A 57671-nucleotide genomic window follows, 5' to 3' on the forward strand; every position below is an offset into this window, starting at 1 on the left:
CTAGCCACCATCTACGCCCAAGTCCTCGGCCTCGACCGGGTCGGGGTTGACGACTCCTTCTTCGACCTCGGCGGCGATTCACTGTCCGCGATGCGCGTGATCGCGGCCATCAATGCCGATTTGGACGCCGACGTCTCGGTGCGCACGTTGTTCGACGCGCCCACAGTCGCCGAGCTGGCGCCCCGCCTCGTTGGAGGGAGCCGACGGAAAGCGTTGGTACGCGCAGAGCGCCCCGCGAGGATCCCTCTGTCGTTCGCACAGAACCGCCTCTGGTTCGTCAACCAGTTCGAGGGCGGGGTGGCGACCTACAACATGCCGACCGCATTCCGGATCACCGGAGAACTGAACATCGGCGCGCTAGCGGCTGCCCTCGACGACCTGATCGCCCGCCACGAATCGCTGCGCACGGTCTTCCCCGACGTCGACGGCGTTCCGCACCAACACGTTTTACCGGCCCAGCCGGGGATGTGGCGGCGCGGTGACACCACGGCGTTGCCGCTGGCCGATCAGCGCGAGGTTGCCGGCGAGTTGATCGCGCTTGCGAGTCACCGATTCGACTTGGCGACCGAGATCCCGATTCGCGCGCAGATCTATTCTACGGGCCCTGCCGAGCACGTGCTCGCGATTGTGCTGCACCACATCGCCTTTGACGGCTGGTCGCTGGCCCCCATGTTCAGGGACATCGGCGTCGCCTACACGAGCCGAGCTGCGGGCCAGATACCGGGCTGGGCCGAACTGCCGGTGCAATACGTGGACTACGCGCTGTGGCATCAGGAGTTGTTGGGAGACGAGTCCGACCCGGACAGCGTTGCCGCTCACCAATTGTGCTATTGGCAAAGAGAATTGGCTGGACTGCCGGAAATCGTGTCAGTGCCCGCGGATCACGTCCGGCCACCGGAGCCCAGCTATCGGGGCGACGAAGTAGAGCTGCTGATCGAGCCGGGGGTCTGGGCCGGGGTCAAACGGCTCGCCGCGGCGCACAACGCGACGGCCTCGATGGTGTTGCAGGCGGCCATGGCGGTGGTGTTGCACCGGGTCGGGGTGGGCGACGACGTGGTGCTGGGCACACCGATCGCGGGACGATCGGATCGGGCTCTCAGCGATCTGGTCGGATTCTTCGTCAACACTTGGGTGCTGCGTGTGGAAGTTGATCCGGCATGCCGGTTCACCGATGTCCTTGCGCGGGTGCGTAATAAAGCCCTGGACGCGTACAGCAATCAGGATGTGCCGTTCGAGCGGTTGGTCGAGCACCTCAACCCGGCCCGCTCCGCCGCGCACCACCCGTTGTTCCAGGTGCTGATGGTGCTGCAAAACAACGTGCGGCCGGAGGCATTCGCGATCGACGGCGTCGGCGTCGAACAGTGGGCGGTGCCCACCTGCTCGGCCCGCTTCGACCTCGATTTCGAACTGGTGGAGGTGCCCACCGACGACCCGGCCGCGCTACGGGCCGCCGGATCAGTGACATATGCGACGGATCTGTTCGAACGCTCCACCGTCGAGCGCCTGGTCGATCGGTTCGGGCGGGTGCTGGACGCGGCCGTCGCGGATCCGGCGGTGGTGGTGGGCGCGATCTCGTTGATGGATTGCGGCGAGCGCGAACTGGTGCAATCAACCTGGGCCGGTGCCGGTGTGGAGGCACGCGTGGGAGTGGCGCCGCACCTCATGACAGCTGCGGTGACGGCCGATCCGCACGCGGTCGCGGTGGTCGACGGTGCCCGCACCATGTCGTATCGCGAGCTTGACGAGACGTCGACACGCTTGGCGCGCGTACTGATCGAGGCGGGGGCCGTCGCGGAGCGCGCGGTGGCCGTCGCGATGGATCGGTGTTTGGAACTGGTGGTCACCTGGTGGGCCATCGTCAAAGCCGGCGGAACATATGTGCCCGTCGACCCGACGCACCCGGCCGAGCGCATCGCCACCGTCCTGGACACCGTCAACGCGATATGCGTGTTGACCCGCGATGCCGACACCGTTGCCGGGGCCGGCGACCGCCGCGTGCTGCACGTCGACGGTTTGGACCTCCCCGCACGAAGCGCGGACCCAATCACCGACGTCGACCGCCCGCCTCTGACGGTGAACAGCACCGCCCACGTCATCTTCACGTCCGGATCCACCGGCGCACCAAAGGGAGTCGCGGTCAGCCACGGCGGCCTGCTGGAAATCGCAGCACTGGCCGAGCGCTTCGGATTGAACTCGGGCTCGCGACTGCTGATGCTGGCCGCGCCGACCTTCGACGTATCGATCGGTGAATTGTTGCTCGCGGTTGGGTCGAGGGCAGCGCTCGTGGTGGCGCCGCCGGAAGCCGTTGCGGGCGAGGCGTTGACAGCGTTGCTGCACGACCATCGCGTCAACGCTGCGGTCTTGACCCCGTCGGTGCTGTCCTCGCTGGACCCCGCACGGCTCGACGCGGTCGACACCCTCATCACCACGGGGGAAGCCTGCCCAAGCGAGCTAGCGGCGGCGTGGTCTCAGGGCAGGCGAATGTTCAACGCCTACGGCCCCACCGAGGCCACCGTCTGGGCAACCTGCGGCACACCCTTGTCGCCGGGCCAACCGGTGGGAATCGGCAACCCCCTCCCGGGCGTGTACGCACTCGTGCTGGACACCCGGCTCAACCCCGCCCCCATCGGCGTCGTCGGCGAACTGTACCTGAGCGGACGTGCCGTCGCCCACGGCTATGTCGGCCGAGCGGCCTTGACCGCAGAACGGTTCGTCGCCAACCCCTTTGGGGATCCCGGCACACGCCTCTACCGCACGGGTGACCTGGTCCGTTGGACCGCCGCCGGGACACTGGACTACTTGGGACGAGCCGACACTCAGATCAAACTTCGGGGACAACGAATCGAGCTGGGGGAGATCGAGAACAGCCTGCTGGCCTGCCCGCACGTCACCATGGCCGCCGCCGCGGTGCACAACAACGGCACCGGCGCCAACCTCGTCGCCTACGTGGCCCTCGACCACGCCAACACCACCGACAACGATGACGACGAAATCGTCGCGCAATGGCAGCACGTCTACGACGACCTGTACGGCGCTGAGGCCGGCACCTGCGGGCTCGGCACCGACTTCCGGGGATGGAACAGCAGCTACACGGGCGAGCCGATCCCGCTGGCGGAGATGGAGGAGTGGCGGTCGACGACGGTGGACCGGATCATGGCCCTGCGACCACAGCGGGTGCTCGAGATCGGCGTGGGCCTCGGCCTGGTTCTGTCACACATCGCTCCGCAGTGCGAACAATACGTTGCCACCGACATGTCGGCGGCGGCAACCGATTACCTGGCCCGCTCGATGGAACGGCTGGAGCTCCCGTGGCGTGACCGCGTCCGGCTGCTGACTCGGCCCGCCCATGTGACCGAGGGCTTGCCACTGGGCTTCTTCGACACCGTCATCCTCAACTCGGTCGTTCAGTACTTCCCCAACGCGGGATACCTGTCCGACCTCATCGACAGCCTCATGGAGCTGCTGTGCCCGGGCGGATCGCTGTTCATCGGCGATGTCCGCAACCACAGCTTGCAGGGCGCATTCCAGACCGCGGTGGCGCTCGCCCGCAGCGACAAGACCGACACCGCCGAACTTCGTCACCGTATTCAACGCGCCCTGATCAGCGAAGCCGAACTGCTGCTCGCCCCAGAGTTTTTCACCGCTTGGGCGGCCGACCATCCGGCGGTATCGGCGCTCGACATCCAAGTCAAGCGCGGAGCGGCCGACAACGAACTCACCCGATACCGCTACGACGTCGTCGTGCATAAAACGCCCACATCGGTGTATTCCCTGGCCGCCGCCCCAACCTGGGCGTGGACCGATTGCGCCGGCCTGAGCGGGCTGCGCAATCGATTGGACTCCCACCGTCCCGCCGACATCCGGATATCCGGCATCCCGCGCGCCGGGTTGGCCACCGACGTCCGAATCGAAGAGGGCCTGGCCGCAGGGCTATCCCTGGCCGACGCGCTCGCCCGGGCCACCGGCGTCGAGTCGGCCGACACCGTGACACCCGAAGAATTGCACCGCCTCGGCGAGGCCGTCGGTTACCGCGTCGCGGTCACGTGGGGCACTCAACCGGGCACGCTCGACGCCGTCTTCGTGGACACTGCTGAGGAAAGCATTCCCAACGGCAGCGACGTGTACCTCCCGGACCCGGATCGGGCGCAGGACACGGCGAATGACCCCCGCAACAACACGCGGATCAGCGCGGTACGTCGCCGGTTGAGCGCCCGGTTACCGGACTACATGTTGCCGACGCAGATCATCGTGCTCGACGAGTTCCCGATGACCTCTTCCGGCAAAATCGACCGAAAGGCGCTGCCGGCGCCGATCTTCGCCGACACGCCCTTCCGCGCACCGCAGACCCCGACCGAAGAAATCCTGGCCGGGATCTATGCCCAAGTACTCGGCCTGGACCGGGTTGGGGTCGACGAATCGTTCTTCGACCTGGGCGGCGACAGCATCTCGTCGATGCAGGTGGTGGCGCGGGCCCGCGCGGCCGGCCTGCGCTGCCGCCCGCGTGACATCTTCGTCGAACAGACCGTGGCCGGGCTGGCCCGGGTGGTTTCAGTGGCCGACACCGGCCCCGTCGACGAGGGAATCGGCGAGGTCGCGGCGACCCCGATCGTCCGGTGGTTGCGCGGCGTCGACGGCCCTGTCGACCAGTTCAACCAGACCGTGGTGTTGCAGGCGCCCGAGGCGGTGGGCCCGGCCGACGTCACGGTCGTGCTGCAAGCCCTGCTGGACCGCCACGCCATACTGCGACTACGCGTCAACGATGGCTCCGAAGGCTGGAAACTCACTGTGCCCGAACCGCAATCGGTGCACGCCGCGGCACTACTGCACACCGTCGACGCACTCACCGACGAGACGATCATCGCAGCCCGGTCACGGCTCAACCCCGCCGCCGGGGTCATGCTCAGCGCCGTGTGGGCGAGCACCACCGAACAGTTGGCGTTGATCATCCACCACCTGGCCGTGGACGCGGTGTCATGGCGGATCCTGCTCGAAGACCTCAACATCGCTTGGGCTCAACACCACAGCGGCCAGCCAATAGCGCTCCCGCCAGTGGGCACATCATTCCAGCGGTGGGCCGCACTTCTCACCCAACATGCCAGCACCCCGGCGGTGTTGGCGCAAAACGAGAACTGGCAAGAGGTCTTGGCTACGCCGCAGGCACTACCGCGGGCGTCGGACACCTATGCCGCCGCCGGACACCTGACCACCTCGCTGGACGGTGAGACCACCCGCCTGCTGATGAGCGACGCGCCCGCGGCGTTCCACGCGGGAATCCAGGACATCCTGTTGATCGCGTTCGCGTTGGCCTGCGCCGAGTTCCTTGGCACCGGCGACACGCGGATCGCGCTCGATGTCGAAGGCCACGGCCGCGACGAAGAGCTTGCTACCGACGTCGACCTGTCCCGCACCGTGGGCTGGTTCACCACCAAATTCCCCGTGGCGCTGAGCGTCGGCGCGCTGCCCTGGCCGCTGGTGACTGCCGGTGACGCCAGTCTCGGCCCAATCATCAAGTGCGCCAAGGAGCAATTGCGCGCGCTTCCCGATCCGCTGACCTATGGACTGCTGCGCCACCTCAACACCACCCTCACGGGACCCGAACCCACGATCGGATTCAACTACCTCGGTCGCCTTGGTGCCCACCCCGGCGCGTCGAAGGATCTGTGGCTGATCAGTGCGGATGGCTCGGCGTTCACCGCGGCGGCGGCTGCGGTGAGCATGCCGTTGATGCACACCCTGGAGCTGAGTGCCGTCGCCGTTGAAACCGACTCCGGCCCTGCGCTGAACGCCACCTGGACTTGGGCACCCTCCGCACTCGACCACGCCGGTGTCAGCAGACTCAACCGGCTGTGGTTCGAGGCCCTGGCCGGCATCTGTGCCCACGTTGCGCGGGGCGGCGGTGGGCTGACCCCTTCCGACATCTTGCCCGCGCGGCTCACCCAACAGCAGGTCGACACCCTGCAACAGCAGTACTTGATCGCCGACATCCTGCCGCTCACCCCGCTGCAGCAGGGCCTGCTGTTCCATGCCAGCGCCACACAGGGTTTCGACGACCTGGCCGAACTCTATTCCGTTCAGCTGGATTTCAGCGTGACCGGGCCGCTGGACCCCGAACGGATGCGCGCCGCGGTGCAAACGGTGGTCGAGCGCCACCCCAACCTTTGCGCCCGCTTCTGCACCCACGGCGAACCGGTTCAGCTGATACCGGCCGATCCTATCCCGGCATGGCAGTACATCGAACTGGACAACACCGACGACGCCGACGAACGGATCCGGCAATTATGCGCGGCCGAACGAGTCGCCGTCTGCGACCTCGCGAATCCGCCGGCCTTCCGAGTGGCACTCATCCGCACGGCACCGGACCGGCACCGGATCGTGGTCACCAATCACCACATCGTCCTCGACGGCTGGTCGACGTCGATCCTGCTGCAGGAGATGTTCGCCGCGTACTACGGGCAGCGACTCCCGGCGTCCACCTCGTATCGCAGGTTCGTCACCTGGCTGGCCGGTCGCGACCTCGACGCCGCCCACACCGCATGGCGCGAGGTACTCGCCGGATTCGACACCCCCACCCTCGTCGGGTCGGCGAACCGGGCGGGGCCCGGGCGCCGAGGCGAGGCGTCGTATCGGTTCCCTGAGCAAACGACTCACGCGCTGACCGAACTGGCGCGATCGCATCGCACCACCATCAACACCGTCTTGCAGGCCGCCTGGGCACAACTGCTGATGTGGCTGACCGGCCAGCACGACGTCGTGTTCGGCGCCGCGGTCTCGGGACGGCCAACCGAGCTCCCCGGCGCGGAATCGCTTGTGGGGCTGTTGATCAACACGGTGCCGGTCCGCGCCACCATCGGCGCGGCCACTAATACCACCGAATTGCTGAACCAGCTCCACCAGGCTCACAACCGAACATTGGACCACCAACACCTGGCGCTCACGGCGATCCATCACATCACCGGCCACGACCAGTTGTTCGACACGCTCTTCGTTTACGAGAACTATCCCGTCGACACCAGCGCGATGGCGGGAGCCCATGAGTTCGCGGTTACCGACATGACCACTCACGAATCCACCCACTACCCGCTGACATTGGAGGCCCGCACGGGCGAGCAACTCGGCGTGCGCCTCGAATACGACACCGGCATCTTCGACACCGGCACCATCCACACGCTCATCACGCAGTTGGAGCGCGTGCTGGAGAACATGACCGCCGATCCGACCGCCCGATTGTCCGCCCTCGATCTGCTCGACGAGCCCGAACACACCCGCCTTGCTGCCTGGGGCAACCTGGCATCGCTGGATCGGCCCGCGGCACCGGATTCGATTCCGGCGTCCTTCGCCGCCCAGGTCGCGCGGACCCCCGATGCCGTGGCACTCACCTGCGCCGGTCGCTCGATGACCTACCGCGAAATCGACGCGTCCGCGAACCGGCTGGCGCACCTATTGCGCGAACGGGGCGCACGGCCCGGACGGTGCGTAGCGCTGCTGTCCGCCCGCACCGCTGACGCGATCGTCGGCATTCTCGCGGTATTGAAGGCCGGTGCGGCCTATCTGCCGATCGACCCGGCGCTGCCGCGCGAACGGATCGAGTTCATGATCGCCGATGCCGGGCCGATCGCCGCGATAGCGACCGGAGGGCTGGCCGACCGGTTGGACGGACCTTCTTTGCCGGTCATCGCCCTCGACGACGCCCGAGTCACGGCATACCCGGCAACAGCTTTACCGCCGCCGGACCCCGATGACCTGGCCTACATCATCTACACCTCGGGCACCACCGGCGTCCCCAAGGGCGTGTCGATCACCCACCGCAACGTTACTCAACTCGTCGGCTCGCTCGATCCGAATCTGGCTTCGCCACAACAGGTATGGACACAATGGCATTCCTACAGTTTCGACATCTCGGGCTGGGAGATCTTCGGCGCCCTGCTCAATGGTGGGCGGCTGGTCGTGGTGCCCGAGTCGGTGGCCGCGTCCCCGGCCGACTTCCACCACCTGCTGGTCACCGAAGACGTCACGGTGCTGTGCCAAACGCCGACCGCGGTGGGAATGCTCGCGCCCGAAGGATTGGAGTCGGTGGCGCTGCTGGTCGGTGGTGAGCCATGCCCGCTCGACGTCGTGGACCGGTGGGCGCCCGGCCGGCTGATGATCAACGAATACGGCCCGACCGAGACGACGATGTGGGTGACGTTGAGCGCGCCTCTCACAGCGGGATCCGATGTCGTGCCGATCGGGGCGCCGGTGCCCGGCGCCGCGCTCGTCGTGCTCGACGGCTGGCTGCGCCCGGTATCGGCCGGGGTCGTCGGTGAACTCTACGTGGCCGGAGGCGGTGTCGGAGTCGGCTATTGGCGTCGGCCGGGGCTCTCCGCTGCGCGGTTTGTGGCGTGCCCGTTCGGGCCGCCCGGAACGCGGATGTATCGCACCGGAGATCGGGTGCGCTGGCGCGCCGACGGGCAACTCGAGTACCTCGGGCGCACCGATGATCAGGTCAAGATCCGCGGCTACCGGGTCGAACCGGGCGAAATCCAAAGCGCCCTTAACGAACTCGAGGGGGTCGAGCATGCGGCCGTGATCGCCCGCGAGGACCGCCCCGGCGAAAAGCGCCTGGTCGGTTACATCACCGGCACCGCCGACCCCGTCGCCGTGCGCGCGGCACTGGCCGAACGGCTACCCGCCCACATGGTGCCGGCCTCGGTGGTGGCGCTGCAGGCGTTGCCCTTGACCGTCAACGGCAAGCTGAACGCCCGGGCGCTGCCGGTGCCCCGCTACGCGGACGGCGACCGGTACCGCGCACCGGCGAATCCGGTTGAGAAGATTCTGGCCGACATCTACGCGCAGGTGTTGGGCGTGGAGCGCGTTGGGGTCGACGACTCGTTCTTCGATTTAGGCGGGGACAGCATTTCGGCGATGCGGGCGACCGCCGCGATAAACGCGGCCCTGGATACGGGACTGGCGGTGCGCACGTTGTTCTACGCGCCGTCCGTGCGGCGCCTGAGCCGGCAGCTGAACACGCCGGCGACCACCGAGGAGTTGGTGCCCGTCGAGACCCTCAAGGAGGGCAGCGGCGTTCCACTGTGGTGTATCCATGACGGCTTCGGACTCAGCTGGCCATATCGAGCGCTCGGCGAATATCTGGATTGCCCGCTCATCGGCATCAACCGGGTGCCCCAAAACGGCGAGGGCGAACCCGCATCCATTCGGGCCATGGCGGCCAGATACGCCGACACCCTCCAAACGCTCTATCCCGACGGCCCATACAAGCTGCTGGGTTGGTCGTTCGGCGGCGTCGTCGCCCACGAACTCGCCATCGAGTTACAGCGGCGCGGATGCGTCGTCCACAGCCTAGTCGTGCTGGACGCCCCCTACTCCGCGACCAAGGGCATAACCAGGTTGGCAGCCAACAGGATTCGGGCGTCGGCCGAGAGCCAGATCCTGGAGCGCATTCTGCGGGCCAACGGCATAGACGCCGGTTCGGGGCCCCTTACCTATCAGCGCGCCGAGGAGTTGATTCGCCGGAAGCTGGGCGGCTCCATCCTGCCGCCGAAAGAGTTGTTGGAATTCATGGTCAAAAGCGCCAATGCCAGTCAATCGTTCCTGGCCGAGCACGTGCCCGAGGTGTTCGACGGCGACATGGTCATGTTCTCCGCTGCCCGCAATGGACACCGAAACGGCGGCGACCCAACGCTATTGGCGCAGATGCAGAAGATGGGAATCCAACTGGCGGCCCGGTCTCGGCTGAAGAAATGGAAATCCCATACCGCCGGGGCGTTCACGGCGTACTCGGTCGACTGCTCGCACTACGACATGTTGACCACCTCATCGCTCAACATGTACGGCGAGCATCTCAAATTTGCCCTCGAGAACGCGAGGCGGTCACGGTGAAGAAACGGCAGACGGTTGATTCGATCGACTTTGCGAGCATGCCCCGGGGCGGACCGGACGCTTCCTGGCTGGACCGGCGGTTACAAACGGACCGGCTCGAATATCTGGACCGCGACGACGTCGAGGATCTCAAGCGCAGGGTGATCGCCGCGCTCGACCGCGCCGAACGACGGCGGTCCCGCGCGCACGAGGGCTTGGCCCGGGTCGTGCTCGCCGAGCTGCCCGATGCACCCTCCCCGACGATCCTCGAACTCGGGGCCGGGTTTGGCGGTCTGTCACGCAGGCTGCTGGCCAACCACTCCACGGCGCATGTCACGGTCACCGACGTCGATCCGGCGTTCGTCGCCGAGATCGCCGCCGGCGACCTGGGGGCCCACCCGCGCGCCACGGTGCGGCAGATGGACGCGACCGCGATTGACGCCCCGGACGGGCACTACGACCTGGCGCTGTTCGCGCTCTCGCTGCACCACCTGCCCCCTGAGCAGGCCGCCCGGGTGTTCGCCGAAGGGACCCGCGCAGCGAAGAAGTTGCTGATCATCGACCTCCGCCGGCCCCCGGCGCCGCTCCACGTCGTGGTGCTGGCGGCGGTGCTCCCGTTCACTTGCCTGATCCCGTTGGCACACGACGGCGTCATCAGCTCGTTGCGGGCCTACAGCCCGTCGGCCCTGACGGCGCTCGCGCAGCATGCGGATCCGGCGATCAAGGTTGAGTTCCGTACCCGGGCGCTGGGCCCGACGGTGGTGGTCGCCAGTCGCGCCTAGCCCTCCAGCTCCCGCTTGAGGTTTTCCAGAACCTCGCCTTGAATCCTCTTCAATCCCAGTGGTGCAAAGGTCTTTTCGAAGAATCCCTTGACTCCGCCGGCGCCGGTCCAGGTGGTCTTCACGGTGACGCTGGAGCCGGGTCCGGCGGGGGCCACCGTCCAGTTGATGATCATCGACGAGTTCGCGTCCTTCTCGATGACCGAGTGGCCGGCGACGTCGACGTTGACCTGCACGTCGCGGACGCGCGACTTGGTGGCCTGCAACTTCCATTTGGCGACCGTGCCCGCTCCCTGACCGCCCTGTAACACCTGGTAGTCGCTGTATTGCGGGGACAGAATTTTCGGACGCACCGTCTCATAATCCGCGACCGCCGCCAGGGTGGCGGCCGGCTCGACATTGACCAAAATCGTGCTCGCAGCACTCACCTGTCCCAAAACAACTCCTGAAAGCTATGCCCACCCGCGCGCGGGTGCACGGGCTGTGGTCGAAGACTAGGATATATGTGGTGCCTGCCCCTGGATCTGCACTCTCGGCGCACAAGTCGGGCGTTGACCGGCTGATGGCGAGTTATCGATCCATCCCCGCGACGTCCGTGGTCCGGCTCGCCAAACCAACGTCAAATCTGTTCCGCGCCCGGGCCAAACGCGACGCCCCGGGCCTGGACACATCGGGGCTGACCGGCGTGCTGAGTGTCGATCCCGAATCCCGTACCGCCGAGGTGGCCGGCATGTGCACCTACGAGGATGTGGTCGCCGCGACCTTGCCTTTTGGCCTTTCGCCGCTGGTCGTGCCGCAGCTGAAGACCATCACGCTGGGCGGGGCGGTCAGTGGCTTGGGCATCGAGTCAGCGTCGTTTCGCAATGGGCTGCCGCACGAATCGGTGCTGGAGATGGATATTCTCACGGGCGCCGGCGAGTTGCTTACCGCATCCCGCACCCAGCACGCCGACCTGTTCCGTGCCTTTCCCAATTCCTATGGGACGCTTGGCTATTCGACCCGGCTGCGGATCGAGCTGGAGCAGGTCGCACCGTTTGTGGCGTTGCGGCATGTCCGCTTCCGCTCGTTGCCCGCGCTGGTCGCGGCGATGGAACGCATCATCGACACCGGCGGCCAGGGCGGAACACCCGTCGACTACCTGGACGGCGTGGTGTTCAGCGCGGATGAGAGCTACCTGTGCGTGGGCCGGCGAACCACCACCCCCGGACCGGTTAGCGACTACACCGGGAAAAAGATCTACTACCAATCGATTCGGCATGACTCCCCCGGTGTGGAAGCCATCAAGGACGACCGGCTGACGATGCACGACTATTTCTGGCGCTGGGACACCGACTGGTTCTGGTGCTCGCGGGCGTTCGGTGTGCAGAACCCCCGGCTGCGGCCGTGGTGGCCGCGCCGCTACCGGCGCAGCAGCGTGTACTCGAAGCTCGTCGCCATGGACCAGCGTTTCGGTATCGCCGACCGGATCGAGAAGCGCAAAGGCCGTCCCCCACGGGAGCGCGTGGTCCAAGACGTAGAGGTGCCGGTCGAACGGACCTGTGAATTCTTGGAGTGGTTCCTGAGCAACGTGCCCATCACCCCGCTGTGGCTGTGCCCGCTGCGGTTGCGCGACCACGAGGGCTGGCCGCTGTATCCGATGCGGCCCGACCACACGTACGTCAATGTCGGCTTTTGGTCTTCGGTGCCGGCGGGCGCCACGGAAGGTGGCACCAACCGGACGATCGAGGCGAAGGTGAGCGAACTCGGCGGGCACAAGTCGCTATATTCCGATTCGTACTACGCCCGCGAGGAATTCGACGAGTTGTACGGCGGCGAGGCCTACAGCACGGTCAAGAAAACCTACGATCCCGATTCCCGTCTCCTCGACCTCTACGCAAAGGCGGTACAACGGCGATGACTTCCATTAGCGAGACCAAAGAACCCCACCGGACCACCGGGAAGCTCAGCATGGCGGAAATTTTGGAGATCTTCGCCGCCACCGGACGCCATCCCCTGAAGTTCACCGCCTACGACGGCAGCACCGCGGGCAGCGCGGACGCCGAACTGGGCCTGGACCTGCGCACCCCGCGCGGCGCCACCTATCTGGCCACCGCCCCCGGCGAACTCGGTCTCGCCCGCGCGTATGTGGCGGGCGACCTGGACCTGTACGGCGTCCATGCCGGTGATCCTTACCAGCTGCTCAAGACGCTGACCGACCGCGTCCAATTCAAGCGGCCGCCGGCGCGCGTGCTCGCGCACGTGGTGCGTTCGATGGGGCTGGAGCGGCTGGTGCCTGTCGCCCCGCCGCCGCAGGAGACGCCGCCCCGGTGGCGCCGGATCGCCGACGGGCTGATGCACACCAAGACGCGCGACGCGGAGGCCATCCACCACCACTACGACGTCTCCAACACCTTCTACGAGTGGGTGCTCGGCCCGTCGATGACGTACACGTGCGCGGTTTACCCCGACGCCGATGCGACGCTGGAAGAGGCCCAGGACAACAAATACCGGCTGGTCTTTGAAAAGTTGCGGCTGCAGCCGGGCGACCGGCTGCTCGACGTCGGCTGCGGATGGGGCGGCATGGTCCGCTTCGCCGCGCGACGCGGCGTCCGGGTGATCGGCGCAACCCTGTCCAGTGAGCAGGCGAAGTGGGCGCAGCGCGCAATCGAGGAAGAGGGGCTCGCGGACCTCGCCGAAGTCCGCCATTCCGATTACCGTGACATCGCCGAGGGCGGATTCGACGCCGTGTCCTCTATCGGACTCACCGAGCACATCGGCGTCAAGAACTACCCGGCCTACTTCGGCTTCCTCAAGTCGAAGCTGCGTACCGGCGGTCTGCTGCTCAACCACTGCATCACCCGCCACGACAACAAGTCGACGTCCTTCGCCGGCGGCTTCACCGACCGGTACGTCTTCCCGGACGGCGAGCTGACCGGCTCCGGCCGCATCATCATCGAGGTGCAGGACGTCGGCTTCGAGGTGCTGCACGAGGAGAATTTCCGGCACCACTACGCGATGACGCTGCGGGACTGGTGCCGCAACCTGGTCCAGCACTGGGACCAAGCCGTCGACGAGGTCGGCTTGGCCACCGCCAAGGTGTGGGGCCTGTACATGGCGGCTTCCCGGGTGGCCTTCGAGCAGAACAACCTGCAGCTGCACCACGTGCTGGCGGCCAACGTCGACGCGCGCGGCGACGATCAGCTGCCGCTGCGGCCGTGGTGGACGCCCTGAGTCAGGACGCGCACTCGATCACCAGCTTGCCCTTGGGTGTACCTCTTGTCTCCAGTTCGGTGAGCGCCGCGATCGCGTCCGAAAGCCGGACCGTGCGAGCTACTTTCGGCGCCAGCTTGCCCCGCTGAGCCGCCTCGGCGATGCCCGCCATGTGGTCCGGAGTCGGTCGGCCGGCGGCGATCTTGTGCCGCGGCGAGACCACCGACGCGGCGATCTTGCGGGGCGAGAACACGACGTGCACGGCGACACCCCCGGGCCTGAGCATCGAGTCGCACTGGCCCACCGACAGCGCACCGGCGGTGTCCACCACGGCGTCGAAGCGGCCGCGGTAGGAGTCGGGGTGGAAAGCGCGGTAGTCGACGGCCTCGCGGACGCCGAGGGCAAGCGCCTCCCCCCGGGCGCCCGCGCTGCAGTTGCCGGTGACCTCGGCCCCGCGCATCAGGGCGAGCTGGGTGGCAGAACGCCCCACCCCGCCTAGACATCCGGTAACGAAAACCGACTGTCCCGCTTTCACTTTTGCCTTGTCGACGACGGCCGACCAGGCCGTCACGCCGGCCATGGGCAGCGCGGCGGCCTGGTGGAACGAGACCGCCGCCGGCTTGAGGTAGGCGTTCTTCTCCGCGGTGACGAGGTATTCGGCGAACGCACCGCCGGCCCGGATGCCCTGGATGCCGAACACCTCGTCGCCGACCCTATGGCGGGTTGCTCCAGGCCCGAGCGCGTCGATGACGCCGGCGAAGTCATGGCCCATGACCCGGGGAAACCGATGCCCGGAAATCAACCGGAGCCTGCCCGCGCGCACGCCCCAGTCCGCGGGATTGGCCGAGGCGGCGACCACCCGAACCCGAACCTCGCCGCGCTCGGGCACCGGGGTGTCGACCTCCATCAGGCGCATTTCCTCCGGCCCGCCATACCGCTGATATTGGATTCGCCGCACCGGCAATCCCTTTCGATCACTCCCCTGAAATGACAGTGACTGACACTACCACGTTGCGACAGTGCCTGTCATGTCGCTGCTAGATTGGTGCCATGCCGAGGAGCGGACACGAAGCGCGGGCCCGGCTCCAGCAGGCCGCTATCGAGCTCTTCGGAGAGCATGGGTTCGACGCCGTCACCACCGCCGAGATCGCCGAACGGGCCGGTGTCACGGAAAGGACCTACTTCAGGCACTTCCCCGACAAGCGCGAGGTGCTCTTCGACGGCGAGAACCAACTCACCGAACTTCTCACCGCGGCCCTGGCCGAGATTCCCGAGTCCGAGCCGCCGCTGCCGACGCTGCGTCGCGCATTCCGCACGCTCGTTCCGATGCTTGAAGGCAACCGGGCCACCGCCGAGCCGCTGTGGCGGATCGTCGCGGCCACCCCGACGCTGTGGGAGCGGGCCGCCGCCAAGGAAGCCCGCCTCGTCGACAGGCTGGCGGAGGCGCTGCGCGCCCGCGGCATCGACGGGAGCGCAGCGGACCTTGCCGCCCGCACCGGGTGGGGAACCCTCGCCCACGCGATGCGCACCTGGCGGGCGGATCCGGGCGGTGGCCTCGAACGCCACGTTGAACGCGCCTTCCGCGAGCTTCGGGCGCTGGTCGCAAAGCCCGACTAACCGCCGTCGATCCGGCGCGCCCCCAGCTCGTTCTGCAGCAACTCCAGCGCGGCCTCTTCGGGATCGCGCCGCGGCGCGGACGAGTCGCTGCGGCCCGCCTCGGCGAGCATGTGCTCCTCGTCGTCGTCGCGCTCGGGCGGCTCGACCACCGGGGCACGCTCTTGGACCTTGGGGGGCAACGGGTTTGGCGCCGGCGCCGAGTCTCCGACCTCGCAACGCACCCGCCAGCTCACCCCCAGCGCGTCCTTCAGCGCTTCGGCGATGACGTCGGCGTTGCGCTGTTCGCACAGCCGCTTGGCCAGCGGCGCCGAGGAATGGGTCAGCACCAGCGTGTTTTCCTCGATTGCGCGGACGGTCGCGCCCGCCAGCATCACCTCGGTGGTGCGACTACGCTGGCGCACCTTGTCGCGCACCGTCGGCCACATGGTTCGCACCGCCGCGGCGTTGAGCTCGCCCGGCTCGCCCACCGGTTCGGGGACCGGCTCGGGAACCGCGGGCACCGGGACGGGTTCGGGGACGGCCTCCGGCATGGGTACGGGCGGAGCGGACCTGGGCGGGGCGGCCTCTCGGCGCGGGGCGGCCTCCCTGCGGGGCCGCACGGGCGTGGCGACGACCGGCGCTGGCGGGTGTGCGGCGGCCGCCTCGGAGGCGGGAATGGACATGTCCAGCCGCGTCTCGATCCGCTCGACGCGCTGCAGCAGCGCCGACTCGGTGTCGCTGGCCGACGGCAGCAGCAGCCGCGCGCAGACGACCTCGAGCAGCAGGCGCGGGGCGGTCGCGCCTCGCATCTCACCCAGCCCCGCTTGCACGACCTCGGCGTAGCGGGTCAGCGTGGCCGCCCCGAGGCGGGTCGCCTGGTCTCGCATCCGGTCGAGCACGTCCTCGGGGGCGTCCACCACGCCGCGACTGACGGCGTCCGGGACGGCTTGCAACACGAGGAGATCGCGGAACCGCTCCAGCAGGTCGGTGGCGAAGCGCCGCGGGTCGTGGCCCGCATCGATCACCGATTCCACCGCACCGAACAGCGCCGCGGCGTCCGACGCGGCCAGGGCGTCCACCGCGTCGTCGATCAGCGCGACATCGGTGGCCCCCAGCAGTCCGAGCGCCCGTTGGTAGGTCAGGTGGTTGTCCTCGGCCCCCGCGACAAGCTGGTCCAGCACCGACAGCGTGTCGCGCGGCGAGCCGCCGCCGGCGCGGATCACCAGCGGGTACACCGCGTCGTCGACGACGACGGCCTCCTGCTCGCAGATCCGCGCGATCAACGCCCGCATGGTCTTCGGCGGCAGCAGCCGGAAGGGGTAGTGGTGGGTGCGCGACCGGATCGTCGGCAGCACCTTCTCCGGTTCGGTGGTGGCGAAGATGAAGATGAGGTGCTCGGGCGGCTCCTCCACGATCTTGAGGAGGGCATTGAAACCCGCGGTGGTCACCATGTGCGCCTCGTCGATGATGAACACCCGATAGCGCGACTGCGCCGGCGCGTAGAACGCGCGGTCCCGCAGCTCGCGGGTGTCGTCCACGCCGCCGTGGCTGGCGGCGTCCAGTTCCACCACGTCGATGCTGCCGGGAGCGTTGGGGGCGAGCGCCGTACAGGATTCGCAGACCCCGCACGGGGTGGCCGTCGGGCCCTGCGCGCAGTTCAGCGACCGGGCCAGGATGCGCGCCGACGACGTCTTCCCGCAGCCCCGGGGGCCGGAAAACAGGTAGGCGTGGTTGATGCGACCGGCCTCCAGGGCGATCGACAGCGGTTCGGTGACATGCTCCTGCCCCACCACCTCGGCGAAGCTTGCCGGTCGGTACTTGCGGTAGAGGGCCACGGTCAGCAGGCTACCGGCGCCGGCCGACGACAGCCCGCCGGGCATCGAGTGTGCGGCAGCGGCTTCGAGCGTGAACCTACGGCGGACCCGCGCGGCGTGTCGTCGCCCTCAGCTCACGCTCGATGCGGCGGATACGAGCAGTGATTCCGAGGCCGCCAGCAGCGCGCAGGTGGCCAGCCCGTCGACCGCGTCGCGCAGGTCCGGCAGCGACGGGAAGGTGGGCGCTATCCGGATGTTCTTGTCGTCGGGATCTTTGCGGTACGGGAACGACGCGCCCGCCTCGGTCACCGCGATGCCCGCGTCCTTCGCCAGCGCCACGGTGCGGCGCGCCGTCCCGGGTAACACGTCGAGGCTGATGAAGTAGCCGCCCTGGGGTTCGGTCCACGTGGCGATCTTGGAGTCGCCCAGCCTCTTGTCCAGGATGTCCAGCGCCAGCTCGAATTTGGGCGCCAGTATCTGCTGGTGCCGCAGCATGTGCAGGCGCACCCCGTCCGCGTCGCGGAAGAAGCGCAGGTGCCGCAGCTGGTTGACCTTGTCCGGGCCGATCGACTTCTTCCCCGCGTATTGCAGGTACCACGCGATGTTGCCCAGTGATCCGCCCAGGAAGCTCACGCCGGCCCCGGCGAAGGTGATCTTGGAGGTGGAGGCGAAGACGTAGGGGCGGTTCGGGTTGCCGGCCGCGGCGGCCAGACCCAGCACGTCGATCTGGTGAGGGAAGTCGTGCGTCAGCGTGTGCACGGCGTAGGCGTTGTCCCAGAACAGCCGGAAGTCGGGGGCCGCCGTCCGCATCTGGACCAGCCGTCGCACCGTTTCCCACGAGTAGGTGATCCCGGTGGGGTTGCCGAACACCGGCACCGTCCACATGCCTTTGATGGCGGGGTCGGCCGCGACCAGTTCCTCGATCAGGTCGACGTCGGGACCGTCGGCCAGCATCGGGACGGGGATCATCTCGATGCCCATCGTCTCGGTGATGGCGAAGTGCCGGTCATAGCCGGGAACGGGGCACAAGAACTTGACGCTCGCTTCGTCCTTCCACGGGCGCTGCGAATCGACTCCGCCGTACAGCATCGAGAAGGCGACCAGGTCATGCATCAACTCCAGGCTGGAGTTGTTGCCGGCGATGAGGTTTTGCACCGGGATGCCGAGCAATTCCCCGAAGATGGCGCGCAGCTCGGGCAAGCCGTGCAGCCCGCCGTAGTTGCGGGTGTCGGTGCCCTCACTGTCGCGGTAGTCGTCGCCGGGCAGGCTCAGCAGCTGGTTGGACAGGTCGAGCTGCTCGGGCGCCGGTTTGCCGCGGGTCAGGTCGAGGGCCAACTTCTTGGCCTGCAGATCCGCGTAATCCTCCTGGTTGCGCGCGTGTGCGGCGGCAAGCTCTTCCGGGGTGAGGGAATCCAGCGACACGGTTTACCCTTTCGCGGTCGACGGCTGGACAGTGGCGATCGCAAGCGCGGCGTAGCCGGGCGCGGCGGGTCGCCACCCTTCAAACCTAGTGGCGATCGCAAGCGCGCCGTCGCCGGGTGCTGGGCGCACCGCCCGCTTGCGGGGACGGGTCGCCACCCTTCGAATTAGGGGACCCCGCGCACCCGACAGAGCCCATTGACCCTTGCTGCCTTCCGGCCCTGGGGGAGTTCACAGGATAGACGCCGCGCGGGGTCCACGGCGAGTGTAATACCTGGCGCGGAGCGAGTGGCGGCCGCTATGGCGGCCTCGGTTACCATGGCCACGGAGGATTCGCCTAGTGGCCTATGGCGCTCGCCTGGAACGCGGGTTGGGTTAACAGCCCTCGCGGGTTCAAATCCCGCATCCTCCGCAATTGGTCCGCCATGCGGACGGGCACGAATGGGTATGGATTCGGGTTGGCCGCCTTTAGGCTGGGGTGAGCTCAACACACGAGGAGGGGCATGGGGCGCAAGATTGCCGTGCCGTGGCACCTGCTGTTCTCCCTCGTCGCCGGCGCCCTGTACTTCTTTTTCGTGTTGCCCCGTTGGCCGGAGCTGATGGGTGACACCACCCATTCGCTGGGGACGGCGCTGCGTATCACGACGGGTGCGCTGTTCGCCTTGGCCGCACTGCCGGTGGTGTTCAACCTGTTGCGGGTGCGCAGGCCGGAGCTGGGGACGCCGCGGCTGGCCCTGACGCTGCGGGTCGCCTCGATCGTCTGCCATGTGCTGGCGGGTGTGCTCATCATCGGAACGGCGATCAGCGAGATCTGGCTGAGTCTGGACGCCGCCGGCCAATATCTGTTCGCCATTTATGGGGCGGCCGCCGCGATCGCCCTGCTCGGGTTCTTCGCGTTCTACCTGTCGTTTGTCGCCGAGTTGGCGCCGCCACCGCCGAAACCGATCAAGGTGAAGGAACCCAAGAAGCGCCGGCTGCGCCGCAAGGAGGCCGACGAGACCGAAACCGACGAGACCGACGAAGCCGCCGAGGACGAGGCCGAAACCGAAGAGGCCGGCGAGCCGGAGGAGGCCGACACCGCCACGGCGAAGACCCCCGAAGCCGAGACCGAAGAGGCCGGCGAGCCGGAGGAGGCCGAGTCCGTCACGACCGAGACCTCCGAGCCCGCAGCCGCGGCGGAACCCATGGCTGCGACGGAAGAACCCGCCGAAGCGCCCACCGAGGAGACCGAGGAAGGCCAGGCCAGGTTGCGCAACCGTCGTCCGACGGGGAAGGGGCCGCAGCGGATTCGGCGCCGGCGCACCAGGGGCGGGATCGCCCTCGACGAGGAATAGCGAGGAATAGCCGGCCCTGATTCAGTCGCGGCGCCGCAGGCGCTCGACGTAGGCGGCGATGCGTTGCTGGGTCTCGTCCGCGCCCCACATCTGACGGACCTCGTCGTCGATAGCACCTCCCTCGCGGATCCTCGCCATCGTCAGGGCCCGCAGCTGCGTCTTGGTCTGGCGATAGGCGGCGGGGATGCCGCCAAGATCCGAGGCCTCCGCCACGGCCTCCCCGAGGAGATTGTCGGCAACCACGCGATGGGCGAGTCCAAGAGCGACGGCCTCGGACCCCCGATAATTGCGGCCGACCAGCAGCACTTCCTCGGCGTGGTCACCGCACGCGTAGCGCATCACCTCCAGCGCCGCGACCGGGAACGGCACCCCGACTCGCACCTCGGCCGCCCCAATGGGCGCCTCAGGCGCGATCAAGCGCCGGTCACAGGCACACGCCAGCACGCACCCGCCGGCGATGGCGGCGCCGTTGATCGCCGCGACGGTCGGTCCGGGATAGCAGAACATCGCCTCGAACGCCGCGGACAGCGCCGGGACCAGGCGGTCGGTGTAGGCGGCGCCCCCGTCGACCACGCGGTTGAGGTCGACCCCGGCGCTGAACGCGCGGCCGGCTCCGGTGACAACGAGCGCGCCGGCGTCCGAACGCCCCAGATCGCGAACCGCCGAGGTCAGTTCTTCGAGCAGCTCGACGTCCTGGGCGTTGACGGGGCCGGACGACAGGGTCAACACCTGCACGGATTCGACGGTCTTGAGGTCGATCATGGTCACATCCTCGGTCAGCGGCTCACGGCCGCGATGACGACCGGAATGTCGGTGTTCTCGTCGGTGTGATAGCTCGCGCACACGCGGTGATAGCCATCGGCGATCTGTAACGGGGTTCCGGTCGGGAAGTCGCCGCGCACCACCAAGATGGGCGACAGCGGTTGCCCTTTCTCGATTTTGGTCAGGTCCGCGGCGACGTGCGGATTATCGACCGGCAGTAAGCCCAGCCGGGCCGCACGCAGGATGTCCTTGGCCTTCCGGTGCGTGACCGCGCCGGCCTTCAACTTCTTGATCACCTTTTTCACGGTCGCCGGGTCGGCGAGCATGGTGAGGTAATTCGCCGCCGCCGGAAAGTCATGGGCCTCAGGCTCTTCCAGCCACTTCACGCTCAACATCGCGTGCCTCCCTTCATCCGCGCCGACCTCGACGCAGCCTACCGGCTCGACGTCGCGAAATTTGGGATCGGTAGCGAATTCCGGGGGCTGTACTTGCGCCATGACGACGCCATCGGGGCGACGCATGGAGGAAGGAAATCGCAAAGTGAAACGACTTCTCGCGGCTGCGATTGGGACACTGGGCGCCGCATCGGTGCTCGTGGGGTGTTCCAGCGGCGGGCACACGGCCAGCCCGGCATCGAGCACGGCGCCCAGCGTCGCCCACGGCGGCGGGGCACAGGTCAAGGTGGGCGGCACCGACTTGGCGGGTCTGGACCCGGCTTCGGTGACCTGCGTCAAGACCGGCGGCAAGATCAACATCGGCAGTGGTTCCAGTGGCGGACAACAGGCACTCGCCGTCGTGATGACCGACGAGTCCACTCCGAAGGTCGAGTCGCTGGCGATGGTTGTCGACGGCAACGCGCTGTCGGTCAGCAACAGCATGGGTGCGAAGGTCGGCTCGGCCGATGTGGCGGTGGACGGCAAGACCTACACCATCACGGGCCAGGCGCAGGGCGCCGACCTGAAGAATCCGATGGCCGGAATGATCACCAAGGACTTCAACATCAAGGTGACCTGCGGCTGATCGGTCGCGACCGGGCGGCGGACGTGCCCACTCACGCGTCCGCCGCTCGCCGCTTTCCCTGCCCCGATCACATCCGCGGACTTATGATGCAGCCGTGTCGATCCCCGACGAGTTGGACAACGCGCGCCGCCTGGCGTACGCGGCCGACGACGCGGGGGCCCGTGATCTGTTGCTGTCCTTGATACCGAGTATCGAGCGGGAAGACCGGGACGATCTCATGCTCGAAGTCCTCGCCCAGCTCGGCAAGATCTACCTCGACCGCGGCGCGAATGACGGCGTGCACGAATCCATCCGGCGCATTCACGACTGCATATCGATCTATGCGGGCATGCCCGCCGACGTCGACATAACGCGCATGATCCGTCGGTACTCACGGCGGGCTCATTTTCTGCAGGCCGGCTTGGCCGCGGCGATCGGCGACCACGACGGCGCGGCCGCCGCGCTGGCCATGCTGGACGACGATGGGTCGGACGCAGATCTTCCCGAACTGGTCGACGAACATGCGCGCCTGCGCATCCATGCCCGGGTCCTGTGCGCGACGGCGCTGTGCGACGACGACCTGCATGTCCGGTCGCTTCCCCTGTGGCAGAACGTGGTTGGTGCTATCGAACGCTACGGGGGAAGGGACGCGGACGCCGACCACGTCCGGGTCGTCGCTGGCACCGGCTACGGCAGGTTCTGCGTCGAAACCGGCCGGCTATCGGAGGCCGACCCCTGGCTGCGCCGCGCGGAAGCCCGGGCCCGGGCCAACGGATGGGAACTCGCCACGGCACAAGCACAATTGGAGAGGGCGGCGGCGTGCTGGGCGGCCAACAACCACGCCGGCACCGAGCAACTCGTCTCCGAGGCGTACCCCGTCATCGCCCGACACGACCGGGCGCACGACGTCGCGCGCTGCTGGCTGTACATGGGACTCACTCGGCTGGGGGCGGGTGCGCTGGAAGCCGCCGACGAATGCTGGGGACACGCCGAGCAGCACTGGCGTGAACTGGGAAAGCCGCTGTATCTGCACCGGATCCTGTTGCAACGCAGTTGGATAGCGATCTTCTGGAGCCGCTTCGCCGAAGCGGTCGAGCTGATCGCCCAGGCCCGCGAACTGCTCGACTCGTCGCCGCGCAGCAGCTGGCTGCAGTACGCGCTGCTGGACAATCATCTCGGCACGGTGTGGCGCGCGGACGCATTGGCGGACCTCGGCTTCGACAGCTCGGGCGATCCCGACGAGACGCTGCAGGAGACCGCGGCGCGGCAGGCGGAGGGCCTGGGCATCCTCCACGGCGAGGTCGGCACCGAGAAATACCGGCGGGGCATGACCAACCTCCAGCAGGCCGCCGAGCTCAAGGTGCCGGCAGCGCTGGCTGTCGATTCGGTGCGGTATTCGATCGCCGACGCCGATGCGAGATCCCGCTGGGCCACCAGCGTTTCCGGCCCCGTCCTGGCCGGCGCCTTCGCCGTCGCCTGGGAGTGGGAGAATACCGAGTTGATCAGCGAGCTAGTCGAATACCACAGCGCGCGAGGGACTTTCGACAGCGGCGACCAGCGGCCGCGCACCGGCGAATGGGCTTCGACAGCCACCCCCGCCGTCCCCATCGATCCCAACCTGGAGCCGGCTCCCGCGCTGGCGGCCGCCGGCTCGCCGGCTCCCGGCGGCGCGTCGCTGACCCGGCTCGGGCCCTTGCCGCCGCTGCGGATGCAGCCCGACGCGCAGCCGATCCTGAGCCACTATCGCGAGTTGGCCTTCCAGCGCTACGGCCGCGCCGTCACCGCGGCCGAGGCGGCCTGGTCGACGTGGCCATGAGCGAGACCGCTCGGAGCACCCTGATCCTGAGGTACGCCGACGTCGGGATCGCCACCTACGCCAGCTTGCGGGTCGTCGGGGAGCCGTCGCGAACCGTCAACTGGGTCATCGAAGAGCCCCTGCTGCTGGCCGCGCTGGAAGAGCTGGAGAGCGCCCTGCCCGAGCCGCACGGCTCCGAGGGCCGGCGCGAGGCCATCGAGCGGGCGCTGACCACTGGGCCCTTCGCGGCGCCGGACACCGAGCTGACACTCGCCTACATCCTCGGGGTGCTGCTGATCGGCACCCCCGGCTGGCAGCTGTTGACCGAGTGCGTCGCGCAGCCACGGGCGGTGTTGTTCGTCTCGCCCAGCGCGCGGCTGGCGCGGGTGCCGTGGGGACTGCTAGCGCTACCGAAGTCGGGGCCAAGCAAAGAAGAATTAGTGCGCGCGCGTCAGGAGGCCATCACCGCCAGCGGCCGGGCGGCCGCCCGAATCCCCTGGCAGCTCGCCGACATCGGAAAACACACCGACGGCCACCGGCTGATGGAGCTGGTCGACGTGTTGCTCGCGGTCCCACCGAATATCGTGCACTCCCCGCGAATGACGACCGGGTGGACCGCCAGGAAAGACGGTCCGCCGCTGCTGGTTCTCGACCCCCGGGTCCCGGGGCAGCGCCCCGACTCGGCGCTGGGGTCGGTGCTCGGCAGGCCCGCGCCCGCGACGCCGTTGGCGCAATACTTCACCGACGTGCTGGAACGCCGGCCGGTGCTGCCGGCCGTCGACGCCGCGGTCGAATTGTTCCGTCGTCAGGATGCCGACCGCACGTGGCTTGCCAAGCTGTTGACCCTTGCCCCGAGCAGGCTGCTGTATGTGGGACACGCCAGTTCGGCCGACGGCCAGGCCGATCGGGCCGCACTGCACCTCGCCGACACCGCCGAGATTCCCGGCGACGCCGAGGCCATCGGTGACCACCGCCCGCTGACCGCCTCGGATCTGATGGCCCTGCAACTGCCGATGCCGCCGCGGGTGGCCCTGCTCGCCTGCGGGTCGGGTGGGGACTACCAATTCGACGAGGCTACCGGGCTGGTGGCGGCGATGATCCTGGGTGGCGCGCAGGTGGTGACGGCCACCCTGTGGTCGCTGCCCACCACCGCGGCGTATCGCCAGTTCACCACCGCCACCACCGATCCGATGGCCGACGTCGTAGTCGCCGTCGATCGCGCCCATGGCGCCGACGGGGACGCGGGGTGCGCGGTGAACCGATGGCAGCGCGAACAAATGCGGCGCTGGCGCGACGGTGATACCACGGCCAGCCCGCTGTATTGGGGCGCGGTCGTCAGCTTCGCCGTCGACGGCGCCCGGTAGCGCTCACAACGAGCCCCCCCACCCGGCGTGCACCGCCAGCACGTCGTCGGGCAGCGAAAGGCTCTCCCGTGCAGCGGGATCGAATGCGACCAGGACCACGAGACCGGGTCGCAGCATTGACACGTCGAGATCGTCGCCGCACCGCGCCAACTTGCCGATGAACGTCTCCCCGGAGACGGCGACCACCTCGATGAAAACCTGGCGCTCGACCGACCGCACGGTGCCGACCCCGACGGTGCGGTCCCCTCCGCCGCGACGCCGGGCGGCCCGGAATCGGTCAGCCAGCACTGACAGCATGTTCATGGCATCAGCGTCCGGCCGCCGGCCGGCTACCGAACCCAAGTTTTCGGCTGCCGCGTTCGGCGCGATGCCCCTATTCTGTGCAGATGAGCGCGGATTCACAGCTGGCCGTCGCGGTCGGCCATCCCCGCCGGTCGGTGATCGAGGCGGCGTGGCGGGCGATCGGCCCGGGTGTGGAGGTGCTCAGCAGCGACGATGGCGGGCCGCTGAGCCGCACCGTCAAACGCATCATCGACCCGTTGGTGCTCCGGTTGCGGTCCAACCCCCAGTATTCGGCACCCGTCGTCCCCCCGGAGACCGCAGCCGCGATGCGCGAGCTGATCGTCGGGAGCGCGCCCGAATTGCGCTCGGCCGCAGCATGGTTCGAGGTGCTCAAAATGGAGCGGCGCCGGCAGCGCATCCGCACCGGGAACGCGCAGGAACTGTACTTCCCGGTGTGCTTCGAGCTCGCGGTGACGAAAGGCCAACCGGCAGCGGAGGATCAAGAAACGGCGACCGCCGTGCTGCAAGACGTCCACCAAGGCCGCGACCGCACCGCGATCGAGGTGCTGCATCAGTACGTGGCCGATCCCGACGCGGTGGCCAAGCTGGCCGACCAGCTCGACCGCAGCTGGCGCGACGTGCGGGCGGGCGAGATCGCCACCGGCCCGTTCCTATCCGAACTTGCCACCGTGCTGGGAGCGGCCAACAGCCACCGCACCGCGACGGCCCGCCAGCGTGTCTGGTCGGCGATGATCGCCGACGCCACTCCGTACAACCTGGGCGCCTTGGCCCGCGTCGAGGGGGCCCAACTGCCATGGTCGATCGTGGAGCTGGGGCTGAGTTCGGTTGCACCGCAACGACGGCCGCGCGTCTCCGGCGGTGCCGATAGCGACCGGCCGCTGGACCGCAGCGTGGTGGATCGGGTGCGCGCCACCCTGCGCCGTGCGCTGGACCGCGACGCACTGCCCGACATCCCCCTGCTGTGCGAGGAGGAAGTCGACCGGGCCTGCGCGCCCTGGGGGCTGCTATCGGAGGACAAGCAGACCACGCTCGTCGCGGGGATCGAGATCGCGATGGAGTTGTCCCCCCTGGACCCGTCCGTCGCCAGCCGCTACGCCCTGGCGGCGCAGATCCAGGCGCGGCTGCGCAAGGAGGCCTACGTGCTGCACGCCCGCCGCTACCTCGCCGAGGGCGGCCCGCTGCATCCGCGCCAGCGGCAGGTGGTTGACGACCTGGCCGCCTACGCGCAGCCCTACCTGAACCGGCTATGGGCGCGGTTGCACGGGCGCGATGTGTGGCAGGAGCCCTGCGACGACGTCGATGACGTGCGTTCGCTGCTCGAGGGGGTCGCGCGATCGGTGAGCCTTGATCACCGGCAGCGGATCAAGGCGATGCTGGAATTGCAGGTGGCGGGATGAGATTGGTCTCCGATTCCGGTCTATGGAGCACCGGACCGACCAGCGAGGCGACTCCGCTGACCGCGGTGCTCGAGGTCAGCGGCGCGGTGCTGTCGTGGACCCTGGACGACCCGAACGATGCCCCGGCGCACATCACGTTCACCGATTTCGGCCACGCCGACTGGCTTTGGCGGGTCCTCGGCGAATCCGGGCATGTCGCACTCGCTTCGGCGGTGGGTTCGGCCGAGGAGTCCCGCCGCATCGACCTTGCCGGCGTGGACATCCTGCCCGGGTCGGTCGGGCCGTTACGCCGGTTGGCCCTTGGCCACTGGCTGCGGCGCTGGTGGCCCGCCAGTCGACGGGACGGCATCGCCGGCCTCGATCGCGCGCTGCTGGACCTCGAGGTTGCGGTGTTGACCGCCGGAGCGCAGGGCTTCTTCGCCGACGACACCCTGGATTCCGACGTCGCGGGCTTGCTGGCGCCGCATGCCGCCACCCTGGGCGCGCACATCGCCGACGGTGACCCACGCGCCCTGGATCTGGTGCGGGCGGGCGCCACACTGGCCGAGGAATTGGGAGTGGACGGCCCGGGTTGGCCCGAACTGTTTGCCGCCCTTGATGATTCGGCTGTCGTGCTGCCCTTCCCAGCCGGCCGGCGCGACGACTACGCGCTGGCCGCGGGCGCGAACGCGGGCCCGCGCTCCCCGGCCCAGATCGCCCGCGGCGTCGCCTCCGTCCGCTGGGGCGGGGTTCCGCCCGGAATCTTCGACGCGGGCGAGAACACCGTCGACTGGACGATCGAAGTGGCCGGAGCCGCGGTCGTCGCCCTCGTGCGGGTAGCCGTCATCGGACCGGACGCACCCACCGGCATCGGGGTGCGACTGCGCTCGGGAACCATTTCCGGCACCGGCGCCCTGGACGCCGACGGCCGCGCGACCCTCACCCTGTCCGACGCCGGGCAACGGCCACTTTCGGAATCGGCGGCCTGGGATCACGACTGGTCGGCGGCGTCCGTTCTGGTCGGGGCCGAGACCACGGAGTCGGCCGACACCCGTGAGCGGGTGCGCCGGTGGGCGCGGGCGCGATTGGACCGGCCGGCGGACGACGCCTTCCTCGCCGAGATATTGGCGGCCGAATCCGCCTACTAACTGGGGAACGCGAAGGCGACTCGGTCAGCTGGGCGGGGCCGGGGGCTCCGGCGGCTCCGGGCCGGGCGGGGGCGCGGACGGCGAGTCCCGCAAATACCGGCGCAACCGAAGCAGCTGATTGACCACCATGCCGATGCCGAGGAGTATCAACCCCACGACTATTGCCACCACGATTGCGGCGCTCACGCCTCCATCATGGCAGGACGGGGGTTTCAACCTGTGCCAATGCGGGGTAGCCACACCGGCATGAGTAACGAGGACAAGCTGAAGAACAAGATCGAGGACCTGGGCGGCCGCGCCAAGGAGGCCATCGGCAAAGCGACCGGGGACCACGACACCAGGGACGAGGGCCGGGCCGACCAAGCGAAGTCCAGCCTCAAGGACGCCGGTGAAAAGGTGAAAGACGCGTTCAAGAAGTGAGCGGCCTTTCCGGGCTGCGCCGGCTGTCGGTGCTCGTCGCAATGGCGGCATTGGCGGTCGGCGCCCTGGTGGCGAGCGCGCCCAGCCCGTCGGCGTCTGCGGATCCGTCGTGTCCCGACGTTGAGGTGGTGTTCGCCCGGGGATCGGGCGAGCCGCCCGGCGTCGGCGGCATCGGTGGGTCGTTCGTGGACGCGCTGCGCTCGCAGGTCGGCAACCGCTCGCTCGCCGTCTACGGGGTGAATTACCCTGCCAGCACTGACTTTTCAAATCCGAACTTCCCGCAGACGGTCGTCGACGGCATCCGTGACGCCAGCTCGCACGTTGAGGCCACGGCCAAGAACTGCCCCAACACTCGCGAGGTCCTCGGCGGATATTCGCAGGGCGCCGCACTAGCCGGGTACGTCACGTCGGCGGCGGTACCGGCGGGAGTGCCCGCCTCTGCCGTGCCACCGCCCATGCCGGCTGAGGTCGCCAACCACGTTGCAGCGGTCACCCTGTTCGGCACGCCCTCGGGTGACTTCCTGCAGAAGTACCACGCGCCGCCGCTGGCGATCGGCCCGCTGTATCAGCCGAAGACGCTGGAGCTCTGCGCCCAGGGCGATCCGATATGCGGCAGCCTCGGCGGCGACGGCTTCGCCGCGCACACCTCTTACGGGATGAACGGCATGACGAGCCAAGCCGCCAACTTCGCTTCCAGTCATCTGTAGGTCACCCGGTCCTGCAAAGGTTCCACCATGCGCGTTCTGATCACAGGCGGTACGGGATTCGTCGGCGGCTGGACGGCCAAGGCCATCGCCGACGCGGGTCACGACATCCGGTTTCTGGTGCGTACCCCCGCCAAGCTGGAGACTTCGGTAGCGCGGCTGGGCGTCGACGTGTCGGACTACGCCGTCGCCGACATCACGGACCGCATGGCGGTGCGCCAGGCCCTGGACGGCTGCGAAGCGGTCGTGCACAGCGCGGCCCTGGTGGCCACCGACCCGCGCCAGACGGCCCAGATGCTCACGACCAACATGCAGGGCGCCCAGAACGTCCTGGGTCAAGCCGTCGAACTCGGCGTGGACCCCATCGTCCATGTGTCCAGTTTCAGCGCGCTCTTTCATGCCGGCCTGCAAGAGCTGTCGGCGGACCTGCCGGTCGTCGGAGGGGCGGACGGCTACGGGACTTCCAAGGCTCAGGTCGAGATCTATGCCCGCGGTCTGCAAGATGCCGGCGCGCCCGTGAACATCACCTACCCGGGCATGGTCATCGGTCCGCCGGTGGGCGACCAATTCGGGGAGGCCGGCGAAGGCGTCAAAGCCGCCCTGCAGATGCATGTGATCCCGGGGCGGAGCGGGGCCTGGTTGATCGTCGATGTCCGCGATTTGGCGGCGCTGCACGCGGCGCTGCTTGAGCCCGGCCGCGGCCCGCGCCGGTTCATGGCGGGCGGCCATCGCGTTCCGGCGGCGGAGTTGGCGAAGATGCTCGGCGAGGTGTCCGGGTCGGCGATGGTCTCGGTTCCGATTCCCGATACCGCCCTGCGCGTCGCCGGCGCGGTCATGGATCGCGCCAGCCGGTTCGTACCCTTCGACACGCCCTTCACGTGGGCCGGGATGCAGTACTACACGCAGATGCCGGCATCCGACGACTCACCGAGCGAACGTGAATTCGGCATCACCTACCGGGATCCGCAGGAGACTCTGGCCGACACGTTCGAAGCCCTTCGTGCCGTGAGCTGAGCGGGCATACGAAGAGCTGGAGCAGGTGGCGGGACTGCAACCGGCGGGTCATAAATCGACCACCGTGTAGGAGGATCGACGGATGAAGAGCGTGACGTGCACCAACGCAAAGCTCGAAGTAACCGACGCGCCGACGCCCACCCCCGCCAAAGGGCAGTTGTTACTCGAGGTGCTCAGGTGTGGCATCTGCGGATCCGACTTGCACGCCCGCCGCCACTGCGACGAGCTCGCCGACGTGATGGCCGAATCCGGGTACGACGCGTTCATGCGGTCGGACCAGCAGGTCGTGTACGGCCACGAATTCTGCGGCGAGGTACTCGATTACGGACCCGGCGCCCGCAGGGCCCCACGGCCGGGCACCCGGGTCGTCGCCCTGCCGCTGCTGCGGCGCGGCAAGGAGGTGCACGGGATCGGACTCTCGACGATGGCGCCCGGCGCCTACGCCGAACAGTTGCTCGTCGAGCAGTCGCTGACGTTCGCCGTCCCCAATGGGTTGTCCCCCGAGGTCGCCGCGCTGACCGAGCCAATGGCCGTCGGGTGGCACGCCGTCCGGCGCGGCGAGGTGGGCAAAGGTGATGTCGCGATCGTCATCGGTTGCGGGCCAATCGGTCTCGCGGTGATCTGCATGCTCAAGTCGCACGGTGTGCGCACCGTGATAGCGAGCGACTTCTCGCCCGGCCGGCGGGCGCTGGCGACGGCCTGCGGGGCAGATATCGTCGTCGACCCGGCGCAGGACTCGCCGTATGAGACCCAGGCCGGGCGCAAACACCTGCACGGCATCGTCGAGGCGTTCGACCTCGCGGTCGGGACGATCGAAAAGATTCAGCGACTGCGGCTACCGTGGTGGCATCTCTGGCGCGCCGCCGAGGCTGCGGGCGCCTCGACGCCCAAACATCCCGTCATCTTCGAGTGCGTCGGCGTCCCCGGCATCATCGACGGCATCATCGCCGGCGCGCCGCTGTTCTCCCGAGTCGTCGTTGTCGGCGTCTGCATGGGTGCCGACCACATCCGTCCAGCGATGGCGATCAACAAGGAGATCGACCTGCGGTTCGTGCTCGCCTATACGCCGCTCGAGTTCCGCGACACCCTGCACATGCTCGCCGACGGCAAGGTCAATGTCGCGCCGCTGATCACCGGGACGGTGGGGTTGTCCGGTGTGGAAGCCGCTTTTGACGCCCTCGGTGATCCCGAGACGCACGCGAAGATCCTGATCGATCCCAAGAGCGACGCTAGGCGGCCGGTCTGATCTCCAGGCCGACATGCACCTTGTCGATGCCGCCCCGCACGATCGAGTGGGCGTAAAACCACCAGGCGTGATACCAGTACCGCCTCAGCACGGCGTTGTAGACGCACCGCGTCTCGGACTTCGGCAGCACCCGGGCGACTCCCTCCACTTCTTCGCTCTTGGGTTTGCCCAATGCGGCGCTCTTGGCGATCGTTACCCGGGGCGTGTTGTTGATCCGCTTGGTTTTCCACGACCCGTCATCGGTGATCACCAGCAGTTTGTCGCCATCTGGGACACCCCAGATCGGCGTGGGCTTGGGCTGGCCGTCCTTGGTGAACGTCGTCAGCAGCAGGTACTTCGATTCGATGACGTCGGCGAACGTGGGAGGCACGGCCTTCCTTCCGTTTCACGAATGCTCTGAAGCCAGGTTCCCCGACCGCATGACTTCCTAATCCTTCGTCCCGGCCGGGCTAGGACTTCTGGGCGATCACCAAGACGCCGGCCCGCCGCAGTCCGCCGACAGGAACACCACACAATGACCGCTTCCGAACGATCGAAGGCGGGCCGAGATTGCGGTTCGCTACGGCGCAGAACTTGGGTACGAGGTGGCGGGTGGTGCGCGACGGGGCGGCGGATTATGCGGAGGTCGAGATGCGCGCCGCGCTCGAGGTGAACGTCCCGAATTACGCGACCGCGATCCTGTCCGCGGCGGAGGTGAACGCCTCGATCACAGCCGGTGTTCCGAATCTGTGAAGATTTGCCGCTCTGGTGTGAAGGCTTCGTTAAGAACGCGGCACCCGCCCGGCCGGACCGGCACCGTGGAGGCATGACGCTCTTCGAGCTGCTTCCGTCGCTGAGGCACGGGCTGAACTCGCACCTCGATCGGGCGATCTGGCCGCTGAGCGCCTACGTCGACGACGTGGGCCGGCTATGCGTGGGCGACGTGGCTGCCGACGACCTCGCGGGCGAGTTCGGGACCCCCACGTACGTGGTGGACGAGGAGGATTTTCGGGCCCGCATCCGCTGCTATCGCGCGACGCTGCCCGACGTCGAGCTGATCTACGCCGGCAAAGCGCTGTTGAGCGTCGATGTGGCCCGCTGGGCTGCGGACGAAGGGGTCGGCGTCAACGTCGCCTCGGCCTGCGAGCTGGCCACCGCGCTGGCCGCCGGCGTCCCGCCGTCGCAGATCATCCTCGACGGGGTGATCACCGCGGCCGAACTGTGCGACGCGGTCGCCGCCGGCGTCGGACGGATCGTCGTCGATACGCCGAGCGAGGTCTCCCTCCTGGCTTGCCGCGTGCGTCAGCGTCAGCGGGTCCTGGTGGGAGTCATCCCCGATGTCGGGGCGATCGATCAGAAATTCGGCTTCGCGCTCTCGGGCGGCCAAGCGGCCGGCGCGCTGAGGCGCGTCCTCGACCAGCCGTGGCTGGATCTGGTGGGGTTGCACTGCCGGCTCGGGTCACAGCTCACCGACGTGTCGGTCTACGGTGAGGCGATCCGCCAGCTGATCGGCGTGATGGCCGATGTCCGCGACCGCTATCAGGTCGTGCTCACCGAGCTCAATCTCGGCGGCGGACATGCGGTCCCGTACCTTTCCGGCGACCCCGAACTCAACGTACGTGCGCTGGGCACCGCCATCGACGGCGCGCTGGAATCGGCTTGCGCCGAGCGCGAATTCCCTCGCCCCCGAATCGTGATCGAGCCGGGCCGCGCCATCGCCGCGCGGGCCGGAATGATGCTTTGCCGAGTGATCGCCGTGAAACGCCAACCCGGAGGGCGGACCTTCGTCGCGGTGGACGGCGGCTCGAGTGACATGGCCGGCGCGGAGCGTCCTGACGCGAAATACACGGTGGCGCTGGCCAATCGGCACCGCCCGTCCGCGACCGCACCCGTCACCGTCGTCGGCCGGCACGGCGACGGTCGCGAACTCGCCCGCGACGTCGAGCTGCCCGCGGACATCCGCCCCGGAGATCTGCTGGCCGTCGCCTGCACCGGCGCCTATCAGCACTCGATGGTGCCGAGGCACAGCATGGTCGGCCGTCCGCCGCTGGTCGCGGTCTCCGGCGGTAAGTCTCGTGAACTGGTGCGTAGAGAAACCGTCGCGGACCTGCTGGCCCGCGACCGAGGCTGGAACAGTCAATAATTGTGTCCCACATAGACGTTCGTGCGCGTCCCGCACGCCTGCGTGTCACGGCGGCATATGCCATCATGCTGCTCGCCGTCTCGGCCACCCTGTCGGTGCTGGGTGAGCACACCCGCGCCGCGGTGGTCAGAGATATGAGCACCAATCTGCACAACCTGGCGCACGGCAACCTAGGCAGCTTGGTCGGAAGCGCGTTCGTCAGCGACGACGGCGACGTCTATCTCTGGCTGCCGGGCCTGGTGTGCCTGCTCGCACTGGGTGAACTCATCTGGCGCGGGCGGGGTCTGCTGATCACCTTCGCCGTCGGCCACGTCGGCGCCACCGTGATCGTCGCGGCGGGGTTGGTGGCCGCGGTCGAGACTGGCTGGCTGCCGTTCTCGGTGGCCCGCGCCACCGACGTCGGGATCAGCTACGGCGCGGTGTGCGTGTTGGGCGCGTTAACCGCATCGATACCCCTGCGCTGGCGGCCGGCCTGGATCGGTTGGTGGCTTGGTATTGCGGTGCTGGCGACGCTCGACGCGGAGTTCACCGCGTTCGGCCACGTTCTGGCGCTGCTCCTTGGCATGGGGTTGGCGTTTTGGTTGCCGTCCGTCGAGCGCTGGACGCCCCTGCATGCCGCCCTGCTGGTTGTCGGGGCCGCCTTCGGCTATTTCGTGTTGTCGGGGTGGTCGTCCTCGCTGGCTCCCGTCGCCGGGTTGACGGGCGTGTTGATCGCCTACTTCCTGGCCGGTCGGGTGATGCGGTCTACCACCGGCTAATGGTCAACCGGTCACTGTCTCGAGCTGGTAGCGGCTCGCCGTCCAGGGCGGGGAGTCGGGCGCGGGCGTAAGGGTGATCGTCAGTTGCGCCTTGCCGGCAGTGACCGGCGGCGGTACCAGATAGGCGTCGTCGAGCCAGCGGTGGATGGCGTTGTTCCGCGGCTGCAACCAGGTCCCGACGGGAACACCGTCGACCGCGACGTCCGCGCGCTGGAATCCGTTCGCCTGATCCGACGTGCGACGCAACAGGATGCCGCGATTGTCGGGGGCGGTCTCGACGTGGAACGTGATCGCGGCCGTGGTGGACCGGACCGACCCGATGACCGGACGGGTGTCTTCGCTGCCCTCGTATTGGCTGATCAGGAGTTGATCGGTGGCGTCGGCGTCGGTGTAGCCGTGCAGCAGTCGGCTGACCGGGTCGCTGGGGCGGACATCGTCCCCGGCGGCCACGGTGTCGTCGGGTTGGGTGTAGAGGAATGCGGTTGAGCTGTAGTCGGGTTGGACCATGTTCCGCTTGCCGTGTTCGATGCCGAAGCGGATCGCGGAGTGGTAGTCGACGGCGTCGGCGAGCATGAGCCGGTAGACGGCGACGCAGTAGTCTGCGCAGCCGCCGGTCGCCGTGCGTTGATCAGGTTGACCCGTGAGCGGGTCGCTGAAGCGGGTGCCGTCCTTGAAATACCAGCCGCCCTCATAGAGGTCCTCGGTGCCGGTGCCGTACCACTGCGGCGATGCGGCACCGTCGGCATACACGCGTTCCGCCCCTTCGAGAAAGTAAGGGGCGGTGTCACTGAAGGCAGTTTTGATTCGGTAACCGCGGATGGTCTGGTTGACGCCGACGAACTTGCCGTGGCCCTGTTCGTCCGCGAACAGCCAGTCCTGACCGAACGTGGTCGGCGCGGAGTGGGAACGGGCGGTGAAATAACCGGCGCGGCCGGCCGCCAACGCGGATTCCCACTCGGGGTCGGGAACGGTCGCCACGTCGCTGCCGATTCCGGCCACGGGGTCACCGGTGGTGTTCACGAGCGTGAGGCGAGCCGAGCGGGCGAACGGCATCGGCCACCATGCGGACAGCGTCATCGATCCCGACGGTTGCGGGATCGCGGCGAACATCAGCGACCGCACCGTCGCGGCACCCATTCCGGCCCCGAAGAACTCCCCGAGCGGGGAGTCGACCATGGTCCGGCCGTCGAACTCCAGCCGCAGCCGCAAGCCGTTCAGGAGTGGCTCTGTCGGTTCGGGCAGTTGCAATCGCAACGCCGAGATGCTGCCCGGGCCCGCAGATTCCGCGATCGTCGCCGCGGCGCCGGCGGAAAGACCGACGACCCGGTCGTCGTGAACCGCCCTTGCTGCCCACGGTTTGGGGTCGGTGGTGCCCGCTCCGCGCAGCATGGCGAGAACGTCGAGCGCACGGTCGGAGGGGGAGAAGGTGGTGACACCCTCGCCCGTCGAGAATTGTCGATAATCGACGTGGTAATACTCGAGATTGGATGTGACGCTGATGCGCATCGACTCCCGGTAGGGCATCGGCACCTTTATATACACTCCGCCCGGCGACTGCGTCGCGTTAGCCACCAGCGGCCATTCGAATGGCGCACCCAATCCACCATCGACCACCGATTGCAAGGGAGCGTCCAGCACCGTCTGGCCGTCGAGTTCCACCCGGATGTTTCCGATCCGGGTCACCCTGCCCCCGTCGCGGGTGAACCATATCGAATCCACCTCGCCGGCACCGCGATCCTCCGCGACGACGCAGCCGGCGCCGCCGGAAGCCAAACATCCGCCGGTGCCGTTGCGGTTTCCGGTGGAGAGGTCGTAATCACCACCGCTGCGGTCGAAGCTGGACAGCTGCAAAGCCTGCGTGTCGGTGCGCAGATAGGGCAACCGGTCCAGCCGACGGTAGGTGTCCCACCCAACCAGGCGGTCGTCCGCGCCGCGGCCGCCCGGCTCGGCGCGCGCAGCCGGTGCGACAGTGACGCCGGCCGCGGCAGCGAGCGCGAGGACCAACGTCGCGCCCCACGCACGAATCAGCGGCCGCACAACGGTCAAGCCTACTTTTCCGGGTCGTGTTGACCGGATTTGGGACCTTAGGTCAGCAGGGCGCGAACGCGCGTTGGCGCGAAATGCATTCAAAGCACTGATGGTTCGTAGAACGGGACCGGAATTGGCACGTGCAAATCCGCCGGCTCGGTCAGTGTTAGTCGTCGAGCCAGCTTACCGAGCACACCGGCAGGATCGCAATGGGCATGCCAAAGTCGATAACCGTGAAGAAAGGCCGCATCACGTCGGCCAAACCCGTATGTCGTTTCCCCGGAACGCGTTCCGCATGGACCTGCACTGTTTGAAATGTAGGTCGGATCGTGGGCCTGCTCATATTATCCTGCGCTCGGCTACTTCGGGACGATTTCGGGAGTGAATGCAAAGTGGTGCCAACGACGCATCAACCGGACCGTGGCAGGCCGCTCAACGGCGCTGATCGCGGCCTTCAATCGACTGACGTAGATTGCCCGCATTTAGTGAATGCCATGGCATTCCGCATTGCACTGACGTAATATAGCCCTCCTCGGGCGCAACATTTCTCCTCAGGGGTTGGAGTGGTTCATGTCTCGCTTGAAGTACAAGGTTGTTCTCGGCCTGGTCCTGGCCTTCACCGCCTTGACAAGTTCCGGCTGCACGGTGCCGCTGACCATCACGTGCACCGGAGGGCTTGTCTGCACGCCGTAAAATTGCCTGGCGACCGTTGAGGGGGTTGCGCTACTGGCGGGCTTTGCGTGTTGGGCCAGTAACGAGCTTTCGACTGCTTCGTTGGTGGCACTGAGCCCGCCAGTAAGCGCACCCACCCTCTCCGGAGGCACTTCGAGATGAAACTTCTTGCAAGTCAGGCTCTTTCATATTAAGGTCGTCGTGCTGCACACACATCCAATGCTGCGTAGCTTTGCCGAATCCGCCGCTCATCGTCGGACGAGTTCAGGCTGAAATTCTTACTTCTCGAAATTGGTTAACGCCTGTGGCGCAACGAGTTTCCGGCCGAGGGACCAGCCGGATCATCGATCGATGCTACCGGTCTCGCGCTGTTGATCACCTACATAGATCAGCGCAAATTCGTTGATTACCATCACGTTCCGCATTGTGCACAAGTAGAATAGCGCTCCTCGGGCGAAACATTTCTCTTCAATGAACGGAGTGGTCATGTCTCGTTTGAAGTACAAGATTGTTCTCGGGCTGGTCCTGGCCTTCACCGCATTGACAAGCTCCGGATGTACGCTGCCCACCTTCTCATGCAGTGGCGGGGCCACCGGAATCACCTGCACACCGTAGGTTGGTAATAGCACTGACTGGCACGCTTCGCTTGTTACGGAACACTTTTGGGCCGGGCGCGCCAGTCAGTGCGTACCGACGCGCTGAGCAATAGAGCGCCCTGTTGGGCTGCACATCAAGTCGATTCACGCGGACTTGAAGTGGTCACAGTAGCCAAATCAATAGCCCGCTCGGCGCTGGCACGTGCTCACGCGACCAGCGTCACTGTGACAAATCGCTTCAAAGCGGGCGCTCGCGGCGGGCAAAGCGGATTCACTTCGACTTGTTGTCTTTGTTCAGATCCGTATCCCGGCTGGGCTGAACGCGTTTGGGCTCCCCCGGCATCTTGGGATAGTTCGGCGGATACGGCATGTCGCCGAGGCCGCGTTCTTCGTCGGCATCTGCCATCTCAAGTAGGCGCGCGATCGACTGCGCCACGTTATCCATGGCGCCCCATGGGTCCTCGCGACTCATCACGAGGTCGGGCACCGTGGCCATGGTGTAGTCGTCGGGTTCCGCGTCGGCCAGCTCGTCCCATGTCAACGGGGTCGACACCGTCGCGATTGGGGTGCGCCGCACCGAGTATGCCGACGCCATGGTTCGGTCCCGAGCGTTCTGATTGAAATCGACGAAGATGCGCTCGCCCCGTTCTTCCTTCCACCACGACGTGGTGACGGCCTCGGGCGCGCGGCGCTCCACCTCGCGGGCCAGCGCGATGCCCGCGCGGCGCACCTCGACGAAATCCCAGTCCGTGGCGATCCGCAGAAAAACATGTATGCCGCGGCCGCCAGATGTCTTCGGATACCCAGTCAGACCGAGTTCGTCGAGCAACGGCCGCAACACGTCGACCGCGACCGCCCGCGCCTGCTCGAAGGCGACGCCTGGTTGCGGATCCAAATCAATCCGCAACTCGTCGGGATGGTCGGTGTCCGGACAGCGCACCTGCCACGGATGCAGCGTGATGGTGCCCATCTGGGCCGCCCACACGATGGCCGAGGGGTGCGTCACCTTCAGCGCGTCGGCCGTGCGCCCCGAGGGGAACGTGACCCGGCAGGTCTGAAGATAGTCGGGATGGTGCTGCGGAATCCGTTTCTGATAGATCTCCTCGCCGTCGATGCCGTCCGGGAAGCGCTGCAGATGGGTCGGCCGGTCGCGCAGCGCGTCCAGCATCGGGCCGCTCGCCATGGCTCTGTAATACTCGACGAGCCGCCGCTTGGTGCCCTTTGTGCCCAGCTTGGGGAAGTAGACCTTGTCCGGATTGGTCAGGCGCACCGCGATACCGTCGACGTCGAGCTCTTCTGCAGCAGCCATACCAACGATTCCAGCACAATCGGCCTATGGACTTACCTGTCATGCCCCCGGTGTCGCCCATGCTGGCCAAGTCGGTGCGATCGATCCCGCCCGAAGCGTCGTACGAACCCAAGTGGGACGGATTCCGGTCCATCTGCTTCCGCGACGGCGACGAAGTGGAGTTGGGCAGTCGGAACGAGCGGCCGATGACGCGCTACTTTCCCGAGCTGGTTGCCGCGGTGGGGTCCGAGCTGCCCCAACGCTGTGTGATCGACGGGGAGATCGTCATCGCCACGGACCACGGCCTGGATTTCGAGGCGCTGCAACAACGGATCCACCCGGCGGATTCGCGGGTGCGGATGCTCGCAGAGGCGACGCCCGCGTCGTTCATCGCGTTCGACTTGCTCGCCCTGGAAAACGACGATTACACGCGGCGACCATTCACCGAGCGGCGCGCCGCACTCGTCGAGGCGCTGGCAGACTCCGGCCCGTCGATTCATGTCACGCCGGCCACCACCGACATCGACCTCGCGCACCGCTGGTTCGACGAATTCGAGGGCGCCGGCCTCGACGGCGTCATCGCCAAGCCGCTGACCGTCACCTATCAGCCCGACAAGCGGGTCATGTTCAAGATCAAGCACGAGCGGACCGCCGACTGCGTCGTCGCCGGCTACCGCATCCACAAGTCCGGCGGCGACTCGATCGGCTCGCTGCTGCTCGGGCTCTACCAGGACGACGGGCAGCTCGCATCCGTCGGCGTCATCGGCGCCTTCCCGATGGCCGAGCGGCGGCGCCTCTTCAGCGAATTGCAGCCGCTCGTCACCGATTTCGACGATCATCCGTGGAATTGGGCCGCCCACGAGGCCGGCGAACGAACGCCGCGCAAGAACGAATTCTCCCGCTGGAACGCAGGCAAAGACCTTTCGTTCGTGCCGCTGCGGCCGGAGCGCGTGGTCGAGGTCCGCTACGACCACATGGAAGGCCGACGCTTCAGGCACACGGCGCAGTTCAGCCGGTGGCGTCCGGATCGCGAACCGCGCTCATGCACCTACGAACAACTCGAACAGCCGGTCACTTTCAGCCTCGGCGACATCGTGCCGGGCCTGGGCGCGCGCTAGTCGCGAATCACGGGCAGCGGCCATCCCCTGCCTTTTCGGTTCAGCCGTCGATGTGAGTCGGCGGGTCGGCGAAGGCCAGGTCCCCCGGGTGTTGGTCAGGGCCCATCAGGTCGCAGCGCTTATCCGGCACCAGGTAGGAGCTGGCGCCGTTCCAGATCAGGTGGGTGAATCCCACGCAACGCTGCCAGGTCCCGTCGGGCTGGACGGGACCATCGCATTTACTGAGAAAGGATCCGCCGTATTGGCACCCGGCGCTGGCCGCCGGCGCGAAGGCGACCAGCCCTCCGGCCGTCAGCACGGCGGCCAGTCCTCCGACGATGCAGTGCTTCATGGTGGTCTCCCGTTCACATCGCCGCTGGCGTGGCGGGCGAACACCGTCGACAGCACAGCCAGCACCAACGACGCTACCGCTTATCTGCCGGCATGGCGGGTCAACAAACGGGACGTTTAACGGCCACCGCGGGCGGGCACGCGGCCCTACATGTCAGTGACAGCGTTTCAGGATCTGCCGTTGGCCGATCGCGACCGCCAATGGGACGGTGACGCGGCCGAGAAGCGGGTGCGCAAGTGGGCCGCGGCCGAAGACGGCCCGAACCAGAAATATCGCGACGCCCACGTCTGGTACGACAACGGCAAGAAGGACAACTTCACGGCATACAAGTTGCTGATCGCCGATGTGGTGGGCGGCGATCTCAAGGCGGTGCCACGAGGAGTGATGGCAGCCGGCGCCATCATGGACGGTGCCCGCGGCGGTATCGACCTGCCGAAGGCGGACGTGGACCGGGTCAAGAGCCACCTGGCCAAGTACTACAAGAAGATGGGCGAGAGCCCGCCGTGGGAGCGCGGGTGAGCTAGACCGCGACGATGAGCCGCGACAATCCCCGCAGCGTGACGTTGGCCTTGTACTCCGGCTCGCCGTCCAGCCTGGCGTCGGGGAACCGCGCCGCGATGGCTGACAGGGCGACGCCAGCTTCCAACCGGGCCAGGGGTGCGCCCAGACAGTAGTGGGCTCCGCGCCCAAACCCTAAGTGGCGCAAGGGCATCCGGCCGGGATCGAATCTGTCGGGCCGGTCGAACTCAGCCGGGTCGCGGTGGGCCGCGGCGAGCAGCAACATCATGACGTCACCCGCGGGTACCTCGGCACCGCCAATCACCATGTCGGCGAGAGCGATTCGGCCAACCAGTTGCACCGGCGGGTCGTAACGCAGAGTCTCTTCCACGACAGCCGACGCTCGACCGGCTTCGGCGCCCAGAGCCGTCCACTCCTCGCAATTGCGCAGCATCGCCAGCACGGCGTTCCCGATCAGGTTCACCGTGGTCTCATGTCCGGCGATCAGGAGCAGATTGCAGGTCGCGACGATCTCGTCCTCGGTCAGCTGGTCTCCGGACTCCTCCACCGCGATCAGCCCCGAGAGCAGGTCGTCGCCGGGTTGCGAACGGCGGCGCTCGATCAGGCTGTGGAAGTAGGTGCGCAGCCACGCACCGGCCTGTTGTCGCTCGTTCGCGACGGCGGGAGGCACACCGGTGATCGTCGAGAACGGATCCAGCGCCTGAGCGAGCAACGCCGACGCGCGGCTGAACCGCGGCTCGTCATCGAGCGGCACGCCGAGCAGCCGGCAGATCACAGCCACCGGCAGCGGATAGGCGAAATCCTCGACGACGTCAAAGCGCCCCTGTTGGGCGACCCGATCGAGCAGCCCGTCGACCAGCGACCGAATCTCGGGCTCCAGCGCGCTCACCACCTTCGGCGCGAACGCCTTACTGACCAGCCTGCGCAGCCGCGTGTGGTCGGGCGGATCGAGAAACAAGAAGCCCGGCGGGCCCTGCCTTTGTGGCGTTGTACCGGCCTCGGCCTGGCGCTTGGCGACCGTCGAATTGACGTTGTCGCTGCTCGAGAGGGGGTGCCGTAACACCTCGTCGCAATCGCGGTAGCTCGAGAAGACTGTCAGGTTGGCATCGGCCAGTTGCAGCGCGCCGCCATCGCGAAATCGCGCACAGAGTCGATACGGGTCGGGCCGGTTGGCCGGGTCCAGCAGCTGCAGCAGCAGCCCTTGGGATTCGGTCGGCGCGGTCGTCATGCGGCCATTCTGCCCGTCGGCGTCGTCCCGCTGACGCCTACGCACGTCAGACGTCTTCGCGTAACCCCGCCAGATCCGGATCAGCCATCAGGCGGTCCAGAAAAGCGAGCTGTCCCTTCAGTAGCTTGACGCGCGCCTGCGCCACCGAGAACCAGCCCACCCGATCGACTTCCGGGAACTCCCGCAGCCTTCCCGAACCCTTCGGCCACTCCAATTCGAAGGTGTTGCTGCGCGCGTCGGTCACATCGAGGTCGCCGCGGACGGCGAAGGCGGTGACTACCTTCCCGCCAGACTGTTTCAGCTGGCCCAGTTCCAGCCGGACCCCGGGCGGCACCGCGAGCCCCAACTCTTCGGCGAACTCGCGTTGCGCGGCGGCCCAGGGATCATCACCATCGGCGTACTCCCCTTTGGGAATCGACCAGGCCCCGTTGTCCTTGCGCGCCCAGAACGGTCCGCCCGGATGCGCGATCAGGACTTCGACGACGCCGTCGCGGGTCCGGTACAACAGCACACCCGCACTGAGCTTCGGCATCGGCTGGTCAGGCCCCGACGGCGCGTTCCAGGTCTTTGAGCGAGGACTCCAAATGCGCGAGCAAGCGCTGCAGGTGCGGAACGCTGCGCCGGCACCCCACCAGACCGAAGTCCAGGTTGCCGGCGTTGCTGGCCAGCGTGATGTTGAGCGCCTGCCCGTCCAGCGCAATGGACAGGGGATAGTTGCCGTCGAGCCGAGCGCCCCCGTAGTAAATCGGCTGGGTAGGCCCCGGCACGTTGGAAATGATGATGTTGAACGGTGGCGACGTCGACGCCACCCAGCCGGGAACCGCCGCCAACGCCAGGGCCGAGGTGTTGGCCGCGGACAGCGCCAGCGCCTGGAACCGAGGCAGCTGAGAGAACACCTGCTTGTTGCTCCGCATGGACTCGCTGATGGTCTCCAGCCGTTGCGCCGGGTCGTCGCTGTCGGTGGCCAGGCTGCACAGGATGGCGCCGACGAGGTTGCCCCCCGCGTCCGCCTCGTCTTCGGTGCGAAGACTCACCGGGACCATCGCGATCAGCGGCGTGTCCGGCAGCGCGTCATGCTCGAGCAGGTAGTAGCGCAGGGCGCCCGAACACATCGCCAAAACGACGTCGTTGACCGTCACGCCGGCGGCCTTCTTGACGCTTTTGATCCGGTCCAGCGACCAGGACTGCGCGGCGCAGCGGCGAGCGCCGCCGATCTTGACGTTCAGCATGGTGCGCGGCGCGCCGAACGGCAACGTCAGCTGTTGCTCGAACAGCGCGGCACGTGCCAGCGAAAGCGACGAAGGACCCAGTGCCGCAATGGATCCCGCCGCGTTCAACGCAGAACGTAAAGGGCTTACCGGGCTGCGCTTGCGCTTGCTTTTGGGCAAGGTCCAAGGCGCGCGCATCTCGGTCTCTTCGGGGTCCGTCGACAGCGCGCGCTGCATGAGTTTCTGCGCCGAGACCCCGTCGATCAGGGCATGGTGGATCTTGGTGTAGATGGCGAACCGGCCGTCCTTGAGGCCCTCGACGATGTGGGTCTCCCACAGCGGACGGTGACGATCGAGCAGGCTGCTGTGCCACCGGGAAGTCAGTTCGAGCAATTCGCGGATGCGCCCGGGCGACGGTACCGCCGAGCGCCGAACGTGGTAGTCCACGTCGACATCGTTGTCGTAGGCCCAGCCCAGGTTCGCGATGCCGCCGACAAACGTCGCCGGATGCTTGCGGAAAGTCGGCTGGAAATCATCCTGCGCCACTAAACGGTCGTAGAATTCCCGGACGAAGCCGCGGCCCGCGCCGCTGGGCAGCTCGAACAATTGCAGGCCGCCGACATGCATGGGATGTTCCCGCGATTCTCCCAGCAGAAATATCGCGTCGGTGGGCATCATCAGGTCCATCCACCAATTAGACGCGACCAGGCGGAAACCCGCTAGGACCCGCTCAGTCGAAAGCCAGCGACCACGTCGAGGTCGCAATCAGGTCGCCGCGCTCGAGCGCCTCGATGCGAGGCTTGTGCGCCTTGAGATATCCGGGGTCGGTCACCATGTCGATGAATGCCTGCGGCGACGGGTACTCGACGATGAGAATGGCGTCCCACCAAGGCCGTTCGCCATCGCCGATCACGACGGTCGGCGCTATCCCGGCATAGCGGACGACGGCGCCAGCGTGCTCAAGATGGGGTATCACGGCCACGCCGTAGCGCTGGTAGGCATCCACCCCGCCGGGGGTCTTGAACTTCAGCAGGTTGACCATCACCACCGGCTCATTCGCCGGGCGCGCGGCCAGGGCGGCGAACTGCTAGGCGGTGGGCTCCAGGGGATTGCTCATGGCCACGATTAGAGCAGATCGCTCATACTCGTCGTCACCACCGGGCGCGCCCTGAATGCGTTGTACCAGTTCGGGAATGCTCTCGGCATGCGGCACAGGCACCGTTCCGCCGGCGTTGTTCACCAGGATGCCGGTCCGGCCGCGCTCGGCGACGACATCGGAGACGAAGGAATCGATCGCGCGGTAGTCCCCTTGGTCGCATACCTTTTGGAGGCCCTGGCCGCCCAGTCCGGCTCGACACCGAGAATGGCGTCGAGGGGCGAGCGCGAACACCCGACGACGGTGGCGCCGGCCCGGAGCAGTTCGTGGGAGATCCCGACGCCCACACCGCGGCTAGTTCCGGTGACGACCGCGACGTGCCATCGAGGACGCGCATGCACAGGACCTTCCCACCCGAAGCCATCGTTGACAGTCACTGTCAGCGGGTCATACTGTGCCATTCGGTCGTTGACGTGTAAAGCATCGGAGGTCACGCGATGAGTAGTCCATCCAAGCTGCGCGTCATCCAATGGGCGACCGGAGGAGTCGGCAAGGCGGCGATTGCTTGCGTCCTGAATCATCCGGAGCTGGAGCTGGCCGGCTGCTGGGTTCACAGCGCGGAGAAGAACGGCGTCGACGTCGGCCGGATCCTGGGAACTACCGAACTCGGCGTCACCGCCACGTCCAGCGCCGACGAGGTCCTGGCGCTGGATGCCGACTGCGTCCTGTACAGCCCGCTGGTGCCCAACGATGACGAGGTCATCGCGATCCTGCGGTCCGGCAAGAACGTGGTCACTCCGGTCGGCTGGGTGTACCCCGACCCGAACAACTCGCGGCACCGGGCCGTTGCCGAAGCCGCGGCCGAAGCCGGAGTGACCCTGCACGGCTCAGGGATCCACCCCGGAGGCATCACGGAGCGATTCCCGCTTATGCTGTCCTCGCTTTCCTCGGCCGTCACCCACCTCCGGGCGGAGGAGTTCTCCGACATCCGCACCTACAACGCCCCGGACGTCGTGCGCCACATCATGGGTTTCGGCGGCACACCCGAGGAGGCCATGCAGGGCCCCATGGCCAGCCTGCTCGAGGCGGGCTTCAAGCAGTCGGTGCGAATGATTGCCGACCACATGGGATTCCGCATCGACCCGAACATCCGAACGATTCAGGACGTCGCGGTGGCGACCGCCGATATCGACTACGCGCCGTTCCCGATCACCACCGGAAAGGTGGCGGCGCGCCGCTTCCGCTGGCAGGCCCTCGTGGACGGCGAACCCGCCATCACGGCGGCCGTGAACTGGCTGATGGGCGAGGAAAACCTGGATCCCGGTTGGGATTTCGGCGGGCGCGGCGAACGCTTCGAGGTCGAGATCACTGGTGATCCGACCGTGAGCCTCACCTTCAAGGGGCTGCAGCCCGAAACGATCGCCGAGGGCCTGGTGAAAAATCCGGGCGTAGTGGCCACGGCCAACCATTGCGTGAACGCCATCCCCGACGTCTGCGCCGCCGAGCCCGGCATCAAGACCTACCTAGATCTGCCACTGTTTGCCGGACGCCCGGCTCCCGGCCTCGCCACGTCATGACCGGTCTCCTCGGTGACATCTCGTTTTGTCACCTCGTGGTCGGTGTCACCGACATGGAGCGCCCGGCCGAATGACGTACTCACACCCGTCCTCGATGCAGGGCCACGTCGCCGTTGTCACCGGCGCCGCCCAGGGCGTCGGCAAGGGGGTCGCCGCGGCCCTGCTGGAACGCGGCGCCTCGGTGCTGCTGGTCGACCTCCAGCACGAGTTACTCGGCGCGACGACGGCGGAGCTCTCGTCGATGGGCCGCGTCGAGAAGCTGACCGCCGACCTGCGCGACCCGGACAGCGCCCAGCGCATCGTGGCGGCCGCGGTCGACGCCTTCGGCACGGTCCACGGACTGGTCAACAACGCGATCGCCACCAACGAGCCCAAGGCCTTCGTCGACATCACCACCGAGGATTTCGCGCTCGGTCACGACGTCGGGCCGCGGGCAACTTTCCTGCTGATGCAGGCCGCGCACCCCGTGATGGTCGAGGCGGGGGGTGGCTCGATCGTCAACCTCGGCTCGGGGACGGGAACCGGCGGCGAACCCCGGTGGGGCGGGTACGCCGCCGCCAAGGAGGCCATTCGAGGCCTGTCGAAGGTCGCCGCCCTCGAATGGGGACGTGACAACATCCGCGTCAACGTCATCTGCCCGTTCGCCGAGTCAGAGGGCGTCAAGCTCTGGAAAGAGTTCGCACCCAAGGACTATGCGAAGGCGGTCAGCCGCGTTCCGATGAAGCGCATCGGCGATGTCCGCACCGACGTCGGCGCGCTGGTGGCCTTCCTGCTCGGCACCGACGCCACGTTCATCACCGGGCAGACCATCCACGTCGACGGTGGAATCGGCTGCTTCCGATGAGCGGGCCGTCGCTGCGCGATCGGCAGCGCGCACAGATCCGGGCCGACATCAGGCGCGCGGCGTTCCGGCTGTTCGTCGAACGCGGATACGACGCCGTGACAACGGAGGAAATCGCCGCCGCCGCAGGCGTTTCCCCGCGCACCTTCTTCCGGCACGTTCCGACGAAAGAAGCGCTGTTGCTGGCCCCCGTTCGCCATGGTGGCGCCGCTATCGTGAACCTCCTCGAACAGCGGCCCGCCAACGAGTCCCCGGACGTCGCGTTGATCAACGCTATCGTCATGCGCACCCGGTCCTTCGAACAGGCCGACACCGAGGAATGGCGAGAGGCCCTGCTGGTCGCCCCCGACCTGCTTCGCAAGGTCACCGTGCAGACCCCCGCCGACAAGGAACGGGCGGCCAAGCTGATCGCCAAACGCATGGGCGTGAACCCCGACGTGGACATTCGCCCGGGTCTCCTCGTCCAATTAGCCTTCGCTGCAGCGGATTTCGGATTCCAGCGGTGGGTTAGACAGTCCGGGCGCTCCTGGCCGCTGGACCGTTATGTCACCGAGGCCCTCGAAGCGGTCAAGAGCCCGCACTGGAAACGCAAGCGCGCCTGATCAACCGAGGTTGGCGATCCGGACCGGGGTCCCGTCCAGCCACGCGACCACCGCCTCCACGGTGTCGGCGTAAAAGGCGCTGAGCATCTCGCGAGTGACATACCCCAGGTGGGGAGAAAGGGTGACGTTCGGAATCCGCCGCAACGGGTGCTCAGGCGGCAGCGGTTCGACGTCGTAGACGTCGAGACCGGCGCCGGCGATGCGCCGCGTCGTCAACGCGGTCATCAAGGCGGCCTCGTCGACGATCGGCCCCCGCGAGGAGTTGATCAGGTAGGCGTGCGGCTTCATCAGGGCGAGTTCGGGGCGGCCGACCAGCCCTCGGGTGCGTTCCGAAAGCACGACGTGAATGGAGACGATGTCGGATTCCTCGAACAGCACCGCCTTCTCGACCCGGCGCGCGCCAGCGGCCGCGGCCGCATCCGCGGTCAGGTTTTGGCTCCACGCAATGACTTCCATGCCGAACACCCGCCCGTATTCGGCCATCCAGGCGCCCACCCGCCCGAGGCCCAGCAGTCCGAGCGTCTTGCCGGAAAGGGTGAGCCCGGTCGTCGTTTGCCAGCCGCCGTCCCGCATGCGGCGGTGTTCCTCGGCCAAGTTCCGCACCGTGGCGATCAGCAATCCCCAGGCGAATTCGGGGGTGGCGTCGTGCACGGCTCGAAATCGCGGATGGGCGAAGTCGGTATGGGCGACGAGGATCCCCCGCTCGGTGGCTGCAGCCAGGTCCAGGTTGGGCAGGCTCCTCCCGACGATGGTGATCAGCTTCAGGTTCGGCAGCCGGTCGAGCAGCGTGCGCGGCAGCGCCATTCGCTCACGCATTGTGCAGATGACGTCGAAGGGCCGCAGGGCGTGGGCGGCCTCATCCTCACCGAGGTGCCGATCGAAAACGGTTACGCGGGAACGGGTTTGCACCGGTGACCAGTCGGCGAGCCGCAGGGCCGCGCCAGCGTAGTCGTCCAGAATGGCCACCTGGGGCGTGGGGTCACCCATCCCACCATTGAAGCACCGACCGCATACTGGTCTGGTGATGCGTCGGCTCGCTCTCGCTGTGGTCGCGGCGACATGGGCGATCAGCGGTGCACTGATGGCCTTCAACCCGCCACCGCACGGCTTCCGCCGAGCGGCCGCGCTCCCGTTCCTCGGTTGGGTCGCGATGGTGGGCGGCATCTACATCGCAGTCAAGGTGCTCCGCACGCCGGACACCGCGGACAGCGGAAAACCGCCGCGGCATGCCAGCGGCGAAGAGCCGAGTATGCGCGACTCGGTCAAGTTCGTCGTCGCCACCGTGTTACTCCCCTTCTGCGGTGGGTTCGTGCTCTGGCAAGGCATCGACAGGGGCCTGCTGTCGCTGGTCGGATTGGGACTCGCCGCCCTGTCCAGCTTGCCGTTGGCGATACCGCTGGCGGTCCCGATGCTGAAGTGGTTGTTCGGTCGGGCTCGCGGGCGGATAGGGCAGATCGGTGCTGCTGTGCGGATCGACATGCACCGGGCGGCCGAGATAGGGAAAAGCGCGCTGCGGACAGGTCGGCCGGTCACAGATCTTGCACCCAGCTCCGATCGGCACCGTCGCCTCGCCGTCCGCCAGATCGATGCCGACGGAGTAGACGAGCTGCTCCGCGTGCGCGATATCGCATCCGAGCCCGATGGCGAAACGTTTGTCCGGCCCGAGGTAGCGGGCGGCCTCGGTGGCGGTCGAACGCGCGATCCAGAAATAGGTTCGCGCGTCGGGCATCTGGGCCACCTGGGTGAGGAATTGACCCGGGCGGGTAAACGCGTGGTGCACGACCCAGAGCGGACAGTTCCCCCCGACGCGGGAGAAGTGAAAGGCCGTCGCGGACTGTCGTTTCGAGATGTTTCCGGCACTGTCCGTGCGGACGAAGATGAAGGGGACGCCGCGCGCGTTCGGTCGTTGCAGGGTGGACAGGCGGTGGCACACAGTTTCGAAACCCACCTCGAAACGCCTTGCCAGGTGGTCGATGTCGTAGCGTGCCGCCTCGGCGGCGTCGAGGAACACCCGGTAGGGCAGTAGCAGCGCGCCGGCGAAGTAGTTGGCCAGCCCGATGCGGGCCACGCCGCGTGCGTCGTCGCTGAGTTGGTCGTCGGCGCCGACGATGCCGGTGATCAAAGGCCCCTGGGTGAGCAGGGCGATCTGGGTGGCTAGCTGGAAGGCGCGCTGGCCGGGATGGAGCCATCGCGCCAGATACAAACTGTTCGATTCGGGGTGAAAGAGCCTCTTGGCGTTGGGATCCAGCACCCGCCCGTCGTCCACTACGACGGTGACGCCGAGTCGGTCGGCAAGCATTTCCGCCAGCTGCCCGTCGAGCCCGCCAATCCGCAGCCCGGTCCGCACGAACAGTTCCTCGGCCGCGAGGTCGAGCTCCCCGATGTAGTTCTTGCGGTCGTAGAAGAAGTCGCGCACCTCCTCAAACGGCATGGGCTGCTGCGCGATTGTCGGGGTGTCGATATTGGCGCGACTATGCAGCGCTTCCAGGTCCGCAGTGGCATCGTGCAACCGGCGGTGCAGGTTGACCAGGGTCTGACCGACGGCCGGCATACGGGCGACCAACTCCTCGATTTGGCCGGCGGTCGCGGACGTATCGGCGAGGACCTCCCGCAGGTCCGAAACCAGGCGCGCATCGGAATCGGGCGCGAAGTATTGGGCGGGCAGGTCGAATCGCTCGGTGAGGGCGAGCAACACCGGAACGGTGATCGGCCGCTGGTCGTTTTCCAGTTGATTGACATAGCTGGTCGATAGTTCCAGGAGGCGCGCGAGTGCCACCTGGGTCAGCCCATGCTCTTCGCGTAACCGCCGTAGCCGCGCTCCGGCGAACGTCTTCGCCACCACCCGTGTCACCCTACGCCGCACCCTTACACAACATTCGCAGAAAGTTGCAGCAAAGGACACAGTATTACGCTTTTACAGGGGATTTACCGCCGCAATGCCCGTGCGTACTGTGCGGCTTATGCGGATACATCAGGTTCGAACCCGGCGCAGCGCCGAGGACTTTCCCCGTCGTGAGCACTTGGCTTCGAAGATCGCCGAGGTGGCCACGGATCCGGTTCCGGTGCCCGCGGAAACCGAGGCGATGGTCATCAACCGCATCATCGACAACGCTGCCGTGTCGGCCGCGTCGGTCATCCGCCGCCCGGTAGCCGCCGCCCGTGCCCAGGCGAGCGCCCACCCGAATTCGTTCAAGGGCGCCAAGGTCTTCGGGATCCAGGGCGATTACTCCCCCGAGTGGGCGGCCTGGGCCAACGGGGTTGCCGTGCGCGAATTGGACTTCCACGACACGTTTTTGGCCGCCGAGTATTCCCACCCGGGGGACAACATCCCCCCGCTGGTGGCCGTCGCCCAGCACCTCGGGATCAGCGGGGCCGACCTGACCCGCGGCATCGCGACCGCTTACGAGATTCAGATCGATCTGGCCAAGGGAATCTGCTTGCACGAGCACAAGGTTGACCACGTTGCCCACCTGGGGCCGTCGGTGGCCGCTGGCCTGGGAACCATGCTGCGTCTCGACAAGGAGATCATCTACTCCGCGATCGGCCAGGCGCTGCACCTGACCACCTCCACCCGGCAGTCGCGCAAGGGCCTCATCTCCAGCTGGAAGGCGTACGCGCCGGCCTGGGCGAGCAAGGTCGCCATCGAGTCCATCGACCGGGCCATGCGCGGCGAGGGCGCGCCCGCCCCCATCTGGGAGGGCGAGGACGGCGTCATCGCCTGGCTGCTGTCGGGACCCGAACATACCTACCGCGTTCCCCTGCCCGAGCCCGGCGAGCCGAAGCGGGCCATCCTGGACAGCTACACCAAGGAACACTCGGCGGAATACCAAAGCCAGGCCCTGATCGACCTCGCCCGTCGGTTGCGCGAACGGATCGGCGACTTGGGCCAGATCGCCACGATCGTGCTGCACACCAGCCACCACACCCACTACGTGATCGGCACCGGTTCGCAAGACCCGCAGAAGTTCGATCCGGATGCTTCCCGCGAGACGCTAGACCACTCGGTGATGTACATCTTCGCGGTCGCATTGGAGGACGGCACCTGGCACCATGAGCGGTCCTATGCCCCGAGGCGAGCGCACCGGCCCGAAACCATCGCGTTGTGGCACAAGATCTCCACACGCGAGGACCCCGAATGGACCCGGCGATACCACTCCACCGACCCGGCTGAAAAGGCGTTCGGCGCCCGCGCGGAGGTCACACTCACCAACGGTGAGGTCATTGTCGATGAGATCGCCGTCGCCGACGCGCATCCACTGGGCGCCCGGCCTTTTGAGCGCAAGGAGTATATCGGGAAGTTCACCGAGCTCGCGGACGGCATTGTCTCCGAGGCGGAGCAGCAGCGGTTCCTCTCTGCGGCGGAAGCCCTTCCGGACCTGCAAGCGGGGGCGTTAGGCGCGCTCAACGTCACAGTCGGTCAGCACGTGTTCGACGCGGCGCCGACCGTAGCACCGGGAATCTTCTGATGAGCGGTCTCCTCGGCGGTGCCCTGCCTGTATCCCGGAAGCGCGCCGGCTTCCGTGAAGGGCTGAAAAGTGGTCGTTTGCAACGGTTTCCGGGGGCATTTTCACCACTGGTTGCCAAGCTGATCGGTGAGCTCGGGTTTGACGGCGTTTATGTGTCCGGGGCAGTGCTGTCGGCCGACCTCGGCCTGCCCGACATCGGGCTGACCACCCTGACTGAGGTGGCCGGTCGCGGCGCACAGATCGCCGCGGTGACCGACCTGCCCACCCTGATCGACGCCGACACCGGGTTCGGCGAACCGATGAGCGCCGCCCGCACCGTGACGATGTTGGAAGACGCCGGGCTGGCGGGCTGCCACCTGGAGGATCAGGAGAACCCGAAGCGCTGCGGGCATCTCGACGGCACGGCCGTGGTGCCGGTCGGCGCGATGGTGCGGCGGCTGCGGGCGGCCGTATCGGCGCGGCGCGACCCGAATTTCGTCATCTGCGCCCGCACCGACGCCGCCGGCATCGAGGGCATCGACGCCGCGATCGATCGGGCGAAGGCGTACGCGGACGCGGGCGCCGATTTGATCTTCACCGAGGCGCTGCACACGCCGGCGGAATTCGAGCGGTTTCGTGCGGCCGTCGATACGCCGTTGCTGGCCAACATGACGGAGTTCGGCAAATCTCCGCTGCTGAGCGCCACGCAGTTGAGCGAGATCGGTTACAACGCGGTCATCTACCCGGTGACCACGCTGCGCCTGGCGATGCACGCCGTCGAGCTTGGGCTTCGTGAAATCGCCGATACCGGAACACAATCCGCCTTGCTGGACCGCATGCAGCATCGCGGCCGGCTCTACGAGTTGCTGCGGTACGCCGAATACAACCGATTCGATTCCGATATCTACAACTTCGCGCTCAAAGGAGTCACGCCGTGAGTACCATCGACGACAAGCCCCGCGTCTTCAAGGGCCTGGCCGGTGTCGTCGTCGACACCACCGCCATCTCCAAGGTGGTCCCGGAGACCAACTCGCTGACCTATCGCGGGTACGCGGTGCAAGACCTGGCCAAGAATTGCAGCTTCGAGCAGGTGGCGTACCTGCTCTGGCACGGCGAACTGCCCACCGACCACCAGCTGGCACTCTTCACCCAACGCGAACGCGCATCGCGCAGGCTGAATAGGACCATGCTGTCGCTGCTGGCGAAGCTGCCCGACACCTGCCATCCAATGGACGTGGTGCGCACGCTGATCAGTCACATGGGTGCCGAAGACCCCGAGGAGGACGACAGGGACGAGTCGGCCAACTACGCCAAGTCGCTGCGGATGTTGGCGGTCCTGCCAACCATCGTGGCCGCCGACATGCGGCGCCGGCGCGGCCTAGAACCCATCGCGCCGCACAGCCACATGAGCTACGCCCAGAACTTTCTGCACATGTGCTTCGGCGATGTCCGCGAGCAGGTGGTAGTCGAGGCGTTCGAGCAGTCGATGGTCCTCTACGCCGAACACAGCTTCAACGCCTCGACGTTCGCGGCGCGGGTAGTCACCTCGACCCAGTCCGATATCTACAGCGCGGTCACGGCGGCCATCGGCGCGCTGAAAGGTCCGCTGCACGGGGGAGCCAACGAAGCCGTGATGCACGACATGCTCGAAATAGGCTCAGCGGAAAACGCTTCCGAATGGTTGCGGGGCAAGCTGGCGCGAAAAGAGAAGATCATGGGGTTCGGCCACCGCGTGTACAAAAACGGCGACTCCCGGGTGCCCACCATGAAGGAGGCGCTCGAGCGGGTGGCCGCCGTGCGCGACGGGCAGAAGTGGCTGGACATCTACGAGGTCCTGGAGAACGGCATGGCCGAGGCCAACGGCATCAAACCGAACCTCGACTTCCCGACCGGGCCGGCCTACTACCTGATGGGCTTCGACATTGCCTGCTTCACACCCATCTTCGTGATGAGCAGGATCACCGGATGGACGGCCCACATCATGGAGCAGACCGCATCGAATGCGTTGATACGTCCGCTCAGCGAGTATGTCGGACCGCCGCAACGGGCTCTATCGTAACTACCGTGTTCGCGAAAGTTCTGGTCGCCAATCGAGGAGAGATCGCGATCCGCGCGTTTCGCGCGGCCTACGAATTGGAACTGGCCACCGTGGCGATCTACCCCTACGAGGATCGCAACTCCGTGCATCGGCTGAAAGCCGACGAGTCCTACCAGATCGGCGAGGAGGGGCACCCCGTCCGTGCCTACCTGTCGGTCGACGAGATCGTCGAAACCGCGCTGGCCTGCGGCGCCGACGCGATCTACCCCGGCTATGGCTTCCTGTCGGAGAACCCGGACCTGGCGGCGGCGTGCGCGGTGGCGGGCATCACATTCGTCGGCCCGAGCGCGGCAGTACTGGAACTCACGGGCAACAAGTCCCGGGCCGTCGCGGCGGCCCGGGAGGCCGGCCTGCCGGTGCTCGCCTCTTCGGCGCCTTCAACGTCGGTGGACGAGCTGCTGACGGCCGCCGAGTCGCTGACTTTTCCGTTGTTCGTCAAGGCGGTCGCCGGCGGCGGCGGCCGCGGCATGCGTCGGGTCGCCGACCCCGCCGCGCTGGCCGAGGCGATCGAGGCGGCGAGCCGCGAGGCCGAATCCGCGTTCGGTGACGCCTCGGTGTTCCTCGAGCAGGCGGTGCTCAACCCGCGCCACATCGAGGTCCAGGTGTTGGCCGACAACCACGGCAACGTCATCCACCTCTACGAGCGCGACTGTAGCGTCCAGCGCCGACACCAGAAGGTGATCGAGATGGCGCCGGCCCCGAACCTGGATCCCGAACTGCGCCAGCGCATTTGTTCCGACGCGGTGACCTTCGCCCGCAGCATCGGCTACACGTGCGCCGGCACGGTGGAGTTCCTGCTCGACGAACGCGGCCAGCACGTGTTCATCGAAATGAATCCGCGCATCCAGGTCGAGCACACCGTCACCGAGGAGATCACCGACGTCGACCTGGTGTCCGCCCAGCTGCGAATCGCCGGCGGCCAGAAGCTGGAAGAGATTGGCCTCAGCCAGGATTCGGTCGTCCCGCGCGGTGCGGCGTTGCAGTGCCGCATCACCACCGAGGACCCGGCCAACGGCTTCCGCCCGGACACCGGCCGCATCACCGCATACCGCACCCCGGGGGGTGCGGGCATCCGGTTGGACGGTGGCACGACGCTGGGCGCGGACGTCAGTGCGCACTTCGACTCGATGCTGATCAAGCTCACCTGCCGGGGCCGCGACTTCGCCACGGCGGTGCGCCGGGCGCGACGGGCGGTCGCGGAGTTCCGGATCCGCGGTGTCTCGACGAATATCCCGTTCCTGCAGGCGGTTCTGGACGACCCTGACTTTCAGGCCGGCCGCATCACCACATCATTCATCGAGGAGCGCCCGCAGCTGCTCACCGCGCGCAGTTCGGCCGACCGCGGCACCAAGATTCTCACGTACCTGGCCGATGTCACGGTCAACAAGCCCCACGGCGAGCGTCCCTCGACGGTGTACCCGCACGACAAGCTACCCGACATCGATTTGTCGACTGACCCGCCGGCGGGATCCAAGCAGCTTCTCGCCAACCTCGGGCCGGAGCGATTCGCAGCATGGCTGCGCGAATCGAGCGCTGTCCACGTCACGGATACCACCTTTCGCGATGCGCACCAGTCCCTGCTGGCCACGCGGGTGCGCACCAGCGGGCTGATGATGGTGGCTCCCTACATCGCACGAATGCTCCCGCAGTTGTTGTCGATCGAATGCTGGGGCGGAGCGACATACGATGTCGCGCTGCGGTTTCTGAAGGAGGACCCGTGGGAGCGGCTGGCGGCCTTGCGCGAGGCCATGCCCAATATCTGCTTGCAGATGTTGCTGCGCGGACGTAACACCGTTGGCTACACGCCCTATCCGCGGACCGTGACGACGGCGTTCGTGGAGGAAGCGACGACAACCGGCATTGACATCTTCCGGATCTTCGATGCGTTGAACAACGTCGACTCCATGCGCCCGGCGATCGACGCGGTTCGCGAGACAGGCACCGCGGTGGCCGAGGTGGCGATGTCTTACACCGGTGATCTCAGCAATCCGGCCGAAGATCTCTACACGCTTGACTATTACTTGAAGTTGGCCGACGAGATCGTCTCAACGGGTGCGCACGTGCTGGCGATCAAAGACATGGCCGGGTTATTGCGCGCGCCCGCCGCCACGACACTGGTTTCGGCGCTGAAGTCGAGGTTCGACCTCCCAGTACACGTGCACACCCACGACACGCCCGGAGGGCAGCTGGCCACCTATGCGGCCGCATGGCTCGCCGGGGCCGACGCGGTGGACGGCGCCGCGGCCCCGCTGGCAGGAACCACGAGTCAACCGGCGTTGTCTTCCATTGTGGCGGCCGCGGCACACACCCCATACGACACAGGCCTATCGCTGGAGGAGGTCTGCGCCTTAGAGCCGTATTGGGAGGCGCTGCGCAAGGTGTACGCGCCGTTCGAGTCCGGCCTGCCGGCGCCGACAGGGCGGGTGTACCGGCACGAGATCCCGGGTGGGCAGCTGTCGAACCTGCGCCAGCAGGCCATCGCGTTGGGTTTTGGTGACCGCTTCGAGGACATCGAAGACGCATACGCCGAAGCCGACGCCATCCTCGGTCGCCTGGTGAAGGTGACCCCGTCGAGCAAGGTCGTCGGGGACCTCGCGCTGGCACTGGTCGGTGCGGGCGTCAGCGCGCAAGATTTCGCCGCCGACCCCGAGCGTTACGACATCCCCGACTCGGTCATTGGCTTCCTTCGCGGGGATCTCGGCAACCCGCCTGGCGGCTGGCCCGAGCCATTGCGCACCGAGGCATTACGAGGCCGCGAGCCGGCGAAGCCGGAACAACAGCTAACGGACGCAGACAAACGGGCATTGGCAGCGGCGGGCAGCGAGCGCCAGGCGGCGCTGAATCGGCTGCTGTTCCCCGGGCCGACGAAGGAGCTCGCGGATCATCGTGAGCAGTACGGCGACACGTCGCGCCTGAGCGCAAATCAGTTCTTTTACGGGCTTCGCCAAGGCGACGAACATCGAGTCGAATTGGAGCGCGGCGTGGAGCTGCTCATCGGCCTGGAAGCCATCTCGGATGCGGACGAGCGCGGCATGCGTACCGTGATGTGCATCCTCAACGGGCAGTTGCGTCCCATCGTGGTGCGTGACCGTAGTATCGCCTCGGACGTGCCCGCAGCCGAAAAAGCCGACCGTAACAACCCCGACCATGTCGGCGCCCCGTTCGCCGGCGTCGTCACGGTGACCGTCGATGTCGGCGCCGAAGTCGAAGCCGGCCAGACGATCGCGACGATCGAGGCGATGAAGATGGAGGCTGCGGTAACCACCCCCAAGGCCGGAACGGTGGACAGAATCGCTGTCTCGCAAACCGCCCAGGTCGAAGGCGGTGACCTCTTGGTCGTAGTCAGCTAGCGTTCTCCGATCATGGCGCCGGGCCCGGGCCCCGGCCATCTGGTAGGGGGCGAGATTGGCTCCAGCGCAAGTTATTTCGTCGACGGTCGGTGCGTCGACCGGGTTGGCGATGGGGACTTATCCTCTCTTCGAAGTGTCGTCGAAGAGAAATATGACCCAGCGTCCGGGTGTCGGTCCGCCGTGGCCCTACAGGTTCGCCAAGTCGTCGGGCACGTCGACCTTGTGTTCCTCCAACGTCTGAAGCGGCACCACCTCCAGCGTGCGCTCGTGCGTGGAGGCCAGCACCACCGGCGCTGCGCAGCCATCCTGGTGCGCCCGAAGCCAGTTCAACGCGGTGACGCACCAGCGGTCGCCCGGGAGCAGGCCGGGGAACCGGTATTCGGGGACCGGTGTCAGCAAGTCATTGCCGATGGAACGCTGGTGCTCGAGGAATTCGGTGGTCATGACCGCACAGATCGTGTGCCGGCCGATGTCCTCCGGGCCCGTCGAGCAACAGCCGTCGCGGTAGTAACCGGTGAGTGGCTCCGTGCCGCACGGTTCCAGCGGACCGCCTAATACGTTTCGATCGGGCACGGTTTCAGTATCGCGCTCTCGGGGGGAAAGTTTGAAGTAACTTTGCCGTCTCCGCCGGGGCTAATTCACCCGGACCGGCCCCGCTATCCGGTCATCCAAGCAAT

Annotated in this window: 46 protein-coding genes, 1 tRNA gene, 1 other RNA gene and 2 pseudogenes; 29 read left to right on the plus strand and 21 right to left on the minus strand. The window is 67.2% G+C overall.

Going from position 1 to position 57671, the window contains the following annotated elements; translation table 11 throughout:
- Positions 1–9876 (plus strand): non-ribosomal peptide synthetase (locus A5695_RS29145; protein ID WP_197515527.1); only part of this gene is annotated, 9876 nt, incomplete at its 5' end.
- A 38-nt stretch (positions 9877–9914) separates the two neighbouring features.
- Entirely contained in the window at positions 9915–10637 is a 723-nt protein-coding gene (locus A5695_RS17115; RefSeq protein ID WP_068084829.1) for a class I SAM-dependent methyltransferase, read from the plus strand.
- Here the strand turns inward: A5695_RS17115 and A5695_RS17120 are convergent.
- Entirely contained in the window at positions 10634–11071 is a 438-nt protein-coding gene (locus A5695_RS17120) for an SRPBCC family protein (RefSeq protein ID WP_068084487.1), read from the minus strand. The two genes, A5695_RS17115 and A5695_RS17120, sit on opposite strands and share 4 nt — an antisense overlap.
- Before the next feature lie 68 nt (positions 11072–11139).
- Here A5695_RS17120 and A5695_RS17125 point away from each other — a divergent pair, with 68 nt between their 5' ends.
- Both A5695_RS17125 and A5695_RS17130 read left to right on the plus strand, forming a co-directional pair.
- Positions 11140–12531 carry an FAD-binding oxidoreductase gene (locus A5695_RS17125; RefSeq protein WP_197515528.1) on the plus strand — a complete coding sequence of 464 codons (1392 nt, stop codon included), beginning with the start codon at positions 11140–11142 and terminating at the stop codon, positions 12529–12531.
- Positions 12532–12536: 5 nt separating this feature from the next.
- Positions 12537–13844, plus strand: a complete 1308-nt coding sequence (locus tag A5695_RS17130; RefSeq protein WP_369830203.1) for a class I SAM-dependent methyltransferase — start codon at positions 12537–12539, stop codon at positions 13842–13844.
- A 1-nt stretch (position 13845) separates the two neighbouring features.
- On the opposite strand, the gene A5695_RS17135 is transcribed toward A5695_RS17130, so the two are convergent.
- Positions 13846–14781 carry an NADP-dependent oxidoreductase gene (locus A5695_RS17135; protein ID WP_082946149.1) on the minus strand — a complete coding sequence of 312 codons (936 nt, stop codon included), beginning with the start codon at positions 14779–14781 and terminating at the stop codon, positions 13846–13848.
- A 92-nt stretch (positions 14782–14873) separates the two neighbouring features.
- Between A5695_RS17135 and A5695_RS17140 the strand changes: the two genes are divergently transcribed.
- The gene (locus A5695_RS17140; protein ID WP_068084490.1) at positions 14874–15440 is read left to right on the plus strand and encodes a TetR/AcrR family transcriptional regulator; all 567 of its coding nucleotides are present in this window, start codon (positions 14874–14876) and stop codon (positions 15438–15440) included.
- Here the strand turns inward: A5695_RS17140 and A5695_RS17145 are convergent.
- The 3 genes from A5695_RS17145 to ffs all read right to left on the minus strand — a co-directional run bounded on the left by A5695_RS17145 (position 15437) and on the right by ffs (position 18913).
- Positions 15437–17254 (minus strand): DNA polymerase III subunits gamma/tau, encoded by a 1818-nt coding sequence (locus tag A5695_RS17145; RefSeq protein ID WP_068084844.1) that lies wholly within the window; start codon positions 17252–17254, stop codon positions 15437–15439. The two genes, A5695_RS17140 and A5695_RS17145, sit on opposite strands and share 4 nt — an antisense overlap.
- 108 nt (positions 17255–17362) lie before the next feature.
- Positions 17363–18655, minus strand: a complete 1293-nt coding sequence (locus A5695_RS17150; RefSeq protein WP_068084494.1) for an aminotransferase class I/II-fold pyridoxal phosphate-dependent enzyme — start codon at positions 18653–18655, stop codon at positions 17363–17365.
- A gap of 163 nt (positions 18656–18818) precedes the next feature.
- An RNA gene (ffs, locus tag A5695_RS17155) (signal recognition particle sRNA small type) lies at positions 18819–18913 on the minus strand.
- A gap of 65 nt (positions 18914–18978) precedes the next feature.
- On the opposite strand from ffs, the gene A5695_RS17160 reads away from it, so the two are divergent.
- Together A5695_RS17160 and A5695_RS17165 are read left to right on the plus strand one after the other, a co-directional pair.
- Positions 18979–19064 (plus strand) — tRNA-Ser (locus A5695_RS17160).
- A gap of 91 nt (positions 19065–19155) precedes the next feature.
- Complete coding sequence (locus tag A5695_RS17165; protein WP_068084498.1) at positions 19156–19986, plus strand: hypothetical protein; 831 nt, start codon at positions 19156–19158, stop codon at positions 19984–19986.
- 21 nt (positions 19987–20007) lie between these two features.
- Here the strand turns inward: A5695_RS17165 and A5695_RS17170 are convergent, their stop codons facing one another.
- Positions 20008–20748 (minus strand): enoyl-CoA hydratase/isomerase family protein, encoded by a 741-nt coding sequence (locus A5695_RS17170; protein ID WP_068084848.1) that lies wholly within the window; start codon positions 20746–20748, stop codon positions 20008–20010.
- A 14-nt stretch (positions 20749–20762) separates the two neighbouring features.
- Positions 20763–21143: a hypothetical protein gene (locus A5695_RS17175; RefSeq protein ID WP_068084846.1), complete on the minus strand. Its 381-nt coding sequence runs from the start codon at positions 21141–21143 to the stop codon at positions 20763–20765.
- 145 nt (positions 21144–21288) lie between these two features.
- On the opposite strand from A5695_RS17175, the gene A5695_RS17180 reads away from it, so the two are divergent.
- The 3 genes from A5695_RS17180 to A5695_RS17190 all read left to right on the plus strand — a co-directional run bounded on the left by A5695_RS17180 (position 21289) and on the right by A5695_RS17190 (position 24906).
- Positions 21289–21768 carry a lipoprotein LpqH gene (locus A5695_RS17180; RefSeq protein WP_068084851.1) on the plus strand — a complete coding sequence of 160 codons (480 nt, stop codon included), beginning with the start codon at positions 21289–21291 and terminating at the stop codon, positions 21766–21768.
- A gap of 94 nt (positions 21769–21862) precedes the next feature.
- Positions 21863–23563 carry a hypothetical protein gene (locus tag A5695_RS17185; RefSeq protein ID WP_068084501.1) on the plus strand — a complete coding sequence of 567 codons (1701 nt, stop codon included), beginning with the start codon at positions 21863–21865 and terminating at the stop codon, positions 23561–23563.
- Positions 23560–24906, plus strand: a complete 1347-nt coding sequence (locus A5695_RS17190; RefSeq protein WP_068084854.1) for a CHAT domain-containing protein — start codon at positions 23560–23562, stop codon at positions 24904–24906. The genes A5695_RS17185 and A5695_RS17190 overlap by 4 nt, the downstream gene beginning before the upstream one ends.
- A gap of 3 nt (positions 24907–24909) precedes the next feature.
- On the opposite strand, the gene A5695_RS17195 is transcribed toward A5695_RS17190, so the two are convergent.
- Positions 24910–25248, minus strand: coding sequence for a hypothetical protein (locus A5695_RS17195; protein WP_068084504.1), 339 nt, complete (start codon positions 25246–25248; stop codon positions 24910–24912).
- Positions 25249–25292: 44 nt separating this feature from the next.
- Between A5695_RS17195 and A5695_RS17200 the strand changes: the two genes are divergently transcribed.
- Positions 25293–26606, plus strand: a complete 1314-nt coding sequence (locus A5695_RS17200; protein WP_068084508.1) for a hypothetical protein — start codon at positions 25293–25295, stop codon at positions 26604–26606.
- Positions 26603–27733: a hypothetical protein gene (locus A5695_RS17205; RefSeq protein WP_068084511.1), complete on the plus strand. Its 1131-nt coding sequence runs from the start codon at positions 26603–26605 to the stop codon at positions 27731–27733. The genes A5695_RS17200 and A5695_RS17205 overlap by 4 nt, the downstream gene beginning before the upstream one ends.
- Before the next feature lie 24 nt (positions 27734–27757).
- Here A5695_RS17205 and A5695_RS29150 read toward each other — a convergent pair whose 3' ends face one another.
- Complete coding sequence (locus tag A5695_RS29150) at positions 27758–27919, minus strand: hypothetical protein (RefSeq protein WP_197515530.1); 162 nt, start codon at positions 27917–27919, stop codon at positions 27758–27760.
- Positions 27920–27979: 60 nt separating this feature from the next.
- On the opposite strand from A5695_RS29150, the gene A5695_RS17210 reads away from it, so the two are divergent.
- The 4 genes from A5695_RS17210 (at position 27980) to A5695_RS17225 (ending at position 31117) form a co-directional block, all read left to right on the plus strand.
- Positions 27980–28153: a CsbD family protein gene (locus A5695_RS17210; RefSeq protein WP_046182002.1), complete on the plus strand. Its 174-nt coding sequence runs from the start codon at positions 27980–27982 to the stop codon at positions 28151–28153.
- Between the two features lie 41 nt (positions 28154–28194).
- Positions 28195–28860: a cutinase family protein gene (locus tag A5695_RS17215; RefSeq protein WP_068084857.1), complete on the plus strand. Its 666-nt coding sequence runs from the start codon at positions 28195–28197 to the stop codon at positions 28858–28860.
- 27 nt (positions 28861–28887) lie between these two features.
- Positions 28888–29871, plus strand: a complete 984-nt coding sequence (locus A5695_RS17220) for an NAD-dependent epimerase/dehydratase family protein (RefSeq protein WP_068084514.1) — start codon at positions 28888–28890, stop codon at positions 29869–29871.
- Between the two features lie 82 nt (positions 29872–29953).
- Positions 29954–31117, plus strand: coding sequence for a zinc-binding dehydrogenase (locus tag A5695_RS17225; RefSeq protein ID WP_068084517.1), 1164 nt, complete (start codon positions 29954–29956; stop codon positions 31115–31117).
- Here A5695_RS17225 and A5695_RS17230 read toward each other — a convergent pair.
- Positions 31101–31487, minus strand: a complete 387-nt coding sequence (locus tag A5695_RS17230) for a PPOX class F420-dependent oxidoreductase (RefSeq protein ID WP_068084521.1) — start codon at positions 31485–31487, stop codon at positions 31101–31103. The two genes, A5695_RS17225 and A5695_RS17230, sit on opposite strands and share 17 nt — an antisense overlap.
- Positions 31488–31711: 224 nt before the next feature.
- Here A5695_RS17230 and A5695_RS28675 point away from each other — a divergent pair, with 224 nt between their 5' ends.
- The 3 genes from A5695_RS28675 (at position 31712) to A5695_RS17240 (ending at position 33997) form a co-directional block, all read left to right on the plus strand.
- Positions 31712–31849 carry a hypothetical protein gene (locus A5695_RS28675; protein WP_156749712.1) on the plus strand — a complete coding sequence of 46 codons (138 nt, stop codon included), beginning with the start codon at positions 31712–31714 and terminating at the stop codon, positions 31847–31849.
- A 73-nt stretch (positions 31850–31922) separates the two neighbouring features.
- Positions 31923–33239: a diaminopimelate decarboxylase gene (locus A5695_RS17235; protein ID WP_068084524.1), complete on the plus strand. Its 1317-nt coding sequence runs from the start codon at positions 31923–31925 to the stop codon at positions 33237–33239.
- Between the two features lie 65 nt (positions 33240–33304).
- Complete coding sequence (locus A5695_RS17240) at positions 33305–33997, plus strand: rhomboid-like protein (protein ID WP_231974881.1); 693 nt, start codon at positions 33305–33307, stop codon at positions 33995–33997.
- Positions 33998–34000: 3 nt separating this feature from the next.
- Here the strand turns inward: A5695_RS17240 and A5695_RS17245 are convergent, their stop codons facing one another.
- Positions 34001–36025, minus strand: a complete 2025-nt coding sequence (locus tag A5695_RS17245; protein WP_369830204.1) for a glycoside hydrolase family 172 protein — start codon at positions 36023–36025, stop codon at positions 34001–34003.
- A 570-nt stretch (positions 36026–36595) separates the two neighbouring features.
- Here A5695_RS17245 and A5695_RS30055 point away from each other — a divergent pair.
- The gene (locus A5695_RS30055; protein ID WP_255398685.1) at positions 36596–36718 is read left to right on the plus strand and encodes a hypothetical protein; all 123 of its coding nucleotides are present in this window, start codon (positions 36596–36598) and stop codon (positions 36716–36718) included.
- 846 nt (positions 36719–37564) lie between these two features.
- On the opposite strand, the gene ligD is transcribed toward A5695_RS30055, so the two are convergent.
- Positions 37565–38602 carry a non-homologous end-joining DNA ligase gene (gene ligD / locus A5695_RS17255; protein WP_068084535.1) on the minus strand — a complete coding sequence of 346 codons (1038 nt, stop codon included), beginning with the start codon at positions 38600–38602 and terminating at the stop codon, positions 37565–37567.
- A 26-nt stretch (positions 38603–38628) separates the two neighbouring features.
- Between ligD and A5695_RS17260 the strand changes: the two genes are divergently transcribed.
- Entirely contained in the window at positions 38629–39699 is a 1071-nt protein-coding gene (locus A5695_RS17260; RefSeq protein WP_068084538.1) for an ATP-dependent DNA ligase, read from the plus strand.
- A gap of 40 nt (positions 39700–39739) precedes the next feature.
- On the opposite strand, the gene A5695_RS17265 is transcribed toward A5695_RS17260, so the two are convergent.
- Complete coding sequence (locus A5695_RS17265; protein ID WP_068084541.1) at positions 39740–40030, minus strand: hypothetical protein; 291 nt, start codon at positions 40028–40030, stop codon at positions 39740–39742.
- Between the two features lie 150 nt (positions 40031–40180).
- Here A5695_RS17265 and A5695_RS17270 point away from each other — a divergent pair, with 150 nt between their 5' ends.
- Complete coding sequence (locus A5695_RS17270) at positions 40181–40549, plus strand: hypothetical protein (RefSeq protein WP_068084545.1); 369 nt, start codon at positions 40181–40183, stop codon at positions 40547–40549.
- 1 nt (position 40550) lies between these two features.
- Here A5695_RS17270 and A5695_RS17275 read toward each other — a convergent pair whose 3' ends face one another.
- The 5 genes and pseudogenes from A5695_RS17275 to A5695_RS28680 form a co-directional block, all read right to left on the minus strand.
- Positions 40551–41777, minus strand: coding sequence for a cytochrome P450 (locus A5695_RS17275; RefSeq protein WP_068084548.1), 1227 nt, complete (start codon positions 41775–41777; stop codon positions 40551–40553).
- Positions 41778–41823: 46 nt separating this feature from the next.
- Positions 41824–42309, minus strand: coding sequence for an NUDIX domain-containing protein (locus A5695_RS17280; RefSeq protein ID WP_068084550.1), 486 nt, complete (start codon positions 42307–42309; stop codon positions 41824–41826).
- Positions 42310–42316: 7 nt separating this feature from the next.
- On the minus strand, positions 42317–43672 hold the full coding sequence (locus A5695_RS17285; RefSeq protein ID WP_068084553.1) for a wax ester/triacylglycerol synthase family O-acyltransferase: 1356 nt from the start codon (positions 43670–43672) through the stop codon (positions 42317–42319).
- Positions 43673–43715: 43 nt separating this feature from the next.
- A complete protein-coding gene (locus A5695_RS17290) occupies positions 43716–44027 on the minus strand; it encodes a DUF1330 domain-containing protein (RefSeq protein ID WP_231974884.1) in 312 nt (103 codons plus the stop codon).
- Between the two features lie 69 nt (positions 44028–44096).
- Positions 44097–44478 (minus strand): annotated as a pseudogene (locus tag A5695_RS28680) (SDR family NAD(P)-dependent oxidoreductase); the annotation flags it as partial.
- Between the two features lie 100 nt (positions 44479–44578).
- Here A5695_RS28680 and A5695_RS17300 point away from each other — a divergent pair.
- From A5695_RS17300 to A5695_RS17310, 3 genes are all read left to right on the plus strand, one after another.
- Positions 44579–45658, plus strand: a complete 1080-nt coding sequence (locus A5695_RS17300) for a dihydrodipicolinate reductase (protein WP_068084563.1) — start codon at positions 44579–44581, stop codon at positions 45656–45658.
- A gap of 70 nt (positions 45659–45728) precedes the next feature.
- Positions 45729–46502 carry an SDR family NAD(P)-dependent oxidoreductase gene (locus tag A5695_RS17305; protein ID WP_068084566.1) on the plus strand — a complete coding sequence of 258 codons (774 nt, stop codon included), beginning with the start codon at positions 45729–45731 and terminating at the stop codon, positions 46500–46502.
- The gene (locus A5695_RS17310; RefSeq protein ID WP_068084569.1) at positions 46499–47101 is read left to right on the plus strand and encodes a TetR/AcrR family transcriptional regulator; all 603 of its coding nucleotides are present in this window, start codon (positions 46499–46501) and stop codon (positions 47099–47101) included. Before A5695_RS17305 ends, A5695_RS17310 begins: the two co-directional genes overlap by 4 nt.
- Here the strand turns inward: A5695_RS17310 and A5695_RS17315 are convergent, their stop codons facing one another.
- Together A5695_RS17315 and A5695_RS17320 are read right to left on the minus strand one after the other, a co-directional pair.
- Complete coding sequence (locus A5695_RS17315; protein ID WP_068084573.1) at positions 47102–48088, minus strand: D-2-hydroxyacid dehydrogenase family protein; 987 nt, start codon at positions 48086–48088, stop codon at positions 47102–47104. It lies immediately after the preceding gene.
- Between the two features lie 448 nt (positions 48089–48536).
- A pseudogene (locus A5695_RS17320) lies at positions 48537–49940 on the minus strand (short-chain fatty acyl-CoA regulator family protein); the annotation flags it as partial.
- 121 nt (positions 49941–50061) lie between these two features.
- Between A5695_RS17320 and prpD the strand changes: the two are divergent.
- From prpD to A5695_RS17340, 4 genes are read left to right on the plus strand one after another with little or no spacing between them, the layout of a single operon-like run.
- Positions 50062–51567 carry a 2-methylcitrate dehydratase PrpD gene (prpD, locus tag A5695_RS17325; protein ID WP_068084576.1) on the plus strand — a complete coding sequence of 502 codons (1506 nt, stop codon included), beginning with the start codon at positions 50062–50064 and terminating at the stop codon, positions 51565–51567.
- The gene (gene prpB / locus A5695_RS17330) at positions 51567–52484 is read left to right on the plus strand and encodes a methylisocitrate lyase (protein ID WP_068084579.1); all 918 of its coding nucleotides are present in this window, start codon (positions 51567–51569) and stop codon (positions 52482–52484) included. Before prpD ends, prpB begins: the two co-directional genes overlap by 1 nt.
- Positions 52481–53605, plus strand: a complete 1125-nt coding sequence (locus A5695_RS17335) for a bifunctional 2-methylcitrate synthase/citrate synthase (RefSeq protein WP_068084582.1) — start codon at positions 52481–52483, stop codon at positions 53603–53605. The genes prpB and A5695_RS17335 overlap by 4 nt, the downstream gene beginning before the upstream one ends.
- Before the next feature lie 5 nt (positions 53606–53610).
- Complete coding sequence (locus A5695_RS17340) at positions 53611–56994, plus strand: pyruvate carboxylase (RefSeq protein ID WP_068084585.1); 3384 nt, start codon at positions 53611–53613, stop codon at positions 56992–56994.
- Positions 56995–57180: 186 nt separating this feature from the next.
- Here A5695_RS17340 and A5695_RS17345 read toward each other — a convergent pair whose 3' ends face one another.
- Entirely contained in the window at positions 57181–57567 is a 387-nt protein-coding gene (locus tag A5695_RS17345; RefSeq protein ID WP_068084588.1) for a DUF2237 family protein, read from the minus strand.
- Positions 57568–57671: the final 104 nt, after the last annotated feature.

This window comes from Mycobacterium sp. E1747, from assembly GCF_001667775.1.
Lineage (GTDB): Bacteria > Actinomycetota > Actinomycetes > Mycobacteriales > Mycobacteriaceae > Mycobacterium.

Excerpts from the sequence above, each read along its gene's own strand:
- A5695_RS17115 (WP_068084829.1), top strand. The coding sequence starts at position 9,915 with ATGCCCCGGGGCGGACCGGACGCTTCCTGGCTGGACCGGCGGTTACAA.
- A5695_RS17140 (WP_068084490.1), top strand. The coding sequence starts at position 14,874 with ATGCCGAGGAGCGGACACGAAGCGCGGGCCCGGCTCCAGCAGGCCGCT.
- A5695_RS17165 (WP_068084498.1), top strand. The coding sequence starts at position 19,156 with ATGGGGCGCAAGATTGCCGTGCCGTGGCACCTGCTGTTCTCCCTCGTC.
- A5695_RS17170 (WP_068084848.1), bottom strand. The coding sequence starts at position 20,748 with ATGATCGACCTCAAGACCGTCGAATCCGTGCAGGTGTTGACCCTGTCG.
- A5695_RS17175 (WP_068084846.1), bottom strand. The coding sequence starts at position 21,143 with ATGTTGAGCGTGAAGTGGCTGGAAGAGCCTGAGGCCCATGACTTTCCG.
- A5695_RS17190 (WP_068084854.1), top strand. The coding sequence starts at position 23,560 with ATGAGCGAGACCGCTCGGAGCACCCTGATCCTGAGGTACGCCGACGTC.
- A5695_RS17200 (WP_068084508.1), top strand. The coding sequence starts at position 25,293 with ATGAGCGCGGATTCACAGCTGGCCGTCGCGGTCGGCCATCCCCGCCGG.
- A5695_RS17205 (WP_068084511.1), top strand. The coding sequence starts at position 26,603 with ATGAGATTGGTCTCCGATTCCGGTCTATGGAGCACCGGACCGACCAGC.
- A5695_RS17210 (WP_046182002.1), top strand. The coding sequence starts at position 27,980 with ATGAGTAACGAGGACAAGCTGAAGAACAAGATCGAGGACCTGGGCGGC.
- A5695_RS17215 (WP_068084857.1), top strand. The coding sequence starts at position 28,195 with ATGGCGGCATTGGCGGTCGGCGCCCTGGTGGCGAGCGCGCCCAGCCCG.
- A5695_RS17220 (WP_068084514.1), top strand. The coding sequence starts at position 28,888 with ATGCGCGTTCTGATCACAGGCGGTACGGGATTCGTCGGCGGCTGGACG.
- A5695_RS17225 (WP_068084517.1), top strand. The coding sequence starts at position 29,954 with ATGAAGAGCGTGACGTGCACCAACGCAAAGCTCGAAGTAACCGACGCG.
- A5695_RS17235 (WP_068084524.1), top strand. The coding sequence starts at position 31,923 with ATGACGCTCTTCGAGCTGCTTCCGTCGCTGAGGCACGGGCTGAACTCG.
- A5695_RS17240 (WP_231974881.1), top strand. The coding sequence starts at position 33,305 with ATGCTGCTCGCCGTCTCGGCCACCCTGTCGGTGCTGGGTGAGCACACC.
- A5695_RS30055 (WP_255398685.1), top strand. The coding sequence starts at position 36,596 with ATGTCTCGCTTGAAGTACAAGGTTGTTCTCGGCCTGGTCCTGGCCTTC.
- ligD (WP_068084535.1), bottom strand. The coding sequence starts at position 38,602 with ATGGCTGCTGCAGAAGAGCTCGACGTCGACGGTATCGCGGTGCGCCTG.
- A5695_RS17260 (WP_068084538.1), top strand. The coding sequence starts at position 38,629 with ATGGACTTACCTGTCATGCCCCCGGTGTCGCCCATGCTGGCCAAGTCG.
- A5695_RS17265 (WP_068084541.1), bottom strand. The coding sequence starts at position 40,030 with ATGAAGCACTGCATCGTCGGAGGACTGGCCGCCGTGCTGACGGCCGGA.
- A5695_RS17270 (WP_068084545.1), top strand. The coding sequence starts at position 40,181 with ATGTCAGTGACAGCGTTTCAGGATCTGCCGTTGGCCGATCGCGACCGC.
- A5695_RS17275 (WP_068084548.1), bottom strand. The coding sequence starts at position 41,777 with ATGACGACCGCGCCGACCGAATCCCAAGGGCTGCTGCTGCAGCTGCTG.
- A5695_RS17280 (WP_068084550.1), bottom strand. The coding sequence starts at position 42,309 with ATGCCGAAGCTCAGTGCGGGTGTGCTGTTGTACCGGACCCGCGACGGC.
- A5695_RS17285 (WP_068084553.1), bottom strand. The coding sequence starts at position 43,672 with ATGGACCTGATGATGCCCACCGACGCGATATTTCTGCTGGGAGAATCG.
- A5695_RS17290 (WP_231974884.1), bottom strand. The coding sequence starts at position 44,027 with ATGGTCAACCTGCTGAAGTTCAAGACCCCCGGCGGGGTGGATGCCTAC.
- A5695_RS17300 (WP_068084563.1), top strand. The coding sequence starts at position 44,579 with ATGAGTAGTCCATCCAAGCTGCGCGTCATCCAATGGGCGACCGGAGGA.
- A5695_RS17305 (WP_068084566.1), top strand. The coding sequence starts at position 45,729 with ATGACGTACTCACACCCGTCCTCGATGCAGGGCCACGTCGCCGTTGTC.
- A5695_RS17310 (WP_068084569.1), top strand. The coding sequence starts at position 46,499 with ATGAGCGGGCCGTCGCTGCGCGATCGGCAGCGCGCACAGATCCGGGCC.
- A5695_RS17315 (WP_068084573.1), bottom strand. The coding sequence starts at position 48,088 with ATGGGTGACCCCACGCCCCAGGTGGCCATTCTGGACGACTACGCTGGC.
- prpD (WP_068084576.1), top strand. The coding sequence starts at position 50,062 with ATGCGGATACATCAGGTTCGAACCCGGCGCAGCGCCGAGGACTTTCCC.
- prpB (WP_068084579.1), top strand. The coding sequence starts at position 51,567 with ATGAGCGGTCTCCTCGGCGGTGCCCTGCCTGTATCCCGGAAGCGCGCC.